This is a genomic window from Curtobacterium sp. MCBD17_034 (genome assembly GCF_003234515.1).
In the GTDB taxonomy this organism is placed as follows: Bacteria; Actinomycetota; Actinomycetes; order Actinomycetales; family Microbacteriaceae; genus Curtobacterium.
Window position 1 is genome coordinate 115,343 of the sequence record NZ_QKTN01000006.1, and the last position, 48,449, is coordinate 163,791.

The following is a 48,449-nucleotide window of genomic DNA, read 5'->3' on the forward strand; positions in this document are numbered from 1 at the left end:
CTCCGACATCGCCCACCTCGTCATGCCGTCCCGCGCCGCCGCCGTCGCCGACCCCCGCTCCGGGGCCCCGCTGCTCGTGGGCCTCACCCGTCCCGACCTCGACGCGGACGAGAACGTCGGCCACGTCGTGCGTCTCGCGGCCGCCGACGGGCGGTGGACCACGACCGACTGGACCCACGGCCCGCACGACGGCGCCCCGTCCATCTCGCCCGACGGCCGGTGGGTCACGTTCCTCCGTCGCATCGGCGGCACCGGCCCGGACGCCCACCCGCAACTCGTCGTGATGCCCATGGCCGGCGGGGAGGGCCGGGTGGTCACGGCCCTCCCGCTCGGTGCCGAGGCCCCGGTGTGGTCCCCCGACTCCACGCGGATCGCGACGACGGCCCGGATCCCCGAACCCGGCCGTTACGGCACCCCGACCGCGAACGGCATCGCCGCGGACGCCTCGGCCGAGCCCCCGCGGCACATCACCCGGCTCGACTACCGCCAGGACGGCGTCGGGTTCCTCCGCGACCGTCTGCGGCGTCTCGTGGTCGTCGACGTGGCCGCCGCCCTCACGGGAGACCCCGTCGACACCGCGATCACCGATGACACCACCGCGGTGAGCGACCCCACGTGGACGCCGGACGGCACCGCGCTCGTGGTGAGCGCCCCGCGTGACACCGGCGCCGCCGAGACGACCGAGAGCGACCTCTACCGGGTCGACGCGGTCTCGGGCGCGATCACGCTGCTCGTCGAGTCCGACGGCACCGCGGCCGCACCGCAGTTCGGACCCGACGGCACCCTCTTCTTCCTCGGGACCGACCGGACGCAGGGGATCGTCGCGGTCCCGACCGGGCTGTACGCGGCGCGGACCACGGACGACGGCCCCGTCCGTGCCCGTCGCCTGACGGACCACCGCACCGTCGACCTCGAGGTGGGGCCGGGCCTCCTCGTCCCGCGCAGCGGTGACGTGCTCGTCGGGGTGCTGCACCGCGGGGCGGTCGAGCTCCGTGCCGTCCCGTGGACCACGGACGCCACCGCGAGCGCCGCGGACGACGACGCGAGCACCGGCGCGGAGCCGCTGCCCCTCGACGCCCTCCCCGTGCTGCACGGCGGCGAGGTCGTGGTGCGGGCGATCACCGCGATCGGCGAGGACGTCGTCATCGCCACGGTCGGCCTGCCGGACAGCGCCGGGGAGGTCGTGCTCATCGACACCGCGGCGGGCTCCGTCGAGACCCTGAGCGATCTCGGCGCCGGCCTCCGCGCTGTGGGACTGCGGCCCGTCGAGGAACTCGTCGGCACCGCTCCCGACGGACAGGAGGTGCACGGCTGGCTCGTCCTGCCCGAGGGCGAGGGCCCCCACCCCGTGCTCCGCGTCGTGCACGGCGGCCCGTTCGCGCAGCAGGACCGGGCGGTGTTCGACGAGGCGCAGGTCTACGCCGCAGCCGGGTACGCGGTCGTCCTCGGCAACCCACGCGGCTCGGCCGGGTACGGCTTCGACCACGGCCAGGCGATCATCGGACGCCTCGGCACCGTCGACGTCGACGACGTCCTGGCGCTGCTCGACGTGGCGCTCGAGCGGGACGACCTCGACGCCTCGCGGGTCGGGATCATGGGTGGCTCGTACGGCGGGTTCATGACGAGCTGGATCGCCGCCCGCGAGCCCGAGCGGTTCACGGCTGCCTGGAGCGAGCGGGCCGTCAACGCCTGGGACTCGTTCGCCGGGAGCTCGGACATCGGATGGTTCTTCGCCGAGGCGTACGTGGGCGCGGACCCGGAGGACCAGCGCCGCCAGAGCCCCCTGACCTACGCCGCGGACGTGACGATGCCGTTCATGGTCGCGCACTCCGAGCAGGACTGGCGGTGCCCGCTCGAGCAGGGGCAGCGCCAGTTCGTCGCCCTGCGCCGGGCAGGGGTGGAGGCCGAGTTCCTGCTGTTCCCGGGCGAGGGCCACGAGCTGTCCCGGTCCGGGCGCCCGAGCCACCGGGTGCAGCGGTTCGACCACGTCCTCCGCTGGTGGAACACGCACCTGCCGGTCGTCTGACGGCCGTCCCCGTCCGGCGAGAGTGCAGAACACGCCGCTCACCTCGCGAGGTGAGCGGCGTGTTCTGCGCTCTCGGCGCCGGGCCGGACGGGCCGGGCTGATCAGGCCTGCGCGAACGCCTCGATCGGCGGGCAGGCACACACGAGGTTGCGGTCCCCGTACGCCTGGTCGATCCGGCGCACGGGCGGCCAGTACTTGCGACCGGCGATGCCCGGCAGCGGGTAGACGGCCTGCTCACGCGTGTAGGCGTGCGCCCACTCGCCCGCGATGACGCTCGACGCGGTGTGCGGCGCCCCGACGAGCGGGTTGTCGTCGGCCGGCCAGGTGCCCGCGGCGACCTCGTCGGCCTCGGCACGGATCGCGAGCATGGCGTCGACGAACCGGTCGAGCTCCGCCAGGTCCTCGCTCTCGGTCGGCTCGACCATGAGCGTGCCCGCGACCGGGAACGACATCGTCGGCGCGTGGAACCCGTAGTCGATCAGGCGCTTCGCGACGTCGTCCACGGTGATGCCGGTCGCCTCACGCAACGGCCGGAGGTCGAGGATGCACTCGTGCGCCACGAGACCGTCGTCGCCCGTGTAGAGGACGGGGAACGCGTCGCGCAGCTTCGCCGCCAGGTAGTTCGCGCCGAGCACGGCCGACTCGGTGGCGCGCGTGAGCCCCTCGACGCCCATCATGCGGACGTAGGTCCACGTGATGGGCAGGATGCTCGGGCTGCCGTACGGCGCCGCCGAGACGGGTCCGCCACCGTGCGCGAGCCGGTCCGCGCCGTCCGGCGTGACCGAGCCGGGGCGACGGTCGGCGTCCTGCGCGAACGGATGGCCGGGGAGGAACGGGGCCAGGTGTGCCCTGGCGGCCACCGGTCCGACACCGGGTCCGCCGCCGCCGTGCGGGATGCAGAACGTCTTGTGCAGGTTGAGGTGCGAGACGTCGCCGCCGAAGTCGCCGAAGCGCGCGTGCCCGAGCAGCGCGTTGAGGTTCGCGCCGTCGACGTAGACCTGCCCACCCGCCTCGTGCACGGCGTCGCAGATCGCGCGGATCTCGTGCTCGTACACACCGTGGGTCGACGGGTAGGTGATCATGAGCGCGGCGAGGTCGTCCCGGTGCTGCTCCGTCTTGGCGCGGAGGTCGGCGAGGTCGACGTTGCCGTCCTCGTCGCACGCCACGACGACCACGCGCATGCCCGCGAGCACGGCGCTCGCGGCGTTCGTCCCGTGCGCGCTCTGCGGGATGAGGCAGACCGTGCGTGCGGTGTCCCCGTTGGCGCGGTGGTACCCGCGGATGGCCAGGAGTCCGGCGAGCTCACCCTGGCTCCCGGCGTTCGGCTGCACCGAGACGGTGTCGTACCCGGTGACCTCGGCGAGCCACGACTCCAGGTCGGCGATCATCGACAGGTACCCGGCGACGTCCTCACGCGGCGCGAACGGGTGGATCCCCGCGAACTCCGGCCAGGTGACGGCGGCCATCTCGGTCGCGGCGTTGAGCTTCATCGTGCAGCTGCCGAGCGGGATCATGCCGCGGTCGAGCGCGTAGTCCTTGTCGGCGAGGTGCTTGAGGTACCGCATCATCCGGGTCTCGCTGCGGTGTGCCTGGAACACGGGGTGCGTCAGGTAGGCCGACTCGCGCCGCAGCGCGGCCGGGAGGCCCGGGGCGGCGTCACGCACGGCGGCCTCCGCCATCGGGACGGTCATGGTCGACGCGGCCGACTCGGACGCCTCCGAGTGGGCTGCGGCGACGTCGCGGAACACGTCGGCGAGCGCTGCGACGTCCTCGGGCGTGGTCGTCTCGTCCGCCGAGAGCTGGAGGGTGTCCGCGTCGACGAGGTGCAGGAGGTACCCGCGGTCGCGCGCCGCGTCGACGATCGCGGCGGCCCGGCCGGGGGCGCGGAGCGTCAGTGTGTCGAACCAGGCGTCGACGGGCACGCCGATCTCGGCGGCGCGAGCCGCGTCGGCGATCGCGGCGGTCGTGCGGGCGACCCGGTCGGCGATGAACCGCAGGCCCTCGGGGCCGTGGTAGACGGCGTACATCGAGGCCATGACGGCGAGGAGCACCTGCGCGGTGCAGATGTTGCTCGTCGCCTTCTCGCGCCGGATGTGCTGCTCGCGGGTCTGCAGGCTGAGGCGGTAGGCCATGCCACCGTCCGCGTCGAAGGACACCCCGACGAGGCGACCGGGCAGCTGCCGCTCGAGGCCCGCGCGGACGGCGAGGTAGCCGGCGTGCGGTCCACCGAAGCCGAGCGGCACGCCGAAGCGCTGGGTCGTGCCGACGGCGACGTCCGCGCCGAGGTCACCGGGCGACGCGAGGAGCGTCATCGCGAGCAGGTCCGCCGCGACGACGGCGATGCCGCCCTCGGCGTGGATCCGCTCGATCACCGACGCGGGGTCGACGACCCGGCCGGACGCGCCCGGGTACTGCACGACGAGTCCGAAGGCGCCCTCGACGTCGACCTGGTCCGGTCCCCCGGCGACGTCGAACGTGCGCAGGGTGATGCCGACGGCCTCGGCCCGGTGCTCGAGCAGCGCCATGGTCTGCGGCAGGACGTCCCGGTCGACGAGGAACACGTCCCCGCGGACCTTCGAGGCCCGGCGGGCGAGCAGCATGCCCTCGACGACCGCGGTGCCCTCGTCGAGCATCGAGGCGCCCGCGGTGGCCATGCCCGTCAGGTCGGCGACCATCGTCTGGAAGTTGATGAGCGCCTCCAGCCGGCCCTGCGAGATCTCCGGCTGGTACGGCGTGTAGGCCGTGTACCAGCTCGGGTTCTCGAGCACGTTCCGCTGGATGACGGCGGGCGTGTGGGTGCCGTGGTAGCCGAGTCCGATCATCGGGCGGCGCACGGTGTTCCGTGCCGCCATCCGACGGAGCTCCGCGAGCGCCTCGGTCTCGCCGACGGCACCGGGGATCACCGAGTCGACGACGGGCTCGGCGTGGATCGCGGCGGGGACGGCCGCGCGGACGAGCGCGTCAAGGGAGTCGTACCCGACGGTCTCGAGCATGAGGCGCTGGTCGGCCGCGCCCGTGCCGATGTGGCGGTCGGCGAAGGTGGTCTGCAGGTTCTGGTCGGCCTGCGGGGTCCGGTCGTGCTGGGTCATGTCCTCGTCCATCCGATCAGCCCGCGAAGGCGGCGTACGCCTCGTGGTCCATGAGGTCCTCGGGGAAGCTGGTGCCGTCGACCTGGATCTTGACGAGCCAGGCCCCACCGAAGGGGTCCTGGTTGACGAGGTCCGGGGTGTCCACGACGGCGTCGTTGCGCTCGACGACGGTGCCCTCGATCGGCGAGAACAGCTCACCGACGCTCTTCGTCGACTCGATCTCGCCGAGGGTCTGTCCGGCCGTCGCGGTGGTGCCGACCTCGGGGAGCTCGACGAACACGACGTCGCCGAGCTGGTCCGCGGCGAACTGGGTGATGCCGACGGTGACGACGTCACCCTCGACGAGGAGCCACTCGTGGTCCTTGGTGTAGCGGAGCGCGGTGATGTCGGTCATGGTCAGCCTTTCTGGCCTGGGGCGGCGCTGGCGGGGCGGCGGTAGAAGGGGAGTTCGGAGACGGTCGCCGGGACGGCGGTGCCGCGCACGTCGACGCGCAGGACGGTGCCCGGGGTGGCGACCGCAGGGTCGACGTACGCCATGGCGACGGGGTGCCCGAGCGTCGGTGACAGGGCGCCCGAGGTGACCGTGCCGACGGTCTGGCCGCCGTCGAGCACCGGGTAACCGGCACGGGCGGCACGGCGGCCCTCCATGACGAGCCCGACGAGGACCGGCGCGTCGGTGGCGGGCGTGACCCCGGCCCTCCCGACGAATTCCGTGTCCATCGCGACGACGCGACCGAGTCCGGCCTGCGCGGGACGCACGGTGGTGTCGAGTTCGTGGCCGTACAGCGGCATCCCGGCCTCGAGCCGGAGCGTGTCGCGCGCGGCGAGCCCGGCGGGCACGACGCCGCGGTCGGCACCGGCGTCGAGCAGGGCGTCCCACAGCACGGGCGCCAGGTCCGTGGGGCAGTAGATCTCGAAGCCGTCCTCGCCCGTGTAGCCGGTGCGGGCGATGAGGACGTCCTGCAGGTCGAACGAGGCGTGCAGGACGCGGTAGTAGCGGAGCTCGTCGAGCGGCGTCTCGGGCTGCAGGCGATCGGCGACGACGAGCGCGTCCAGCGTGCCCGCTGCGGCCGGACCCTGGATCGCGACGAGGGCCGTGGCGTCGCTGTCGTCCGTGACCTCGACGTCGTGGCCCACCGCGCGGTCGCGCAGCGCGGCGACGGCGACGTCGCGGTTGGCGGCGTTCGCGACGACGAGGAACGCGTCGTCCTCGGTGCGGTACACGACGACGTCGTCGAGCACGCCGCCGTCGTCGGTCAGGAGCAGCGAGTACTTCGCCCGACCGACGGGCATCGTGGCGTGCTTGCCCGCGAGCGCGGCGTCGAGGTACGCGCCGGCGTCGGGCCCCTGGACGCCGATCTCCGCCATGTGCGAGAGGTCGAACAGCCCCGCCGCGCTGCGCACGGCGTGGTGTTCGGCGAGGTCGGAGCTGTACCGGACGGGCATCTGCCAGCCCGCGAAGTCCGTGAACGTGGCGCCGGCGGCGGCATGGGCCGCGTGGAGTGGGGATCGGCGGTGCACCGATGGTCCGGCACTGCCCGACGGGGTCGGATCGGTCATGGGGTGGAGTTCTCCTGCGTCGACGCGTCCCGGCGGGGACGCCGGTCGGAACTCCCCCTCTGTCATGTGCCTGAGAGTTTCGCCGACCGGTCGGAGGCGGTCGGCTTTCACCGTGGGCGAGGGCACGCCGTGACGGCGCCCTGCTTTTCAGAGTGGCCTGACCCCTGCGGTCGTACGACCTGAGAGATTGACGGGGAGGTTGCTCCTTCGGTGTCCGGTCTCGCGGTCGCCGGCTCGGCGCGCTCGTGATCGGACTCTCCCGCAGGGTGTGGGCGGCCCGGTGTGCTGTTGTGGCCCCGATCGTACCAACGCCGTGTTACGGCCTCGTGACGAGGCCGGCCGGTCGTTCGACATCTCGTAGGATCACCGCGTGGCCGGACAGCGATCGCGCCCGCGTGGGCAGCTCGAGCAGGCGGTGCTCGACGTGCTCTGGTCCGCGGGCCCCGACGGGCTCACCGCGCGTGAGGTCCTCGACCGCTGCGACGAACCACGACCCGCGCTGACCACCGTGCTGACGGTGCTCGAGCGCCTCGGGCGGAAGGGCGGGGTGCTCCGCGACGAACAGGCCGACGCCCCCCTGCGGTTCCGCGCGAGCCGCTCCCGCGCCGATCACGCCGCGTCCCTCATGGAGTCCGCGCTCGCCGCGTCGAGCGACCGCGAGGCCGCGCTGCTCCGCTTCACCGGCTCCCTGGCGTCGGACGACCTCGAGGCCCTGCGTCGCGCGATCGACGCGCGCGCCCGGTCCTGACGGGAACGACCGTGATCGTCTGGGGCGTCGCCCTCGTCGTGACCGCGGTCGTCGTGGCCGCCGCCGCACCCCGGCTGCTCACCCGGTGGGCGTGGACGATCGACCGCCCTCGGACCGCGCTCGTCAGCTGGTGCGCCGCGGTCCTCATCGGGGTCGGCGGCTCCGTGTCGGGCGTCACGCTCGTCGCGCTCGGGAGTCGACACGGGGCGGACCCGTTCCGGCTGGCGGCCTCGCCGACCCACGGCGCGCACCTCGTGGTCGCCGTCGCCGCGGTGCTCGCGTTCGTGGTCGCCGTCCGCGTCCCTCCCGGGCCGGAGCACGCGGCCGTCCGCGCGGCCCTGCGAACCGGGGCGGCGGAACGTCGTCGGGTCGCCGGGACCGAGATCGCGGTGGTCGCGGGCGAGCGGGCCCTGGCGTGCGCCGTGCCCGGACGCGACCGCACCGTGCTCGTCAGCACCGGACTGGCGGCGCGCCTCCGTCCCGACGAACTCGATGCCGTCGTCGCACACGAGGCGGCGCACCTGACGGGGCACCACGCGGCCGTGGTCGGCGTCGCGGAGTCGATCGAGCGGGCGGTGCCGTGGGTGCCCGGCGCGCGCGCCATGGCGCGTGTGACCCGGGTCCTGGTCGAGTTCGCCGCCGACGACACCGCCGCCAGACGCGTCGGTGCCGAGGTGGTGGCCCGAGCGATCGAGCGCAGTGACGTCGGTGGTGCGGCGCCCCTGACCGGCGTCCGGGTCGCTCGACTCCGGAGACCGGCCACACCGGGTCAGCGCCGGTGGCGGGCAGCTCCGGTGACGTCGCGGAAGAAGTCGGCGTAGAGCACGGGCTCGAGGTCCCCGTCGACCGGGTACCCCCAACGGCGCTCGCGGCGCTGCTGTCGGAACGTCTTGATGCGAGCCGGGGGGACGCCCGGCTCGGACTCGTACAGACTCATCTGATCCCCTGGTGCCTGATCGCTTGGGTGTCGGTGGTCGGTCGTCGCCCGTCGAGGACGACGTCGGCGCTCGCTGCGCTCGGTGTGCACGCGGTGCGCTTCTGGTCCTTCGACAGTACGTGCAGCGTTCTCGGCGAGTCAGGGGTTGACCTGGCCCCCGGACAGGGGTACTACCAGGGCGCCGTGTCCGGCCCGCGCGGTAGGATCGGGTACCACCACCATGAGGGGGACCGTGAAGGCACTCACCGAGTCCGACATCCGATCGTCGTTCGTCAACGCGACCCCGGAGGAGCTCGACCACCTGCCGATCCCGGGTCTGCACGAGATGCTCTGGGACGAGCGCGAGTACCTCGGTTGGCGCGACCCGCAGGCCGCCCGCCGCGGCTACATGGTCCACTGGATGGACGGCCGCCCCACCGGGATCGTCGTCCGCGCGGCCGGCGGTTCGCTCCGGCCGGGCATCGCGGCGATGTGCTCCTTCTGCCACTCACCCCAGCCGGCCACGCAGGTCCGGTTGTTCTCGGCTGCGCGTGCCGGCGAGTCCGGCCGGAACGGCAACACCATCGGGTCCTACATCTGCGAGGACCTGGCGTGCTCGCTCCTCATCCGCGTGGCGCCCCCGCACCTCAACCCGCCCGAGACGATCGCAGCCCGGTCCGCGGCCCTGCTCCAGCGCGTGCAGAACTTCACCGCGGACGTCATGAAGACCGCGTGACCACGGGTGCTCCCGACCGGTTCGCCGCAGCGCGCTGGGTCACCGTCGAACGCCACGACGCCGGGCGGTGGTCCGTCACGGTCCTCGATGAGGCCGACGACGAGATCGCCTCGTTCGGCATGGGGGTCGAGGGCGAGTGGGAACCCGACGTCGTGGACCACGTGGCGTTCGCGCTGACCCGGCTCGGATTGCGGACCGTCGGCGCCCGCCCCTGGCGTGAGGACGAGCTGGGCCTGGCCCGCGCAGCCGTCCTGCCCGCCTGACACCGCGCCCCGGTCGCGTTCAGCGCGCCCCGTTACGGTTCGGGAGGCACGGGTGCGGCCCGCACCGCGCCTCCAGACCGGAAGGACCACCGCAGCATGTCCGTCGTCAAGATCAACGCCATCCACGTCCCCGCCGGTGCCGGCGCCGAGCTCGAGCAGCGGTTCGCTGCCCGCAGACACGCGGTCGACGGGGCTCCCGGCTTCGAGGGCTTCCAGCTCCTCCGGCCGGTGAAGGGCGACGACCGGTACTTCGTCGTCACGACGTGGGCGGACGAGGCGTCGTTCCAGGCGTGGGCCGCCGACGGCGCGAAGGCGGCGCACGCCGGTGGGTCCGAGGGTGCGCACGGTCGGCATGCGGCGGCGCCCGGCGAGCACGGCGCTCCTGCCGGACACGGTGCTCCTGCCGAGCACGGGGCCGCCGCCGGACACGGCGACGCGCAGGACGGCGCCCGACGCCCCGTCGCGACCGGCGCGGATCTGCTCGAGTTCGAGGTCGTCGAGCTCTGAGCCCCGCTACGCCGTGACGGACCGCACGCGGTCGAGCACCACCTCGGCCACGAGCGCGGCCGCGTTCTCGGGCAGCCAGTGGTCCTCGTCGACGGCCACGAACCGGTAGGGCGCCGCGACGTACCGCTCGGTCGCCTCGGCCGCGACCCGACCGAGTGCCGCGTCCCGGGAGCCCCACAGGTACGACGTCGGGACACGCACCAGCGGGTCGACGCGCGGCGTGCCGGCCGGAGTGGGCAGCGCCAGTGCGCGGTACCAGTCGATCGCCGCGCGCAGTGCTCCTGGCTCGCGCATCCGACGGTCGTACCGCTCGGCGGTGGCGCGTGCGAGGCCCATGCCCTCGAGCACCGGGACGAGACGCCCCCGGAGCAGCCGTTCGGGGAGCCAGGGCACCTGGAACGCCGCGATGTACCACGACCGTAGGGCCTGGTCGGAGCGGACCGCCGCGAGCGCCATCGCCCGCGGGTGCGGGGTCGCCAGGACCGTGAGCGACGCGAGTCGGTCGGGAGCCCGCTGCGCGAGCCGCCAGGCGACCAGCCCGCCCCAGTCGTGGCCGACGAGGTGGAGCCGCTCTGCGCCGAGTCGGTCGGCGAGCGCCAGGACGTCGTCGACGAGCCAGTCACGCCGGTACGCGCGGCGTCCCTCCGGTCGAGCCCCGACCGCGTACCCGCGTTGGTCCGGCGCGACGACGCGGAGGCCCTCGGCCGTCAGGAGCGGCGTGACCGCCCGCCAGGTGCTCCGGTCGGCGGGGAACCCGTGGAGGAGGACCGCGACCGGACCGTCTTCTGGGCCGCTGTCGTCGACGTCGAGGACGAGGCCGCCGCGGCGGAGCTGGTCGATGCGGGTCATGCCGCCACGGTAGGCCGCCCACGAGTGGCGGTCCGGCCCAACGGGGTACGTGCGAACTGGGAGCGACGGCGCAGCGGCCCATCGGGCGGCCTGCTGTGGGAGCGGGAGGAAGATCCGACGCCCTCGACCTGCCGGGAGGACCGGATCGGGAGGGGTGGGGGCTCGACACCCGAAGCCGAGCCCACCACCGGCGGCACCCGAATCGCCGCTCGTAACCACGGGCCCCGAAGCCCGGATTGGTTGCGAGCATATTGGGACGGCCGTGTCCGCCGCAGCTCCCGCACGTCCCCAGACCAGAGGTAGAACGAGTGTTCTGTACCCCGCCGGAGGGTGCCGATGGTCGGAACACGCGCCGTTCATCCGCCGAGCGGCGGCGGATGCGTCCCCCAGCCGCACGGTACGGATTCTGGACCCACACAGGTCGCACACGTCACCCCGGCACGCACGACCACGGCAACGACAGCGGCGGTCGCCCGGTCTCCTGAGCGAGGCGGCCCTCGCTGGCGGGCCGTGCGCGCACTCGTCGCCGTCTTCGCTGACGAACCCGCCACCGGCGCGGCCCCCTTCCAGTCCTGCCCTGATGGTGCTAGAGTTCGGAGCTGGCGTTCTGCCGCGGACCCATCTCATCCGCCCCGCCGCCTGCTCCGTACCGGCTCCATCGAGTCGCATTCCACCGGGGCCCCGTCCCGCCGATCATGGCCGGACAACCCACGCCGACCTCCGGCGTGTGCGATCCGAGTGCCCGCCCGGCCAGCGCCCTGTACAAGGGATCGAGGCCAGCGCACCGCGCTCGTCGCCAACGAACCATCGGAAAAGACAGCACCATGACCAGCACCATCGACTTCATCCAGATCAGCGGGACCGTGCTCGACGCGCCCGTCCTGACCACCGACGACCTCGTCGAGTTCGTCGTCGCCGACGACGTCTCCCGTCGCGAGTTCCTCGTCCGCCTCCCCCGCACCGAGCTCGGCGCGCACGTCGTCGCGGGCGCCCACGTGCAGGCCGCCGGAGCCGCCGGCTGGGTCGTCCCGGGCCGTCCCTGGCGGCACGAGCCGAGCCGGACGATCCTGCAGGCGCACGACGTGCAGCTCGCGGCGCTCGCCTTCGCGGCCTGACGACACCGTGCGGCCCGACGGCACCGTTCCGCCCGACGGCGCGGTGCCGACGGCACCGTTCCGCCCGACGCCGCGGTACCGCCCGACGGCACCGTGACACGCGCCCGGCCCTGAGCGGGCTCAGTCGGCGCGGAGCACGCGTGCAGCGACGTCGGGTGGACACCGATCCTCGACGCGGTACATCCCCCGGGCGTGCGCGACCGGCACCCACGGCAACCACCGACGGTTGAGGCCGAACCCCCGACGCGGGGCGAACGACCAGTGCTCCTGCTGCCACCCGACCCCGCGGAGGTCGAACGCGTGCTCGACCGTCGCGAACATCGTGGTCGTGCCGTGTGTGACCACGCGAGCGACGTCGAGCCAGTGGTCGTCGTGCGTCAGCGCGAACAGCCGGGCGAACACCGAGGCGTTCACAGCGAGGAACCCGTCCGTCATCGACACCCCGGACGCGATGAGCTGGTGTCCGATGGTCGAGACCCCGTGCTTCCAGTGGAGCAGCGCTGGATCGGCGTCCTCCGGCATGGGCACGTCCCAGACGTAGATCCACGTCTCGGCGACCGAGGCCGCGGAGGCGGCCCGGTCCAGCCATTCGGCCCCGTCGGTCGCGTCGTACAGGTCGAGGAACCCCTCGGCGGCCAGGACCGCGGCTTCCTTGTCCACCACGTCGGGATTGTCGAGGGTGCCGCCGGCGTACCACCCGCGGCGTCCGTACTCCCGCCAGACGAACTCGGCGGCACGCACGGCGCCGGCGAGCGCCTCCTCCGACCCCACGGCGACGAGGAACGGCACGACGGTGGCGGTCCCGGACGGCGAGTCGTCGAGCACCTCGCCGGTGCCGGCCACCCAGGCGCGCGGGAGGGAACCGTCGAGGGCCTGGTTCCGGAGCAACCAGGTCGCTGCCCTCGTGACCCAGGCGGCCCAGGGCGGGTGTTCCTCGCCGTGACGGCGTTCGAGCGCCAGGGCGTCGAGCACCGCGAGCGCTCCCTCGGCCACGGCGCGGGCGTACACCGCCGGCTGGTCCCGGAACGTGCGGTACGTGGTCGTCGCACCCGTCACGGTGTCGAACCCCTCGCCAGCGGGCGGGTCCAGGGCGAGCGTGACGAACGAGTCGATGATCGCCAGACCGCTCGCCCGGTACCGCTCGGCCACGGCTCCGTCATCGGTGCTGTCCGCCTCGCGGAGCAGGACGACGGCTGCGTCCGTGTTCGCCCCGACGAACCCCATCACCGCGGCGGTCGCCTCGTCCGTCCGCTGCGGAACGACCGCGTCCGCCTCGAGCGGGACCCCGGTCCGGCCGCCGACCGCCACGACCTGATCGGCCAGGACGGCCGCCGCGCTGCGCACGACGTCCGCGATGTCCGCGCTGCGCACGGCCGGGGCGAAGTGGTCCCAGACCCAGCGCCAGGTCTGCCGGACGACGTCGGGGAAGTCGGTCGAGCCTCCCGTCCGCACCGCGACGGCGTACTCCTGGGTCGCGCCGTCGTCCAGGGGGTGGAAGCGGCGCCGCCACGCGTCGAGCTGGAGGAGCGGAAGACCGCCGCTGCTGTAGGTGACGGGTCCTTCGGTGCCGGGGAACCACACGCCGAGCTCCACGCGGTCGCCGGTGCTCCGCGCGCCGATGGACGCGAACGCGAGCCGCGGGTCGACGATCGTCTCGCCACCGTCCTCGACCATCCCGTCGGCGGCGATGGTGTCACCGCGCGGGTCGCGGTGGGCGATGGCCGCCCAGCCTCCGTCCTCGAGTCGGATGCCGAACAGCGGTGCCGCGGCACGGTCCTCCCGGACGATCGCGGTGGTGACCCCGGCCCGCCGTGCGTGCACGCCGGCGATGGCGAGCGGCGCGACCTGTGGCGCGTTGCCGTAGGCGACGCCGGGGCAGAACGGCTCGACGCGCTCCCACGGCGCGGCCGCGTCGACCTCGACGACGACCGCCGTGCCGTAGCCGCGGGCGGGCCCCTGGCCGCCGCGGACGGTGACCCGGCGGGCCATGCGGACGTCGTCGCCGTCGGTGTCCCACCGGTCCTCGACCTGGAGGACCGTCCCGCCCCCGACGTCGATGCGTGCGGTGCCGACGAGGCCGTCCGCCGTGACCGTCAGCGACTCGTAGGGCGCGCGGTGCTCGGTCTCGACGCCGCTGTCCGCGTCCGCGTCCGTGGCCGCGTCCGCGTCCGTTCCGGGCTTCCACGTGAGCACCACGAAGGGAGCCGCCGCCACGAGCGCCGGACCGCCCCCACCGGGGGTCGTGATGCGGACGCCGAGCCCGCCCGGGACGTCGGTGGCCTCGACGCGCGTGGTCATCCCTTGATGCCGCTCGACGCGATGCTCGGCACGATGAACCGCTGGAACACGAGGAACATCGCCACGACGGGCAGGGTGAGCAGCACCACGCCCGCCATCTGCACCGTCGGCAGCGTGTAGTTCTGCGACTGCAGGCTGTTGAGGCCGAGCGTCAGGACGTACATGTCCTTGTCGCTCGTCATCGTCACCGGGATGAGGAAGCTGTTCCACGTCCACGTGCCGGCGAGGATCGCCTGCGTGGCGATCGCCGTGACCGACAGTGGCAGCCCGATCCGTAGGAAGATCCGGAAGCGGTTCGCGCCGTCGAGCGCCGCGGCCTCCTCGAGGTCCTTCGGGATCGTGCCGAACGACTGCCGCATGAGGAAGATGAGGAGCGGGTTGACGATGAACGGGATGATGAGCGCCGCGTAGGTGTTCAGCCAGCCGAGCTTGACGATCTGCAGGTAGAGCGGGATGAGGTACGCCTGCAGCGGCACGAGCAGGATCACGATGATGCCCGTGAACACGACGCGCTTGCCGCGGAATTGCAGACGGGCCAGCGCCCAACCCGCCAGGGTGTTCACGATGACGGCGCCGGCGACGACGCAGCCCGTGACGATCGCGGTGTTCGCGTACCAGCGTCCGATCGGGGCGTGCGTGAACACGTACGTGTAGTTCGACAGGGTCAGGTGCGACGGCGGGACGATCGAGAAGAAGTCCGCCGGCGACAGGAACGAGCAGTACAGCACGAACAGCAGCGGGGCGACCATGATCAGTCCGAACACGATGAGGAACGTGTACCGGGCGGACCGGGCGACCGTCTGCTGGGTGCGGTGCGAGCGCATCGGGCGACCGGTGCCGCTGGTCGGTGTGCTCGGGCGGGTGACCGCGGTGCGCTGCGTCGAGGTGGCGCTCATGCGTCCTGCTCCTTCGGGCCGAGGAGCCGGCTGACGACGCCGGCGAGGATCACGATGGCGAGCAGGATCACGGTCGCCGCCGAGGCGTACCCGATGTTGCTCAAGCGGAACGCCTGCTGGTAGATGAAGATCACGATCGTCGACGTCGCGCCGGCCGGGCTGCCGAGCACCGTCCCGCCCGAGATCACGTACGCCTGGTCGAAGACCTGGATCGCCTGGATGATGCCGGTCAGCACCACGAATGCGGTGAACGGACGCACGCCCGGCAGCGTCACGCTGAGGAACTGACGGAAGGCGCCCGCACCGTCCATCTCGGCGGCCTCGTACAGGTCCGCCGGGATCGTCTCCATGCCCCCGACGAAGATGACGATGTACAGCCCGACGAACATGTACACGTACACGATCACGAGGAACCACAGCGCCAGGCCGGGGCTCGCGTACCAGGTCGCGTTCGGCAGGCCGAACAGCGACAGTGCGGTGGACGCGATGCCGCCCTTGACGAACAGCTGCATGAAGATCGTCGTGATCGCGACGGTCGATGTCATGTAGGGCACGAAGTACGCGGTGCGGAGTGCGCCCTTGCCGACGGTGGCACCGCGCAGGACGGCGGCGACGACGATCGCCAGGACCGTCTGGGCCGGGACGACGCCCGCCACGAAGGTCGCCGTGATCCCGAGGGAGCGGCCGAACGCCGGGTCGGCGAACAGCTGCCCGAAGTTCTGCAGCCCGACGAAGCTGCGCTGGTCGAAGTCGAACTTGCCGACCTGCTGCACACTGAGCACGACGGACTGCGCGATCGGGTAGGCGAACCACCACAGCAGCAGGACCACCGCGGGGGCGAGCATGAGCCACGCAGCCGGGTTGTCGGTCCGGAGCCAGGCGCGGCGGCGCGACGACGTGGGCCGTCGCGCCGCCCTGATGGAGCTCTTGATGGCACTCACGCCGCTCGGCTACTTCCCGTACTTCTGCTGGAGCTGGTGCAGCAGGGCCGTGGAGCTCGTCGCCTTCTTCGCGACGAGCTGCTGGAACCCGTTGACCAGGTCGTTGCCGAACTCGGTCGACTTGGTCGGGTAGTCGAGCGACTCGCCCTTCGCCAGCACCGAGTTCGTGAACGCCGCGTACTGGGGGGTGTCCTGGCGGTACTGGCTGATGTACTTCGTGGCGGCCGGGACGTACCCGAGCTTGGTCGTGATGATCGCCTTCTGCGAGTACGAGTCGGTCATCGCGGCGATGACGGCCATGTCGACCGCCTTGTCCTTCGACTTCTGGGCGATGCTGAAGCCACCGCCGTAGGTCGCCACCGTCGACGAGGACGCCGTCTTCCCGGGGAGCGTCGTCAGCGTGTACTTCGTCGACGGGTCACTCGTCTGCATGAAGCCGATGTACCAGGGGCCGGCGTCGGACATGGCGGCGTTCCCCTTGCCGAAGGCCTCGCCGTCCCAGGTCGCCCCGAGCTGCTCGGCGCTCTCGGCGTCGCCGTTCTTGAACATGGTCAACAGTTGGTCGAGCGCCTGCACGTTCTGCTTCGAGTCGATCGTCGTGCCGCCGTGGTAGCCGCCACCGTTCGCGATCATGTACTGCGTCAGGTGGAACAGGTTCTCGAGCAGCACCACGCCGGGCTTGCCCGTCTTCGCCTTGACCTGCGCCGCGGCCGTCGCGATCTCGGCGAGGGTCTTCGGGGTCGAGGTGACGCCCGCCTCCGCGAGCACGTCCTGGTTGTAGGCGTAGCCCGAGTTCTGCAGGTACGACGGCACCGCGTAGAGCTTGCCGCCGATCTTCCAGCCGTTCACGAGCGCCTTCGGGAATGCGCTGAGCTGGACATCGGTCTTCCCGATCACGTCGTCCATCGACGCGATCGCCCCCTCGGTCGCGTACTCGGCGACCGGTGCCGAGTTGTCCCAGAGGGTGATGTCCGGGGCCGTGCCCGCGGCGAACTGCGTCGGCAGCTGGTTCAGCTGGTCGTCGTAGGTCGGGTAGACGTGCGTCTTGATCGTGACGCCGGGCAGTTCCTTCTCGGCGTGCTTGATGATGTCCGACATGTAGGTGTCGACGACGCCGCCGCCGGAGTACCCGACGGTGACGGTGCCCTTGAGGGACGAGCTCGAGCCGGAGCCCGAGCTGCCCGAGCTGCTGCAGCCGGTGAGCACGAGCGCCGCGGCGATGCCGAGCGCTCCCACTCCGGTGACGGTTCGCGTTCGCTTGATCATGATGGGCCTCCTTGCCCTGGCGTGATGACGGGTGGTGCTGCTGGTTCGGGTTCGGGTCAGGCCTGCGCGGTGGCGGCGTCCGCCAGCGGGAGCCAGACGCGCATGGTCGACGGACCGCGCTCGGCCCACTGGTGGTACGGGCGGAGCCGGACGGTTCCGGGGCGCTGCGCGTCGTGCGCGGGCGAGGCGGCGTACGGCCAGTCCCGCTCGGGCGCGTCGACGGCGACCGCGTCGAGCGCCGCGTCGGTGGCGCCGTCCGCGGTCGGCTCGGCCCCCGGGAGGACCTGGATCGCGTCGACGCGATCGGCGTCCTGGTCGATCGACTCAGCGCAGAGCACGAGCGGCCCGCGCTCCACCGCGACCGTCCCGCGGAGCGCGTCGATCCGTTCGTCCGGGGCCACGAGCCGCGGCTGCGTCGGGAGGTCGAGGGTGACGACGTCGCCGGCACGCCAGGCGCGACGGATCGCGACGGACCCGCCGTCGACCGTCTCGGCTCCCTCGCCGGCGTCGACGGTGGCGCTGCCAGCGGCCCAGCCCGGCACGCGGAGGGTCAGGGTCCACGGCTCGGGCGCGTCCTCGGCGACGACGACCCGCACGCGGCCGTCGAGCGGGTAGTCCGTGGCGACCTGGAGGCGGACCGTGCGGCCGTCGGGCAGCGTCGTGTCGATCCGGCCCTCCGCGTACTGGTGCAGTTGCAGGCCGTCGTCGTCCACCGTCGCCACGTACGCGGTGAGGCTGGCGAGGGTGCGCGCGACGTTCGTCGGGCAGCACGACACCGCGAACCACGGCGCACGCTGGCTCGACGCGGCGCGCTCGCTCGGCTCGTCGACCGCGGCCGGGGTGCCGGGCACGTTCCGCTGCAGCGGGTTCACGTAGAAGAACGCGGTGCCCTGCTCGTCCGGGCTCGTCGCGATGACGTTGTACAGCGTCCGCTCGATGAGGTCGGCGTACCGCTCCTCACCGTCGGCGAGCAGGAGCCGCCAGCTGAACATGATCGACCCGACACCGGCGCAGGTCTCGGAGTAGGCCCGATCGGAGGGCAGTTCGAAGTCGTCGCCGAAGGACTCGCCCTCGTGCCGCGACCCCATGCCACCGGTCAGGTACGTGCGGTGCGCGACCGTGTTGTGCCACTGCGTCCGGAGCGCGTCCGACAGCTCGGCGTCGCCCCGGTCCACGGCGAGGTCGACCGCGCCGGCCGCCAGGTAGAGCGCGCGGACCGCGTGGCCACGGAGCACGTCTGCGTCGCGCACGTGCAGGTCGTCGAGGAAGTACGACGCGGGCACGTCGGGATCGTGCAGCGTGCCGTCCCCGCGGCGCTCGATGAACAGCGCCGCCTGCGTCCGGTACCGCTCGTCACCGGTCACGCGGGCGAGCTCCACGAGCGCGACCTCGATCTCCGGGTGGCCGCACACGCGCTGGTCGCCGTCCGCGCCGAAGACGTCACACACGTGGTCGGCCACGCGGATCGCCGCCTCGACGAACGCGTCGCGGCCGGCGGTGCGGGCGCGCGCCACAGCGGCCTGGATCATGTGCCCGGCGCAGTAGAGCTCGTGGCCCCACTCGAGGTCGGACCAGCGCGGCTGCTGCCCCGGGCCTCCGAAGCGCGTGTTGAGGTAGCCGTCCTCCTGCTGGGCTGCGACGACACGGGCCGACAGGTCCTGGAACGTCTGCTCCACCCAGGCATCACCCGAGCGTCCGGACTCCCACGCGAGCGCCTCGAGGAGCTTGTAGATCTCCGAGTCGGCGAACTCCCGGCCTGCGGACGGAGCCTCTCGCCCCTCGGCGGCGCGGTCGAAGTTGCCGACCCAGCCGAGTCGCTCCATCCACTCGAGGCAGTGGCGGAGCGTGGCGCGGGCGTTCGTCGCCTGGCGGTCACCCCAGAAGCCGCCCGTGATCGTGACGTCGGTCATGGGGACGGGGCGGAGGCGGCCCGTCGTCGGCGCGACCACGAGGCCGCGCTGCGAAGTGGGGGTGGTGCTGATGTCGGTCATTCGTGCGTCCTTGCTGCAAATCTCCGGAAAGCTTTACGAACCGTAACTGCCGGGTCTCGATTGCGTCAAGCGGAAAGCTGCCGGTACTGTTTGCGGCAGCGGGTTGCCGGTACTGTTCACGGCAGCGGGGTCGACGCCTGGGGCGGTCGGACAAGAGGGGGCTGCGTGAAGGAACGGCAGAAGGCGGCCACGCTCACGGATGTCGCACGAGCCGCAGGGGTCTCGATCGCCACCGCCTCCCGCGCGCTGAACGGGCGGGGCGAGGTCCGCTCCGAGACCCGCGACCGCGTGTTCGCCGTCGCCGAGCGCCTGTCGTTCCGGCCGAACGTGCTCGCGCAGAACCTGCTCGCCGGCCGCACCGGCACCGTCGGCCTCATCACGTCCGACCTCGAGGGCCGCTTCTCGCTCCCGATCATGATGGGCGCCGAGGACGCGTTCGGCGCCGGTGCCACCCAGATCTTCCTGTGCGACGCCCGTGGCGACACGATCCGTGAACAGCACCACGTCCAGGCGCTGCTGTCGCGCCGGGTCGACGGCCTCATCGTCGTCGGGTCGAGCACCAACCCACGTGCGTCGCTCGGCGACGACCTGCCGGTCCCCGTCGTCTACGCGTACGCACCGTCCGAGGACCCCGCGGCGCTCTCCGTCGTCAGCGACAACGTGCAGGGTGGCCGGGTCGGCATGCAGCACCTCATCGACGCCGGACGACGGCGCATCGCGCACATCACCGGCGAGATCGAGTACCACGCCGCCCGCGACCGCGCGCGCGGTGCCCTCGATGCGCTCGACGACGCGGGCCTCGAACTCGCGGGCGGACGCGTCCTGCACGGCACCTGGAACGAGGCCTGGGGTCGCGGTGCCGCCCGCATGCTCCTCGAGTCCACGCCCGACGTCGACGCGGTCTTCTGCGGCAGCGATCAGATCGCGCGCGGCGTCGTCGACGTGCTCCACGAGCTCGGGCGCGACGTCCCCACCGAGGTCGCCGTGCTCGGCTTCGACAACTGGGGCGTCGTCACACAGAGCTCACGCCCGGAACTGAGCAGCGTCGACATGCAGCTCCAGGAACTCGGCCGCATCGCCGCGAACCGCCTGTTCGCCGCGATCGACGGCCAGGACGACGGCGGGCGTACCGAGGTGCCGTGCCGGCTCGTCGTGCGGGGGTCGACGGCGCCCCTCGGCTGAGCGGAGCGCGGAGCGCGGAGCGCGGAGCGCCGACATGCGCATGCGCACGACAAGTGCGCTTGCGCCCGCATGTGCACTTGTCGTCCGCATGCGCAGCTGCGCCGATCGGCCGTGATCATGGGTACGTCAGTACTCGCCCTTGATCACGAAGAACGAGCCGCGGATCTCGCCCGCGAGCTTCGACCGCTGCCGGGCGAACTTGAACTTCGACGCGAGCTCATCGGGGACGTCCATGCCCTGCGAGAGCTTGAAGCCGACCGCCCGCTTGCCGCCGTCCTCGATGCCGTACATGACGTTGATCGCGAGGCCCGACTCGTAGAACACGTACGTCATCCGGAGGCTGTCGACCACGAAGTCGGTGGCCTCGAGCGGGCGGGACGCGATCACGATGTCGCGCTCCTCAGCGAGGATCCGCGTCACCCGGTCGACCGCGTCGGGGGCCTCGTCTGCCGGGGAGGTGACGAACTCGTGGTCGTACTTGTTCTTGTAGTACCGGGCCTCGTTCGCGCGGAGGCCGGCGAGCGCGTCGGCCACGGGCGAGGACTCGAGACCGGCCGTGCTGACGTCCACGAAGTCGACGACGTTCGACATGCGTTCCTCCTCGTTCGGGTGGGTGGGCACCACGGTAGTGCTGATCCACCAGCGTCGGGGATCATCCACAGACGCAGTAGGGCGCTCCGCGACCGACACCCCATGGACGTCCGGGTGTGGGCGGTGATCGAGCACCGCATCCCCGCGGTGATCATCGCGCTCGTGGACTGAGCGGCACCGCGGCGCCCACCCGGATGGTCTCAGCCCCGCTCGCTCCACAGCAGCCAGACCCGGGCCGCGAGCGCGCGGTAGCGGAGGGCCGGACCGGCCGTCGAGGCATCGAACCAGGCGACGAACTCCTCGTGGATGATCCGCTGGACGTCGTCCACCGACGTCGCGTCCGGCAGGCGCAGCGCGATCGTCTCCGCTTCGGGCCGGTACTCGTCGGTGTTCGTCTCGAACGCGATGCCGACCGGATCCGCCGAGAACAGGATCGACTCGAGCTCGGGCACGAACGCCGCCGGGTCCGGAGTGGGCTGGGGGTGCGACGACCGGGAGGCCCGGAACAGTCCGGCGAGCCCGGACCGCGGGCGCCGTGCGGCTTCCGGCCCGGCTCCTGGCACAGTGGCGGTCGTCGCCTCACGTTCGGGGTCACCCGCCACGGTGTCGGGCGCGAGCGGGTCGCTCGTGCCCGCGATCCGCAGAGCATCGTCCCGCAGCGCAAGCTCGGCGACGAGCAGCAGGTGTACGGAGTACACCCGGGCAGCCTCGGGGAACGCGATGAGCGATGCCGACAGTCCGTCAGCGCACTGCCGGAGCCCGCGGGCGGCCTCCGGCGCGAGGACAACCCCAGCGGACACTTCGGTCGCCCAGCCGAAAATATCCGAGTCGACCATGACGGCGTCCACGAGACCGTACTGTTCGCCGCGTTCCACCGCGTCGGGGAACGGCGCTGCTCGGTGCGCGGCGAGTGCGACATCCAGGTCAGTGCTCATCCGGAGGAGCCGAGTGCGGCGAGCACACCACGCCACGCCTCACCGTGCGCTTCGCCGTGGGGCCCGAGTCGCGGGTCACGACTCGTTGTTGAAGCGGAACTCCACATCGTCCGCGTTCTGTGCCACCGGGACGCCGCTGTCGCCGACCTCGCGGGAGAGGTCCAGGGCTTCCCAGTCTGGCGGCACAGGCAAGGGAGGTGGTGGCAGCACCTCCACCCGAGGGAGGTACGCGCGACCATCTGACCCATGCTTGACAAGGAACGACGCAAATCGAGCGCCGCCCAGCGACGCCAGGTGGAGAACGAGCGCGCGAAGCCACCGGCAGTTAGCGCTCATCTGCCGAGCATCCGACGGAGTGAGTGGTGATGGCAGCCCGACGGGAATGTTACCGCTCACCAAGTAAAAGTATTGCGAGCTGTTAGGTTCCCGCACTAACGGTAAGTCGCTTCGATGAGCGAACAAATCGCGGGTTCGCTTGGCCTGCCAAAACACATCTGAGGCCGCCACCATATCGCCCTCGTACTTCGTGTCGGCCGCTAAAGCTTTCACGAGCGCCCAACGGTCATCATCGGGCAGTTTGCGCAAGTACTTCTTGCTGATGACCTTTGCCACCGCCGGAGCACTTAGTGCAAGCTTCTGGTCGATGGCTAACTCGACGGTTGACTGTAAGACGGAGAAATCCGCAATGAGCTGCAAGACCCAATGCTGGGAAGGGAATTCACCTTCCATCACGACATGCCCAGCAGGTGGGTGATACCAAATGTTCGTCATCTGCCCTCCGCCGGCTCGTCGCATCCGGTCATAAGAGCGTTACGCGTGACGACGAAGTAATTGCAGCGCCGCACTTGCTCTTCAAGACTCCGCCGCCAGCGCGGCCGCGATGGTCTTGAGAGCTTCATCCTTCGTCTGCCCGGTCATGTCCGCAATCATGTTGACCATCATCTCGGCGGTTCGTAACAACAGCGCGACCGCGTATCCCTCAGGCATGTCCGCCAGCAGCTGCTCGAACGCGGCCCGGTCGTTGTGCAGCCTCGCGGTCAACATTGCGATCCCGAGCTGTGCATCAGGATGGTTTGCCATGTGTTGAGCATGCCACTCACACCCGCTAAGCCCAACCTCTCAGATGACGAGAAGCCGAGCCCCGGGTTCTGACGTGACCGTCACGACCGATGTGCCGACATCCTGCCCTGACACACTTCCATCAGCTAGACGTGTGCGTCTGCGGCGTCTCGCACAGAAAGATGCGCATGTTCTTCGTGGCCCGCTACCGGGCACGCCAGGAAAGCAAGCCGTACGACCGGCTCGCCGGACGAGAACCACGAGCAGGTCATGTTTAGGAGTGACGGAACTCCACCACGTCGCCGTCCTGCATCACGTAGTCCTTGCCCTCGATGCGGGCGACCCCACGGGACCGTGCCTCGGCGATCGACCCCGCGGAGCTGAGGTCGTCGAACGAGATCACCTCGGCCTTGATGAAGCCCTTCTCGAAGTCGGTGTGGATGACGCCCGCGGCCTGCGGCGCCTTCCAGCCCTTGCCGATCGTCCAGGCGCGGGACTCCTTGGGACCGGCGGTCAGGAACGTCTGCAGCCCGAGGGTGTCGAACCCGATACGGGCGAGCTGGTCGAGCCCGACAGGCTGGCCTGGTCGACACGAGGCGTCGACCAGGCCAGAGCGGTTCTCTCCTCGGTTCGGCGCCCGAAGAGCGCGTCACGCACCCCGTGTCATCGGGGAGCGTCTCAGGCAGTCGCGGCCGCGCGCGATCCCTGCACGCGCTCGGCGAACGCGTCGATGCGGGCGATGTCATCAGGCGTGAGGACGACGTCCGCCGCGGCCACGTTCTCCGCGACCCGGTTCGCATTGCGCGACCCCGGGATCGGGACGAGGTCGTCGCGCTTCGCGAGGATCCACGCGAGTGACAGCTGCGAGAGCGAGATGCCCTTGTCGTCCGCGATTGCCGACAGCCCCTGGGCGACGGCGACGTTCGCGTCGAAGTGCTCCGGTGCCCACCAGTCGAGCATGTGTCGGATGTCGTCATACGGGTAGTCGGAGCGAGGGCGGACGGCTGCACTCAGGAAGCCGCGCGCCAGCGGCGAGTACGCGACCACACCGATGCCGAGCTCATCGACGACGGGGAAGAGCTCCTCGGACTCTCGGGCGAACACGGAGTACTCGGTCTGGAACGCCGAGATCGGGTGGACGGCGTTCGCCCGGCGGAGCTGCTCGGCATCGGTGTTCGACAGCCCCAGGTAGCGGACCTTCCCAGCCTGGACGAACTCCTGCATCACGCCGACGACGTCCTCCACGGGCACCGCGGGGTCATGGACGTGCTGGTACAGGAGGTCGATCGAGTCGGTGCCGAGGTTCCGGAGGCTCGCCTCGACCACCTCGCGGATGTGCTCCGGGCGCGAGTCCGGCGTGTAGGCACCACGGGCGAAGCCGAACTTCGTCGCGATGGTGACCTCGTCGCGGATCGGAGCGAGGGCGGTTCCGAGCAGGCGTTCGCCGACGCCCCACCCGTACAACTCTGCGGTGTCGAAGTGCGTGACCCCGAGTTCATGCGCGTGCCGGATGGCGGCGGTCGATTCGGTGTCGTCGCTCGGCCCGTAGGCGAACGCCGTGCCCATCGCGCCGTAACCGACAGCACTGACGACCAGACCTTGGTCGCCGAGGATGCGCTGCTGCATGTTGGTTCCTTCCGTGTGGAGAGCAAGTGGTGTCAGTCTACGCCCTTCGTGTCAGACTCTGACACTCTGGGCTCACAGTGCCACGGCAGTAGGATGACCCCGTGAGCGAGACGACGAGCCGGACGGGGTTGCGGGACATCACCCGCGACGCCGTGCGTTCTCGGATCGCCGCGGTGGCCGTCGCTCGATTCGACGCGGAGGGGTTCGACAGCGTGACCGTCGAGCAGATCGCGGCCGAGGTCGGCATCTCCGCCCGGAGCTTCCACCGCTACTTCCCCGCGAAGGAGGACGCGGTGATCGGCGATCCGGCTCGCCACCGAGACGACCTCGCCGACGCGCTCCGCGCCCGACCAGCGGGCGAACCTGTTTGGGACGCGCTCCGCGAAGCGTTCGTCGTGATGCTCGAACGCGGCGGCGCGGACTCCGACGCCGGCCGTCAATCGGTCCGCGTGATGCTGCGCACGCCGTCGCTCCGTGCCCGCAACCTCGAGAAGCACCTGTCCTGGGCCGAGGTACTCGTGCCGCTCACAGCTGAACGCATCGCCCGCGACGACGCTGACCTCCGCGCCCGGACGCTCGTGCACGCCGCGCTCAGCTGCTTCGACGTGGCGATCAGCATCTGGGCCGTGGAGGACACCCCCGGTGTCCTCCCCGTCGATCTGCTTCGCCGGACCTTCGACACGCTCGACGCCAGCTCCTGACGCCGCTCACGGATCTGTGCTCATCCGATCCGCCGGTCGACGTCGGGGAGCTGCCAGGTCCGTGATCAGACGAGCCGGCTGATCGGCCTCGCTACCCGTGCGCGAAGGCCCGCCCCGCGTGACAGTCGCGGCGGTCGCGGTCGTCGAGCCGATCCAGGAGGACCGTGCTGTGCCTCCAGGACCGTTGTGCGCCAGCCTGTCGGGAATGTCCGCCCCACCCCGAGCCGCGGCGCAGGGACCGCGACGTCGACGAGTCCGCGAGGTCGTGGGACCGCCGGCAGGGTGATGCGGCCGCCGCGGCCGTCGGGGGGACCGAGAGCGAACCGTCGCGGTGACCTCGGGGTTGCAAAACCGAGGCAGATGATCCATCCTCCCGGACGAGGGCTGAGCGGAGCGGAGCGGTGATCGCCACTTACACTGATCTGCACAACGTCAGAAGTGGAACCGTCATGCTGCTCTTGTCCACCTGGCTCCTGGGGGCCGCCGTCGGTTTGTGGCTGATGTACGTCGTCATTCGAGCCGCCGTGCTGAACGCCCTGAGCAGTCACTACAAGACCGTTCGGTGGTTCGAGGCGACCGGCGAATGGGACTACAACAAGAGCGGCTCGCTCGCACCGCAGCCCATCCCCGCCTCCGAGCACAAACCCGTCGAGTAGCCCCCCTCGGGGCGTTGGCTGGGCGAGCGGTCCGTCAGGTCTCACCGCAGTCATCGGGCCGGAGCGCCGTCACGCCTCCGCCACGAGTACGACGGACGCCACCAGGACACGACGTCGGGGTCGCGAGGCCGTGTCCCCTCCGGCTCAGTCTCGAACGCGTCGGTCAGCGGTTCGATCGGCCGCCAGCGACCCAGCACACGCACGGGTAGAACGGCGTGGGGCTCGTGTCACGGCGCATGACTAGTTGTTGAAGCGGAACTCCACTGCGGTCCGTACCCAAACACCTTTACCACGACCGAGGCAGTCTGTAATCCGTGAGTCACCCCGGCTAGCACGAAGCCTCCCGTCGATCGGCGGACTCCAAATCGCCAGTACGATGACGATGGATCCTTCACTATCATTCTTCCCTGGAGCAGCGGTGCAACTCATTGTCGACCTGATGTGCGGCCTTCTCGGCGCGGTTTTGCTCGCCGTCGTTTATTACGGTTTTGAGTTCCAGTGGCCCGGCACCTACCGCAACCTTGCAGATACTTTCGGATTGAAGGTTACCCAACGGTTGTGGCGCTTAGTCAGCTTTCGCGCTGGGCCTGTATTTATGGCAGGGATCTTGATATGGACCATCGCACATCGACTGAAGGGATCAGGCTGGCTTGCAGTAACTGTGATGGTCACCATCCACATACTGAGCAGTAACGGGCGAGCGTTCGCGAGAAGTTTCATTCCGGACGACCAGAGGCCGCAATCAACTATGGTAGTTATCACCTCGTGGCTAGTTCCGTGGCCTCTGCGGCGGGAGTCGGGAGCTCCCTGGTTGCACCGTTCGCAAAGGAATATGTTCCAAGCCGCGAATCGCTGGTGGATGGATTTTGGACGGCACTCTTGGTAGCGACGGCAGCGGGTTTCGTGTTGCGAATGGTGGGAACCGATGCCCCGGATCGTAACCCAAACTCACTCGAATACTGGGTTGACCGTGCTGTCCGAGATGCTTCCATCGACACTTTTGACATGCTCTTCAGTACGGCCAGTGCAGCGAGCGCAGACCCACTTCTCGTCAAAGCGTTCGCGATCGTTGAGATTCTCCAGCGGCCCGCTTGGTTCAGGCGCGGAGAGCGACTCCTTGGCTCACTTCGGGGCAGTGGCACCTACGGGATAATGCAGGTAGCTGCTGAGCGACCGATCAGCGACGAAGAGTCCGTTCGGCGGTTCTGTGAAGAGATAGCCGGGAGAAAATTTTTCAAGGTATCAGAACATGGCTACGGATCGGCGCTGTCAAACGAGATCTGGGCGGTCGCTGGCCGCCATAACGGTGACCGACCCTTCCACGACACAGTGGAGCGACTATACGCCAGCTTTCTATACCAGGCCAACTGGGTCCAGCTCGATGCAGATGCTAAGAACGTCGGTATCCTTGAACTTCGCCGCTATGCCGCAGAATGGGGTATTCGAGTTATAACGACATGCGAGCACGTCGACATTTCTTCGAATAGTTGGGGGCATTTCGACAGCGTCTCCCGACCGCACGGGATAACACAAGACGCCTGGTGGACGTTCGAGAGCCGCTGCCCGATCGAGGTCCAGGACATTCAGATTTACGAGTCAGGACGCACCTGTGCACCAGTCGTCCCGCTCCAGGTGAGGGGTTGAAGCGCGATCCCGAAGACCTTCCTCTTCCGGCATCTACTTGCTGTCGCTAGTTGTTGAAGCGGAACTCGACCACGTCGCCGTCCTGCATGACGTAGTCCTTGCCCTCGATCCGGGCGACCCCACGAGACCGTGCCTCGGCGATCGACCCCGCGGCGATGAGGTCGTCGAACGAGATCACCTCGGCCTTGATGAAGCCCTTCTCGAAGTCGGTGTGGATGACGCCCGCGGCCTGCGGCGCCTTCCAGCCCTTGCCGATCGTCCACGCGCGGGACTCCTTGGGACCGGCGGTCAGGAACGTCTGCAGTCCGAGGGTGTCGAACCCGATGCGGGCGAGCTGATCGAGCCCGGACTCCGGCTGCCCGGTGGCCTCGAGGAGCTCCTGCGCCTCGTCCGGCTCGAGGTCGATGAGCTCGGACTCGATCTTGGCGTCGAGGAACACGGCCTGCGCGGGGGCGACGAGCGCGGCGAGCTCCGCCTTGCGGGCGTCGTCGGTGAGCACGGCCTCGTCGACGTTGAACACGAAGATGAACGGCTTGGCCGACAGGAGCCCGAGCTCCTTGATCGGGGCCAGGTCGATGGACGTGGCGGACAGGAGCGTGCCCTGCTCGAGCGCGGCACGGGCCTCCCGAGCGGTCTCGAGGACCGCGGGCTCCGCCTGCTTGAGCTTCACCGTCTTCTCGTACCGCGGCAGGGCGCGGTCGATGGTCTCGATGTCGGCGAGGATGAGCTCGGTGTTGATGACCTCGAGGTCGTCGCGCGGCGAGACCTGGCCGGACACGTGCACGACGTCGTCGTCCGCGAAGCCGCGGACGACCTGCGCGATCGCGTCGGCCTCGCGGATGTTCGCGAGGAACTTGTTGCCGAGACCCTCGCCCTCGCTCGCGCCCTTGACGATGCCCGCGATGTCGACGAACGACACGGGAGCCGGCAGGACCTTCTCCGAGTGGAAGAGGTCCGCGAGCTGCTGCAGGCGCGGGTCCGGCAGGCTGACGACGCCGACGTTCGGCTCGATGGTCGCGAACGGGTAGTTCGCCGCCAGGACCTGGTTCTTCGTCAGGGCGTTGAACAGGGTCGACTTGCCGACGTTCGGGAGTCCGACGATCGCGATGGTGAGTGCCACGACGGACAAGCCTAACGGCGGCGGCAGGGAGGAGCGGCGCGGGCCCGCCCCGCACTTCCGGTCCGGCGGCGGCCGGGAGGGACGGTGCGGGCCCGCCCCGCACCTCCCGATCCGGCGGCGGGCGACGGACGCGGCGTGTGACACGAGGGGATGTCGGAGCGTCGTGCGAGCATGGCGACGTGCCCCTGGACTTCACCGCGATCGACTTCGAGACGGCCAACGGATCGAGCGCCTCGGCGTGTTCGGTCGGACTCGTCAAGGTGCGCGACGGCGTGGTCGTGGAACGGGCCTCCTGGTACATCCGGCCGCCGGTCGGGCACGACGCGTTCCTCGAGTGGAACACGCGGATCCACGGCATCGTCGCCGAGGACGTCATCGACGCCCTCGGCTGGGCCGAACAGTACGTCGAGCTGTGTGCCTTCGCCGGCGAGGACGTCCTGACGGCCCACAACGCCCGGTTCGACATGGGCGTCATCGCGGGCGGGTGCGCGGCCACGGGGATCGACGTCGTGGCCCACCGGCACCTCTGCAGCCTGCAGGTCGCTCGACGCACCTACCAGCTCGAGTCCTACCGGCTCCCGATGGCCGCGGGCGCGGCCGGGTTCGACGGCTTCCGCCACCACGACGCCCTCGCCGACGCCGAGGCCTGCGCCGCGATCATCGTGCACGCTGCCGCGCAGCACGGCGTCGACTCGCTCGAGGGGCTGTCGACGGCCACGAACGCCAAGCTCGGGACGGTCCACGCGCGCACGTCCGAGCCCCGCGGCGACCGCGCGATGGCGTTCGCCGACTGAGTTCCCGCTCGGGTCACCCGCCCGCAGCATGGGCCCGCGGCCGGTGTCGGGGGTCGCTGCCACGCTCGGGGACATGGACGCTCTCCTGCTCGTCGTCGGACTGCTCGTCGGGGCCGCGCTCGGCGCCCTCGTGGCGTGGTCGGTGGTGCGTGGTCGCACCGGCGCCGATCTCGCGACCGCCCGGGCGACGGCCGACGGTCTCCGCGCGCAGCTGGACCGTGCCGTCGCCGACGCTGCCGCGCACGACGCCGAGCGGGCACAGGAGCACGCCGACCGCCTGGCCATGCAGGACGCCCAGTACCGCCGGCAGGTCGAGTCGCTCGAGCGCCGGGCCGCCGAGCTCGAGCACATCGTCTCCCGCATGCACGGTGCCGACACGACGCGGACCGAGCAGGAGTCCCGCGTCCTCACGGCGCTCGGGCCGGTCGCGGCCACGCTCGAGCAGATGCAGCGGACGGTGACGGCGCTCGAGCGCAGCCGTGGGGAGCAGTACGGCGCGCTGTCGGCACAGCTCCGTGCCGCGGTCGAGTCGGAGGAGCGACTGCGCGCCACCGCCGAGACCCTCGCGAGCGCGTTGTCGTCGAACAGCACCCGCGGCGTGTGGGGCGAGACCCAGCTGCGGAACGTGGTCGAGGCCGCGGGGCTGTTGGAACGGGTCGACTTCGACGTCCAGTCGAGCGTCACCACGACCGCGGGGGCAGCCCGTCCGGACATGGTCGTGCACCTGCCGGGCGGCAAGACGATCGCCGTCGACGCCAAGGTGCCGTTCAGCGCCTACCTTGAGGCCACGAGCATCCCCGAGACCGCCACGGGCGAGGCCGCCGCCCGACGCCAGGCACTGCTCGACCAGCACGTGCGCGCCGTCCGCGCCCACGTCGACGCCCTGGCCGCGCGTGAGTACTGGTCCGGGTACGACGCCTCACCGGAGCTGACGATCGCGTTCATCCCGTCCGAGTCACTGGTGTCGAGTGCACTGGCCGCGGATCCGGGGCTGCTCGATCACGCGTTCCGGAAGCGGATCGCACTCGCCTCGCCGGTGACGCTGTGGTCGGTCCTCAAGACCGTCGCGTTCAGCTGGCAGCAGGACGTCGTCACCCTGGAGGCCCGCGAGCTGTTCCGCGTGTCCCGCGAGCTGTACGGGCGGCTCGCGACGATGGCCGGGCACGTGGACAAGCTCGGTCGGACGATCCGCGGGACCGTGGTCGACTACAACCGCTTCGTCGGTTCGCTCGAGCGGCAGGTGCTGCCGTCGGCCCGTCGCCTGTCGCTGCTCGACGAGGCCAAGGTGATCGCCGAACCCACCCCCGTCGAGGACGAGCCCCGCCTGCTCACCGCGCCGGAACTCGTCGCCGCGGTCGACGACGACTGACAGCGACCGGCCACCGGCGACGGCGACGGGTCGCTGAGCTCGGTGAGATCGCAGTTGTTGCCGTTCCGACGGTGGTCAGAACGGCAACAGGTGCGATCCCGCGAGGGGGTGGGGGTCAGAACCACTTCTCGACGCGGTGGTCGGCCTGGATCCGGCGGACCGTGCCGGAGTGCGAACGGAGCACGATCGAGTCGGTGTGGATGACACCGCGGGAGCGACGGACGCCGTCGACGAGCACGCCGTCGGTGACACCCGTGGCCACGAAGAACGTGTTGTCGCCCGTGACCAGGTCGTCCTGGTCGAGCACGCGGTCGAGGTCGTGCCCGGCGTCCATGGCCTTCTGCCGCTCGTCGTCGTCCTTGGGCTGCAGCTGCCCAAGGATCACGCCGCCGAGCGCCTTGATCGCGCAGGCGGTGATGATGCCCTCGGGCGTCCCGCCGACACCGACGCACATGTCGATCTTCGATCCGGGCATCGCCGCAGAGATCCCGCCGGCGACGTCACCGTCGAGCAACAGCCGCGTGCCGGCACCCGCCGCGCGGATCTGCCGGATGAGCTCTTCGTGCCGGGGACGGTCCAGGACGGCGATCTGCATGTCCTCGATGTCCTTGTGCTTCGCCTTCGCCAGCGCACGGATGTTCTCGCCGACGGGCTTGTGCAGGTCGAGGACCCCGCGCCCCTCGGGGCCGGCCGCGATCTTGTTCATGTAGAACACCGCCGACGGGTCGTACATCGACCCGCGATCCGACACCGCCATCACCGAGATCGCGTTCTGCCGCCCGGCCGCGGTGAGCGAGGTGCCGTCGATCGGGTCCACCGCGATGTCACACGCGGGTCCGTGCCCGTTGCCGACGTGCTCGCCGTTGAACAGCATGGGCGCCTGGTCCTTCTCGCCCTCACCGATCACGACGACGCCGTCGAAGTTGACCGTGCCGAGGAACTTGCGCATCGCGTCGACCGCGGCACCGTCGGCGAGGTTCTTCTCACCCCGCCCCACCCACGGCTGCGCGCGGATCGCCGCCGCCTCGGTCGCACGCACGAGCTCGAGCGCCAGGTTGCGGTCGGGCTGGAGGAACAGGGCACCGGTGTCAGTCGCATTCACCCGTCCAGCGTACCGAGCCGCTTCCCAGTGGACGTTCGGGCGTCCCAGAGCTGAGCGACAGCTGTCGTCCGGAGCCGGAGGCGCGCCGGGCGGGAGGCCGCCCTCGACCACCTGTGACCGGCCTCCCGGCCCCTGGCTACGATCGTGGACGGATCGACACGTCGAAGGAGAGCCGAGATGCCCATCGCAACCCCCGAGCAGTACGCCGAGATGATCGACCGCGCGAAGGCCGGCAAGTTCGCGTACCCGGCCGTGAACGTCTCGTCGTCGCAGACGATCAACGCCGTCCTGCAGGGCCTGACCGAGGCGGGGTCGGACGGCATCATCCAGGTGACGACGGGCGGTGCCGACTACTTCGCCGGCCACACGGTCAAGAACCGGGCCGCCGGCGCGCTGGCCATGGCGGCGTTCGCGCACGAGGTCGCCAAGAACTACCCGATCACGGTGGCGCTCCACACCGACCACTGCCCCAAGGACGCGCTCGACTCGTTCGTCCTGCCGCTCATCCAGGCGAGCGAGGACGAGATCCGGCAGGGCCGCGACCCGATCTTCCAGTCCCACATGTGGGACGGTTCGGCGATCCCCCTCGACGAGAACCTCGAGATCGCGAAGACGATGATCCAGAAGACCCGCAACATCAACGCGATCCTCGAGGTCGAGATCGGCGTCGTCGGCGGCGAGGAGGACGGCGTCAAGCACGAGGGCACGAACGAGGCCCTGTACACGACGCTCGGCGATGTCGAGAAGGCCGTCGAGGCGCTCGGCATGGGCGACGAGGGCCGGTGGATCGCCGCGCTGACGTTCGGCAACGTGCACGGCGTCTACAAGCCGGGCAACGTCAAGCTCCGTCCGGAGCTCCTCGGCGAGATCCAGCGCGGCATCGCCGAGCACCACGGCACCGGTCAGAACCCGCTCGACCTCGTGTTCCACGGCGGCTCCGGGTCGTCCGACGACGAGATCCACGAGGCCGTGTCGAACGGCGTCATCAAGATGAACATCGACACCGACACGCAGTACGCGTTCACGCGCGACATCGCCGACTCGATGTTCACGAACTACACCGGCGTGCTCAAGGTCGACGGCGAGGTCGGGAACAAGAAGCAGTACGACCCGCGGGCCTGGGGCAAGAAGGCCGAGACCGCCATGGCCGCCCGCGTCGTCCAGGCGGCGAAGGTGCTCGGGTCGGCCGGACAGTCCCAGAGCTGAGCGTGACCGACCCCGACGCCCTCGTCCCCGACTTCGCGTCGTTCGTCGTCGACGCGCCCACGGCCCTCCACGCCGCCGACGCTGCGGCCCGCCGGCTCGTGGCGGCCGGGTTCACACAGCTCGACGAGCTCGACGACTGGCCGACCGACGCCGGCGCGTACGTCGTCGTGCGCGACGGCGCCGTCATCGCATGGCGACTGCCGGCGAGCGCGACGCCCACCACCCCGTTCCGGATCGTCGGCGCCCACACGGACTCCCCCGGGTTCCGCGTCAAGCCGAACCCGGTGGTCCGGAACGCGGGGTGGGAGCAACTCGACGTCGAGGTGTACGGCGGACCGATCCTCTCGACCTGGTTCGACCGCGACCTCCGCATCGCCGGACGCGCGGTCCTCGCCGACGGCAGCACGACCCTCGTGGCGACCGAGGCCGTCGCGCGCATCCCCAACCTGGCCATCCACCTGGACCGCGGGGTGAACGAGGGCACGGCGATCGACCGACAGCGACACGTGCTGCCCGTGGTCGGTACCGACGGCGGCACCCTCGGCGGGCCGGACGTCGTCGAGTGGCTCCGCGCCCGGATCCCCGGCGACGTCGTGGCCTGGGACCTGTTCCTCGCCGACACGCAGGCCCCGGCCCGCATCGGCATCGACGGCGCGTTCCTGGCGTCCGGGCGCATGGACAACCTGACGAGCGTGCACGCCGGGCTCAGTGGGGTCATCGCGGCGCCGGGGGACGCCGACCACGTCCCCGTGTTCGCGGCGTTCGACCACGAGGAAGTGGGCTCCGCAACCCCGTCGGGTGCGTCCGGACCCTTCCTCGAGGACGTCCTGCGCCGTGTCCAGGCCGGACTCGGCGCGACGGTCGGCGAGGCGGCGCGGGCGTTCCGCGCGTCGTGGCTGCTCTCGAGCGACGCCGGACACCTGGTGCACCCGAACCACGGCGAGAAGCACGACCCGGCGAACCGGCCCCGACCGGGCGCGGGTCCGTTGCTCAAGATCAGCGCGAACCAGCGGTACATGACCGACGCCCGGGGCGAGGCCGTGTTCGCCGCCGCATGCGCCGCGGCCGGCGTCGCGTACCAGCCCTTCGTCAACCACAACGGCATCCCCGGCGGCTCGACCATCGGTCCGCTCGCCGCGACCCGGCTCGGGATCCCCACCGTGGACATCGGCGTCGGGCTGCTGTCCATGCACTCGGCGCGGGAGCTCGTGCACGTGGACGACCTCGCGGCCCTCCACGCGGCGGTGGGCGCGTTCCTGGTCGACTGAGGCCGGCGCGGTCCGGCCGCTGATCGGCGCGGTGCGGCCACCGGATCGGTGACGCTCGGCCGCCGCTCCGTGGCGCTCGGTCAGAGCCCGCTGTGCGTGACCATCCAGGTGACGTACGCGGGGTCGTGCGCGAGCACGACGACGTAGACGACGACCGAGAACGCCCCGGCGACCGCACCACCGACGAGCGGCACCCAGAACGTGACCCGGCGACGGCGGAGGCGCGCCACCGACCACCACACCGTGCCGATCAACAACACGAGGTCCACGACGGCGCACAGCGCGCTCGCGGGCACGAGCGCCTCCGGGTGGGCGAGTTCGGTGTAGCGCGCGGCGATCTGGTCGGCGATGGTCGCGGCGGTGTGACTGATGCCGAAGAGCTGCTGCACGACGGTCGTGAACCCGAACGCCAGCAGCAGCACCGTCAGAAGCAGGTCTCCGGCGGACGCGCCGAACCGGCCGGACGTCGGCACCGCGGAACGGGATCGCCCCGGTGCACGGCCGGGAGGCCCGACCCGGCCCACCGGAACCGGCCTTCGTTGGTCGTCGGCCTCAGCCCGGCGGCGTTCCGCCGCCTCGCGTTCACCGCGTGCGCGCTCGACCTCGACCGGATTGACCCAGCCCTCGGGCGCGTACTCGCCGTACTGCGGGGCGGGCCGACCGACGGTGCGGCCGGCAGCGTCGGCCGGATCCGGACGGCGTTCGGGAGTGGGACCATCGCCGGACGCGGGAGGGGCCTCCCGGCCGACGGGATCGGAGGGCCGACCGCCGGACGCGGGAGGGGCCTCCCGGCCGTCGGTCGCGTCGCTCACCGGGTACGGCCACCCAGGGCGCGCGCGTCGCGCTGTCCCGTCGCGTCCGTGCGGAGCTCCTTCGGCAGCGAGAACATGAGGTCCTCGTGCGCGGTGACGACCTCGTCCACCGTGCCGAAGCCGGCGTCCGCGAGCTGTTCGAGCACCTCGCGCACCAGGACCTCGGGGACGGAGGCGCCGGAGGTGACGCCCACGGTCTGCACGCCGTCGAGCCACTCCTGTTGGATCTCCTCGGCGTAGTCGACGCGGTGCGCGGCCTTGGCACCGTGCTCGAGCGCGACCTCGACCAGGCGGACGCTGTTCGACGAGTTCGCGGAGCCGACGACGATCACCAGGTCGGCGTCGGCCGCCACCTTCTTGATCGCGACCTGGCGGTTCTGCGTGGCATAGCAGATGTCGTCGGACGGCGGGTTCTCGATGAGCGGGAACTTCTCGCGCAGCAGGCGGACCGTCTCCATCGTCTCGTCGACGCTCAGCGTGGTCTGCGAGAGCCAGACGAGGTTCGTCGGGTCCGGGACCTCGAGCGCGGCGACGTCCTCCGGGCCGTTGACGAGGATCGTGCGCTCCGGGGCGTGCCCCATCGTGCCCTCGACCTCTTCGTGTCCGGCGTGACCGATGAGGATGATCGTGCGGTCGGCCTTGGCGAACCGCAGGGCCTCGCGGTGGACCTTCGTGACGAGCGGGCAGGTCGCGTCGATCGCGTGGAGGTCGCGGTCGGCCGCCCCCTGCACGACCGCGGGCGAGACCCCGTGGGCGCTGAAGACGACGTGCGCGCCGTGCGGGACCTCGGCGACGTCGTCGACGAACACGGCGCCCGCCTGTTCGAGCGTCGACACGACGTGGACGTTGTGGACGATCTGCTTGCGGACGTACACGGGCTGCCCGTACTGCTCGAGCGCCTTCTCGACCGCGATGACGGCTCGGTCGACCCCGGCGCAGTACCCGCGAGGGGCGGCGAGGAGGACCTTCTTGGTGCCGGCGACCGGTTCGTCCCGGAGTCGGCCGCGTGCCGCCGGGACGCGGGGCGGCGCGAGCTGCACGGTGCGTCCGTTGGTGATCGTCACGCATCGATCCTAGGTGCCGACGCTGACACGTCCCCTGGGCGTCCGCCCTGGGCGGAACCGGTGTGGAGGAACGCCCCGGACGACCGGGACCGTCCGGGGCACGGGGGATGATGGAGACCCTCCCACGACCGACGGCACGACGTCGGCGCACGACGACAGGAGCAGTGCATGGCGATCGACCAGGGCCCCCCGACCGCGGACAACCCGTGGCCGGTCGCGCTGCTCGGCGCGAAGCTCCGGGACTGGATCGACCGGCTCGGCACCGCGTGGGTCGAGGGCGAGATCACGCAGTGGAACGTGGCCGGCGGCAACGTCTACGGCAAGCTCAAGGACTGCGAGGTCGACGCCACCGTGTCGTTCTCGATCTGGTCGAGCGTCCGTGCGCGGGTCCCGTCCGACCTCGGGCAGGGCGACCGTGTCGTCGCCGCGATCAAGCCCAACTACTGGGTCAAGGGCGGCTCCCTGACGATGCAGGTCGTCGAGATGAAGCACGTCGGACTCGGGGACCTGCTCGAACGCCTCGAGCGGCTCCGCGCCATCCTGCTCGCCGAGGGGCTGTTCGACGCCGCGCGGAAGCGCCCGCTGCCGTTCCTGCCCCGACGGATCGGACTCGTGACGGGCAAGGACTCCGACGCCGAGAAGGACGTGCTCCGGAACGCGCAGCTCCGCTGGCCGCAGGTCGCGTTCCGCACCGTGCACGCCGCCGTGCAGGGCGACCGCACCGTGGCCGAGGTGACCGCGGCGATCCAGACCCTCGACGCCGACCCGGAGGTCGACGTCATCATCGTCGCGCGTGGTGGCGGTGACTTCCAGAACCTGCTCGGCTTCAGCGACGAGGGTCTGGTCCGCGCCGCCGCCGCGTGCACGACGCCGATCGTCTCGGCCATCGGGCACGAGGCCGACCGCCCGCTGCTCGACCACGTCGCGGACCTCCGTGCGTCGACCCCCACCGACGCCGCCAAGCGCGTCGTGCCCGACGTGGCCGAGGAGCTCGCGAACGTCCGCCAGGCCCGCGCCCGGATCGGACTCCGCCTGTCGCACACGCTCTCGGTGGAGGCGGACCGGATCGCCGCGCTCCGGTCCCGTCCCGCGCTCGCGTCCACCGCGTGGCTCGTCGACACCCGGGCCGAGGAGGTCGCGCGCGACCTGTCCCGCAGCCGTGAACTCCTCGAGCGGACGATCGAGCGCTCCCACCACGAGGTCGGGCACCTCACCGGTCGGCTGCGGGCGCTGTCGCCGCGGGACACCCTCCGGCGCGGCTACGCGATCGTCCAGACCGCCGACGGCGCGGTGGTGCGCTCGTCCGCCGAGGTCGCGACGCCGACCTCGGTACGGGTGACGCTCGGCGACGGCACGGCGGTCGGCACCATCACCGCCGACGGACCCGGTCCGCAGGGCGCGCGTCCGGCGCCGGGCGACGCCGCGGCGTCCGACGCCGTGGCATCCGACGGGGCGGAGTCCGACGGGCCCGAGTCCGACGGGGCGGGTCGGGACGATCCCCAGCTCGACGCCGACGACGCCGTGCTGTCACCGGGTGCTCGGTAGGATCGGACGGTGCCAGCACCAGCCGCTTCCGGAGCCGACCAGGGGTCGGACGTCGCCTCGCTGAGCTACGAGGCCGCTCGCGACGAACTCGTCCGCGTCGTGTCCGAGCTCGAGCAGGGCTCCGCGACACTCGAACGGTCGCTCGCGCTGTGGGAGCGGGGCGAGGCCCTGGCCGCTCGGTGCGAGGAGTGGCTCGTCGGCGCCCGGGCACGACTCGACGCGGCACGCAACGGCGTGTCGCCCGAGGACGACCGATGAGCGACCAACACCCGCAGAGCGCGCCGGTCGTCGCCGAACTCGGACGCCCCGAGACCGCCGAGGAGACCCGGATCCGCAAGGAGGACGCCCGTCGCGTCCGCCGGCAGCACCAGACGGCGCTCAACCTCGTGCTGTCCCTCGCGGCGTCGCTGGCCGTCGTGCTCGCACTCGTCGCGATCGTCGCCCGGCCCGATCACCCGTCGAGCACGTCGAGCCACGTCGACTACCGGTCGGTCGCGGCGCAGGCCGACGTCCCGCACGTGACCCTGGCCGCGCCACGACTGCCGTCGGGGTACTCGGCGAACCGCGCGGACTTCCAGGACGACACCGCCGACGGGGTCGACGTCTGGACCGTCGGACTCATCACCCCGGACGACCAGTACATCGGCGTGCACCAGGGCATCAGGGCGAACCAGACGTGGGTCGCCAACCAGCTCGACGAACACGCCGCCACCGGCTCACGCACCATCGACGGCACGAAGTGGGCCGTGTACGACCGGCGCGACGAGGGCAAGGGCGCCGGGAACGAGGCCTACTCGCTCGTCGCGACCTTCGGTGCGAGCACGGTCGTCCTGGCCGGCACGGCGGACGACGCCTCGTTCCGCACCGTCGCACACCGCATCGCCACCCAACTGGAGGACCAGAACCGATGAGCCGCGCCGCCAGCACCCCAGCCGAGGCCCTGCGCCTGCTCGTCGAGGGCAACGCTCGGTTCGCCTCCGACAAACGTCGCGTCGGTCGCACCGACCCCGAGCGCCGGAGCGAGCTGGCCGCGTCCCAGTCGCCCTTCGCGACCGTCCTCGGCTGTTCGGACAGCCGCGTGCCGTTCGAGCACGTGTTCGACGCCGGCATCGGCGACGTGTTCGCCATCCGGAACGCCGGGCAGATCGCGGACGACGTCGTGCTCGGGTCGATCGAGTTCGCGGTGGTCGCGCTCGGCACGCCGCTGGTGGTCGTGCTCCGGCACACCCGCTGCGGAGCGGTCAACGCGGCGTGCTCGGGCGAACCCGTGCCGGCGCCGCACCTCCAGACCCTCGTGGACGCGATCGCCCCCAGCGTCGAGCGGGTGCGGTCCACGGTCGGCGCCGCCGCGGGAGCCCCGGCGCCGGACGCCGCCGCCGACACCGCCCTCGCCGTCGACCCGGAGGCCGTGGGTGCGGCCCACCTCGAGGCCACCATGCGGACGGTCATCGAGCGCTCCGGTGCCGTGTCGGACGCCATCGCCGAGGGTAGATTGGCCGTCGTCAGTGCGACCTACGACCTCACGACGGGACTGGTCGACATCGACACCGTGGTCGGGGACGCCTGAGTCCTCCCGCCACGGCCGGGCCCCGCGCCCGACGCCTCCGTCGACCGGCGCGAATCGCCGCACTCGGCACCGCAGCCGACCGGCCGACCGCCGGGGACCGGCACCACAGGAAGGACCACGACGACGTGACCGACACCACGACCTCCCCATCCGCCGACGGCAGCACGGCGGACAGCGGCGACTACCGCATCGAGCACGACACGATGGGCGAGGTCCGTGTACCGGCCTCGGCCCTGTACCGCGCACAGACCCAGCGGGCGGTCGAGAACTTCCCGATCTCGGGCAGCGGCCTCGAGCCGGCGCAGATCGTCGCCCTGGCCCGCATCAAGCGCGCGGCGGCGATCGTCAACGGGCAGCTCGGGGTCGTCGGGCCGGACGTCGCCGAGGCGATCGTGGCGGCAGCCGACCGGATCATCGGCGGGGAGCACCACGACCAGTTCCCCGTGGACGTCTACCAGACCGGCAGCGGCACGTCGTCGAACATGAACATGAACGAGGTCCTCGCGACGCTCGCGTCGGACGCCTCGGAGACCGCGGTGCACCCGAACGACCACGTCAACGCGTCGCAGTCCTCGAACGACGTCTTCCCGACCTCGGTGCACATCGCGGTGACCGCGGCGCTCGTCCACGACCTGGTCCCCGCGCTCGACCACCTGGCCTCCGCGCTCGAGGACAAGGCGGCGCTCTGGGCGACGGCCGTGAAGAGCGGCCGGACGCACCTCATGGACGCCACCCCGGTGACGCTCGGGCAGGAGTTCGGCGGGTACGCCCGGCAGATCCGACTCGGGATCGAGCGCGTGCAGGCGACCCTGCCGCGGGTGGCCGAGGTCCCCCTCGGCGGCACCGCGGTCGGCACCGGGATCAACACCCCCGCCGGGTTCCCGCAGCGCGTCATCGAGCAGCTCGCGTCCGACACCGGCCTGCCGATCACCGAGGCGGCCGACCACTTCGAGGCGCAGGGCGCTCGTGACGGCCTCGTCGAGGCATCGGGCGCGCTCCGGGTGCTCGCCGTGAGCCTGACGAAGATCAACAACGACCTGCGGTGGATGGGGTCGGGTCCGAACACCGGGCTCGGGGAGCTCCGGATCCCGGACCTGCAGCCCGGATCGTCGATCATGCCCGGCAAGGTCAACCCGGTGATCCCCGAGGCCACGCTCATGGTCGCCGCGCGCGTCATCGGCAACGACGCCACCGTGGCCTGGGCCGGAGCCTCCGGCGCGTTCGAGCTCAACGTGGCGATCCCGGTCATGGGCACCGCGCTGCTCGAGTCCATCCGGCTCCTGACGAACAGCACGCGTGCGCTCGCCGACAAGACCATCGTCGGGCTCGAGGCCGACCTCGACCGAGCCCGCGGGTTCGCCGAGTCGTCCCCGTCCATCGTCACACCCCTGAACCGGGTGATCGGGTACGAAGCCGCCGCGAAGGTCGCCAAGTACGCCGTCGCCGAATCGATCACCGTGCGCGAGGCCGTCGTCGCCCTCGGGTTCGTCGAGCGGGGCGAGGTCACCGAGGAGCAGCTCGACAGCGCGCTCGACGTGCTGAGCATGACGCACCCGAACTGACCCAGCTCGGACCGGACGAGGACCCGGGCGACCTCGACTCCCCCACCGGAGGCCGCCCGGGCTGCACACGCCGCGAGCCGGCGGAGGCCGTCCCCAGAGCCGGAACCGACCCGCGGCGTGTACGGATCCAGCATGGCGGGACGACCGACGCCGCCGACCCGTCCCTCCCGGATCTGTGGAGAGACGTGTCGGCGGCGCCGGTGTGGAGGAGGAGTCGGGCGCTCCGCCGGCTCGGCGCTCCGCCGGCGCGGCGCTACGCCAGCTCGGGCGAGTCGAGCATCTCGGTGACGAGCGCCGCGATGGCCGACCGTTCGGACCGCGTCAGCGTGACGTGCGCGAACAACGGGTGGCCCTTGAGCCGCTCGATGACGGAGGCGACGCCGTCGTGCCGACCGACGCGCAGGTTGTCGCGCTGCGCGACGTCGTGGGTCAGGACCACGCGCGAGTTCTGCCCGATCCGGGACAGCATCGTGAGCAGCACGTTGCGCTCGAGGGACTGGGCCTCGTCGACGATCACGAACGCGTCGTGCAGGGAACGCCCGCGGATGTGGGTCAGGGGCAGGACCTCGAGCATCCCGCGCTCCTGGACCTCCTCGAGGACGTTGTCCGACACGAGGGCACCGAGTGTGTCGAACACGGCCTGCGCCCACGGGTTCATCTTCTCGGCGGCGTCGCCCGGCAGGTAGCCGAGCTCCTGGCCACCCACCGCGTACAAGGGGCGGAAGACCATGACCTTCTTGTGCTGCTGCCGCTCGAGCACCGCCTCCAGACCGGCGCACAGCGCGAGCGCCGACTTGCCGGTGCCGGCGCTGCCGCCCAGGGACACGATCCCGATCTCGGGGTCGAGCAGGGCGTCGATCGCGAGGCGCTGTTCCGCCGACCGGCCTCGGAGGCCGAAGACCTCGCGGTCACCGCGGACGAGCGCCACCGCGCCCGGCGTGTGCACGCGTCCGAGTGCCGACCCGCGCTCCGAGTGGATCACCACGCCCGTGTTGACCGGCACGCCGTCGAGGCTGGCGGAGCGGACCTCCTCGTGCTCGTAGAGGCCCGCCATCTGGTCGCCCGAGATCTCGAGCGTCGTGACGCCCGTGTAGCCGCTGTCGACCGCGAGTTCCGCGCGGTACTCCTCGGCCGGCAGGCCGATCGACGCCGCCTTGACGCGGAGTGGGAGGTCCTTCGACACGACGACGACGTCGAGGCCGTCGTTCGCCAGGTTCATGGCGACCGCGAGGATCCGGGAGTCGTTGTCGCCGAGCTGCAGCCCCGACGGCAGCACGGTCATGTTGGAGTGGTTGAGCTCGACGCGGAGCGAACCGCCCTCGCCGACCGCGACGGGGAAGTCGAGGCGCTCGTGCTCGATGCGGAGCTCGTCGAGGATCCGCAGGGCCTGCCGAGCGAAGTACCCGATCTCGGGGTCGTTCCGCTTCGACTCGAGCTCGCTCACCACGACGACCGGCAGCACGACGGCGTGCTCGTCGAACCGGAACAGGGCGCGCGGATCGCTGAGCAGGACGGACGTGTCGAGCACGTAGGTCCGTTGGGCGGTACCGGCGGACGCATCGGCGGCCCGTCCCGAGCGGGGTGTGGCCCCCGCTGTCGAGGACGTTCCACGCGAGGTGTTCTGAGAGGTCACGACCACTCCATCCCCGGGCCGCGTTCGACCCGGTCCTTGTCCTCGGAACGGCCACGACGCGGTCTCGAAGCTCCGCCGGTGGCCGCTTCGACCGGGCACGATGCCCGATGTCGCGAATCTACGTCCGCCCACCGACACGCTCCCGGGGACACGCGGCGGCTCCGGGTTACGAGGGCGTGAACGCTCGTCACTCCTGCCCCAGCCCGGCCCGGCCCGGCCCAGCCCGGCCCGTGCCATTCCGCGAGATCGCAGTCGTTGTCGTTGTGACGGCGCGAGAACGACACCTACTGCGATATCGCGGAGGTTCGGGGCCGGGCCGGAAGCCGGACGCCGGACGCCGGACGCCGGAGCGGGTCAGACCATCGTCGCGAAGGACACGAGCGCGTCCCGCAGCATCGCCAGGGTCTCGTTGGTCGTCGAGACGAAGACCGACACACGCAGCGTCCCGGCGCGGGTCGTCGCGGTCACGCCGTGGTTGTGGAGCGACGCGGCGAGCGCGGTCAACCGCTCGGGTGCGGGCCGGAGCACGACGATGCCAGCGCGCTCACGGCGGTCGCGCGAGGACTCGACGACGACGCCGAACTCGTCCGCCAGGTCGAACACCCGCTCGGCCCGCTCGGCGACGGCGGCCTCGACCGCGGCGACACCGACGCCGGACAGGGACTCGAGGGAGACCGCGAGCCGCGCCTGCGCGACCGGGTCGATGCGCGTCATCTGGTACGCGGCGGCGCCCGGCGCGACGGTCGGGACCTCGCCGGGCTCGCCGACGGTGCCGGCGGGCCCGGAGAGCGCGGGCTGCAGCCGCTCGAGCGCGCGGTCGCTGAACGACACGAACCCGGTCCCCCAGCCGGCGTGCAACCACTTCTGGCCGCCGGTGGCGATGACGTCCGCGACCTCGTACGGCTCGTCGACGGCGCCGAAGCCCTGGATCGCGTCGACGATGAGCAGGCGGTCCCCGATCACGTCGCGGATCGCCGCGAGGTCGGCTCGGTACCCCGTCCGCCAGTCGACGAGGCTGAGCGCGACCGCGGCGACGTCGTCGCTGAGGCGCGAGGCGATGAGGTCCGGCGTCATCCACCCCGCGCCGGACTCGATGACGAGCGGCTGCACGCGCCCCGTGGCGGCGGCGGCGCTCGCGAGTGCGAGCGGCAACGACGGGTACTCGTCCGCGGCGACGAGGACACCGCCGGTCAAGCCGAACGCGGTGTGCAGGAGTCCGGGCGTCGTCGCGGTCTGCGAGACGACCTGGTCGTCGCGACGGCGGACGAGGCGCGCGGCGACGGTGCGCACCCGCGCGTCCTGCTCGTCGAGCACCTCCATGGCGCCGAAGCGGACGTGCTCCTGGATGGTGCCGAGCACGCGCTGCTCCTCGAGCACCGCGGTCTGGACCGGGCCGAACGCCGCGTGGTCGAGGTACCCCGGCTCCTCCTGGAACCCGGCGGCGTACTCGTCGATGGTGGTCACGTCCGGTGGTCTCCTGGTTCTGGTCCGCCGACCGTCCCCATCCCCGGTCGATGCGTCCTCATGGACGCGAGCGCTGTGAGTGTACCGAGAACGCGCTGGTGCCGCTGCACCGGAGCCGCAGAGCGCACGCACCGGCGGTCCGGCAGGGCCGGGAGGACCGTGGCCGGGACGACGCGATCCGGCCGGACCGCGGTCGGGAGGCCCGCAGCCGTCAGCCGCCGAACCGGCGCGACCGCCGCCCGAAGTCCCGCACCGCGCGGAGGAAGTCGACCTCGCGCAGGTCCGGGTAGAACGCCTCGACGAAGTAGAACTCGCTGTGTGCGCTCTGCCAGAGCATGAAGTCGGACAGACGCTGTTCGCCCGACGTCCTGATGACGAGGTCCGGGTCGGGCTGTCCCTGCGTGTAGAGGTGGTCGCCGATGAGCTCGGGCGTCAGCACCTCGGCGAGGTCGTCGAGCGTCCCGCCGCCCGCACCGTGCGCCCGGACGATGCTGCGCATGGCGTCCGCGATCTCGCGCCGGCCGCCGTACCCGACGGCGAGGTTGACGTGCAGCCCCGAGTGCTCGGCGGTCTCGGCCTCGGCGCCCTCGAGCGCGCGGACGAGTTCCGGCGGCAGTCCCTCGTTCGACCCGACGTGCTGCACCCGCCACGTGGGATGGGCCGCCAGGTTCGCGGCGAGTTCGGCGATGATCCCGGTGAGTTGCCGGAGCTCGTCCGAGTGCCGCCCCGTCAGGTTGTCGGCGGACAGCAGGTACAGCGTGACGACCTGGACGCCGAGGTCGTCGCACCAACCGAGGAACTCCGGGATCTTCGCGGCTCCGGCCCGGTGGCCGTGCGCGGCCGTCTCGAGCCCGAGCTGCTTTGCCCATCGGCGGTTGCCGTCGACGATCATCGCGACGTGACGTGGGGTGGCGGCGATCTGCGCGCGGATGCGGCGCTGGTAGGCGCGGTAGACCAGGCCTCGCCCTGTCCATCCCGCCCTGGCGCTCACGCGACAACGCTAGTGCACGGACCTGCACCCGGGATCCGGCCGACGCACGCACGACAGCCGGGTCGCCTACCGTTGGACCATGACCGATCCCAGCCCGGACGCGCTCCCGCACGTGCCGTTCGTCGAGGAAGCCGAGGAGGCCCGGGACGCGTCGGTCGCGTCGGCGCCGGTCCCGCCACCCGCCTGGCGTGGGTGGATCCACCTCGGGGCGTTCCCCGTCGCGGCCGCGCTCGGCATCGTGCTCGTCTGCCTGGCTGCGACCCCGGCGGCGAAGGCCGCGAGCGCCGTGTTCACGGCGGCGTCCCTCGTGCTGTTCGGTGTCTCGGCGACCTACCACCGGTTCCGGTGGAGCCCACGCGTCAAGGGCGTCCTCAAGCGGATCGACCACACGAACATCTTCTTGCTCATCGCCGGCACGTACACGCCCGTCGCGGTCTGTGCGCTCGGCGACCGCGACGCGACCGTGCTGCTCGTCGTGATGTGGAGCGGCGCGGCCCTCGGGATGGCGTTCCGGGTGTTCTGGGTCGGAGCCCCGCGCTGGCTCTACGTGCCGCTGTACGTCCTGCTCGGGTGCTCCGCGCTGTTCTACCTGCCGCAGCTGTTCGCCGCCGACACGGCGATGATGGTCCTCGTCCTGACGGGCGGGCTCGCGTACGTGCTCGGTGCGGCCGTGTACGGGTTCAAGCGGCCCGACCCCGCGCCGCGCGTCTTCGGGTTCCACGAGGTGTTCCACGCCTTGACCGTCGTGGCGTTCGTCGCGCAGTGGACGGGCGTGCTCGTCGTCGCGCTCCATCCGGTGCGCTGACCGCGATCCGGCCGGAGGCCTCAGCCGCGCTCGGTGTCGTCCCCGACGTCCGCGCGTCCGCCGTCACCGGTCCCGCGGACGTCTCCGCGGCCTCCCGGGCCCCGGCGGTCGTCCTGACCGCCGCGGCCGTCGAGGTCCCCGACGCCGTCGGCGTCCTCGCCCGGGAGCTCGCCGCGGGCCTCGGCCTCGAGCCGTTCCCGGATCTCCGACCGGTACCGGGTCCGGCGGATGCGCCGGGTCATGTCGACGACGAGCGCGATCGTCGCGACCGCGACGATCGCGATGACGACGAACCCCCACACGCCGGGCGTGACGTCGACGTCGGGGACCGTGGAGGCGGGCGTGGTCGGTGACGTGGCGGCCGCGAGCACGAGGGCCCCGGTCAGGACGGTGGCGCTCATCGGGCGGACTCCTCGTCGATCCCCGCGAACAGGTCGGTCTCCGGCAGCGTGGTCGGCACACGGGACTCGACGAGCTGGAAGTCCTCGGTCGGCCAGATGGCGGCGACGACGTCCGGGGGCCAGAAGAAGAAGCGGCTGTCGGTGGGCACCTGGCTGGCGTGGGCCCGCAGCGCGGCGTCACGCGCGGCCAGGTGCTCGGCCACGTGGACATGGGAGGTCGAGAGGTCCTCGCGCCCCTCGAACCGCTCGAGGAACGTCGCCATCTCGGCGAGCTCCGGCGCGTCCGGGTCGCGTTCGGCCATCGCCGCGTACATCGCGCGGAACCGATCCGGGTTGAACGTGCGCTCGTAGTAGAGCTTGTCGATGGTCCACGGGGCGCCCGCCTCGGGGTAGGCGGTCGGGTCGCCGGACGTGCGCCAGGCCTCCATCGCGATCTCGTGTGACCGGATGTGGTCCGGGTGCGGGTAGCCGCCGTTCTCGTCGTACGCGATCATGACGTGCGGACGGAAGCGCCGCACGATCCGGACGAGGACCGCCGCGCTCGTCGTGATCGGGACGGTCGCGAAGGTCCCCGGCCGCACCGTCTCGCCCTTCTCGGCGTCGGGGAGTCCCGAGTCGTGGTAGCCGAGCCAGACGTGGTCGATCCCGAGGGCCGCCTGGGCCGCCGCCATCTCCGTCCGTCGGTGTCCGGCCATGTCGCGGTGCGCCCGGCTGCGCGCGGGTTCCGGGAGCTGCTCGTTGAGGATGTCGCCCGCCTCACCACCCGTGCACGAGACGACGAGGACCTGAGCGCCCTCCGCCACGTACTTGGCGTACGTCGCGGCTCCCTTGCTCGACTCGTCGTCAGGATGGGCATGGACCGCGATGAGACGCAGGGGCACGACACTCCTCGATGCTGCCGGCGCTGGCCGGGCGGGCGAACCCCGCGAGGGGCCGGGTGAACTACCCTGGGACGAGGATAATCGTTCCAGGAGTCCATGCTGTCCGCTTCGCACACCCCCACGCCAGGCCTCGGATCCGCACAGGGATCGGCTGCAGCCGCCCTCGACGACCGCTACGGTCGCACCCCGGGGCGACGCCGACGGTCCGTCCTCGTCGCGGTCGCCGCGGCGATCGTCATCGTGGTCGTGTTCACGGTCTGGGTCATCTGGGCCGGTCCCGGCCAGACCGACCACGGCCTCGACTCCGAGGACGTCGGGTACCACGTGCAGTCGGACCGTGCGACGCTCGTGCACTCCCAGGTGTCCGTCGACCCCGGCAACCGCGTCGACTGCGCCGTGCAGGTGCTCGACAAGTCGTTCACCATCGTCGGGTGGAAGGTCGTCGACCTGCCGGCGAGCACCCAGCGCACGACCTCGATCGACACGGTCGTCAAGACGAGTTCCCGCGGTGTCACCGGCTTGATCAACACCTGCTGGATCCCTTAGTCTGCTCTGATTCGCCAAGCGAGACCGGCCCCTCCGGCCGGTCTCCTTTTTTTCGGCCGAAGGGAACACCCATGAGCAACGACACCCAGGTCACCTGGCTGACCCAGGAGGCGCACGACCGTCTCCAGGCGGAGCTCGAGCAGCTGCGCGGCCCCGCTCGCACCGAGATCGCGCAGCGCATCGAGGCCGCGCGCGAGGAGGGCGACCTCAAGGAGAACGGCGGCTACCACGCCGCGAAGGACGAGCAGGGCAAGATCGAGGCCCGCATCCGTCAGCTCACCGAGCTCCTCAAGCACGCCACGGTCGGCGAGGCCGACTTCGACGGCACGGTCGAGCCCGGCACGGTCGTCACGGCCACGATCGCGGGTGACGACTCGACGTTCCTCGTCGGCAACCGTGAGATCGTCGCCGACGGCGCCGACCTCACGGTCTACAGCCCGTCGAGCCCGGTCGGCGCCTCGATCATGGGGCTGCGTGCGGGCGACGCGACGAGCTACACCGCGCCGAACGGCAGGGAGATCGCCGTCACGGTGCAGAAGGTCGAGCGGTACGAGCCGTAGGCGGCTCCCCCGATCCACATCGAACGCCCCTGTCGCTCCGCCGACGGGGGCGTTCGACGTCCCCGCATCTCCTCCCGCGAGATCGCACTCGTCGCCGCTCTGGTGCCTCCAGAGCGGCAACGAGTGCGATCTCGCGGGATGGGGGCAGGCGGGCGGGAGGGGCG

At 71.3% G+C, this 48,449-nt stretch carries 46 protein-coding genes, 2 pseudogenes and 1 riboswitch (1 of these 49 cut by a window edge); of the genes and pseudogenes, 23 read left to right on the forward strand and 25 right to left on the reverse strand.

Annotated features, from left to right (window positions below; all coding sequences use genetic code 11):
- A protein-coding gene (locus DEI92_RS12040) for a S9 family peptidase (protein ID WP_111013654.1) crosses the window boundary here: on the forward strand, nt 1–2,026 show its 3' portion. 8 nt of this gene lie to the left of the window's left edge; only the last 2,026 of its 2,034 coding nucleotides appear in the window; its start codon lies off the left edge, out of view; its stop codon occupies nt 2,024–2,026.
- A gap of 101 nt (nt 2,027–2,127) precedes the next feature.
- Here the strand turns inward: DEI92_RS12040 and gcvP are convergent, their stop codons facing one another.
- Genes gcvP through gcvT form a run of 3 tightly spaced genes read right to left on the reverse strand, consistent with a single transcriptional unit; the run spans nt 2,128 to nt 6,675 of the window.
- Complete coding sequence (gene gcvP, locus DEI92_RS12045; protein WP_181434882.1) at nt 2,128–5,115, reverse strand: aminomethyl-transferring glycine dehydrogenase; 2,988 nt, start codon at nt 5,113–5,115, stop codon at nt 2,128–2,130.
- A 16-nt stretch (nt 5,116–5,131) separates the two neighbouring features.
- Entirely contained in the window at nt 5,132–5,509 is a 378-nt protein-coding gene (gcvH, locus tag DEI92_RS12050; protein ID WP_111013656.1) for a glycine cleavage system protein GcvH, read from the reverse strand.
- Nucleotides 5,510–5,511: 2 nt separating this feature from the next.
- Nucleotides 5,512–6,675 (reverse strand): glycine cleavage system aminomethyltransferase GcvT, encoded by a 1,164-nt coding sequence (gene gcvT, locus DEI92_RS12055; RefSeq protein ID WP_111013657.1) that lies wholly within the window; start codon nt 6,673–6,675, stop codon nt 5,512–5,514.
- Between the two features lie 157 nt (nt 6,676–6,832).
- A riboswitch (glycine riboswitch) is annotated at nt 6,833–6,947 on the reverse strand.
- Nucleotides 6,948–7,045: 98 nt separating this feature from the next.
- Here gcvT and DEI92_RS12060 point away from each other — a divergent pair.
- Both DEI92_RS12060 and DEI92_RS12065 read left to right on the forward strand, forming a co-directional pair.
- Nucleotides 7,046–7,423, forward strand: a complete 378-nt coding sequence (locus DEI92_RS12060) for a BlaI/MecI/CopY family transcriptional regulator (RefSeq protein WP_111010873.1) — start codon at nt 7,046–7,048, stop codon at nt 7,421–7,423.
- 11 nt (nt 7,424–7,434) lie between these two features.
- Nucleotides 7,435–8,244 carry a M56 family metallopeptidase gene (locus DEI92_RS12065; protein ID WP_111013658.1) on the forward strand — a complete coding sequence of 270 codons (810 nt, stop codon included), beginning with the start codon at nt 7,435–7,437 and terminating at the stop codon, nt 8,242–8,244.
- Here DEI92_RS12065 and DEI92_RS16565 read toward each other — a convergent pair.
- Nucleotides 8,193–8,360: a hypothetical protein gene (locus DEI92_RS16565; protein WP_181434884.1), complete on the reverse strand. Its 168-nt coding sequence runs from the start codon at nt 8,358–8,360 to the stop codon at nt 8,193–8,195. The two genes, DEI92_RS12065 and DEI92_RS16565, sit on opposite strands and share 52 nt — an antisense overlap.
- A 220-nt stretch (nt 8,361–8,580) precedes the next feature.
- On the opposite strand from DEI92_RS16565, the gene DEI92_RS12070 reads away from it, so the two are divergent.
- The 3 genes from DEI92_RS12070 to DEI92_RS17035 all read left to right on the forward strand — a co-directional run bounded on the left by DEI92_RS12070 (nt 8,581) and on the right by DEI92_RS17035 (nt 9,845).
- Entirely contained in the window at nt 8,581–9,075 is a 495-nt protein-coding gene (locus DEI92_RS12070) for an FBP domain-containing protein (RefSeq protein WP_111010875.1), read from the forward strand.
- Entirely contained in the window at nt 9,072–9,338 is a 267-nt protein-coding gene (locus tag DEI92_RS12075; protein WP_111013659.1) for a hypothetical protein, read from the forward strand. Before DEI92_RS12070 ends, DEI92_RS12075 begins: the two co-directional genes overlap by 4 nt.
- A gap of 96 nt (nt 9,339–9,434) precedes the next feature.
- Complete coding sequence (locus DEI92_RS17035; protein WP_111013660.1) at nt 9,435–9,845, forward strand: antibiotic biosynthesis monooxygenase; 411 nt, start codon at nt 9,435–9,437, stop codon at nt 9,843–9,845.
- Between the two features lie 6 nt (nt 9,846–9,851).
- Here the strand turns inward: DEI92_RS17035 and DEI92_RS12085 are convergent, their stop codons facing one another.
- Nucleotides 9,852–10,694, reverse strand: coding sequence for an alpha/beta fold hydrolase (locus DEI92_RS12085; RefSeq protein ID WP_111013661.1), 843 nt, complete (start codon nt 10,692–10,694; stop codon nt 9,852–9,854).
- Between the two features lie 824 nt (nt 10,695–11,518).
- Here DEI92_RS12085 and DEI92_RS12090 point away from each other — a divergent pair.
- Nucleotides 11,519–11,809, forward strand: coding sequence for a hypothetical protein (locus DEI92_RS12090; protein WP_111010879.1), 291 nt, complete (start codon nt 11,519–11,521; stop codon nt 11,807–11,809).
- A 120-nt stretch (nt 11,810–11,929) separates the two neighbouring features.
- On the opposite strand, the gene DEI92_RS16330 is transcribed toward DEI92_RS12090, so the two are convergent.
- The 5 genes from DEI92_RS16330 to DEI92_RS12115 are packed head-to-tail and all read right to left on the reverse strand — an operon-like array spanning nt 11,930 to nt 19,201.
- The gene (locus DEI92_RS16330; RefSeq protein ID WP_146249151.1) at nt 11,930–14,107 is read right to left on the reverse strand and encodes a hypothetical protein; all 2,178 of its coding nucleotides are present in this window, start codon (nt 14,105–14,107) and stop codon (nt 11,930–11,932) included.
- Nucleotides 14,104–15,003, reverse strand: a complete 900-nt coding sequence (locus tag DEI92_RS12100; RefSeq protein ID WP_111010881.1) for a carbohydrate ABC transporter permease — start codon at nt 15,001–15,003, stop codon at nt 14,104–14,106. Before DEI92_RS12100 ends, DEI92_RS16330 begins: the two co-directional genes overlap by 4 nt.
- Nucleotides 15,000–15,944, reverse strand: a complete 945-nt coding sequence (locus DEI92_RS12105; protein ID WP_111013662.1) for a carbohydrate ABC transporter permease — start codon at nt 15,942–15,944, stop codon at nt 15,000–15,002. Before DEI92_RS12105 ends, DEI92_RS12100 begins: the two co-directional genes overlap by 4 nt.
- A gap of 9 nt (nt 15,945–15,953) precedes the next feature.
- Nucleotides 15,954–17,210, reverse strand: a complete 1,257-nt coding sequence (locus DEI92_RS12110) for an ABC transporter substrate-binding protein (RefSeq protein WP_111013663.1) — start codon at nt 17,208–17,210, stop codon at nt 15,954–15,956.
- Nucleotides 17,211–17,266: 56 nt separating this feature from the next.
- Nucleotides 17,267–19,201, reverse strand: coding sequence for a glycoside hydrolase family 127 protein (locus DEI92_RS12115; RefSeq protein ID WP_111013664.1), 1,935 nt, complete (start codon nt 19,199–19,201; stop codon nt 17,267–17,269).
- A 165-nt stretch (nt 19,202–19,366) separates the two neighbouring features.
- Here DEI92_RS12115 and DEI92_RS12120 point away from each other — a divergent pair, with 165 nt between their 5' ends.
- Nucleotides 19,367–20,383 (forward strand): LacI family DNA-binding transcriptional regulator, encoded by a 1,017-nt coding sequence (locus DEI92_RS12120; protein ID WP_111013665.1) that lies wholly within the window; start codon nt 19,367–19,369, stop codon nt 20,381–20,383.
- Nucleotides 20,384–20,509: 126 nt separating this feature from the next.
- On the opposite strand, the gene DEI92_RS12125 is transcribed toward DEI92_RS12120, so the two are convergent.
- The 6 genes and pseudogenes from DEI92_RS12125 to DEI92_RS12145 form a co-directional block, all read right to left on the reverse strand.
- Nucleotides 20,510–20,974, reverse strand: coding sequence for a phage tail protein (locus DEI92_RS12125; protein ID WP_111013695.1), 465 nt, complete (start codon nt 20,972–20,974; stop codon nt 20,510–20,512).
- A 200-nt stretch (nt 20,975–21,174) separates the two neighbouring features.
- Nucleotides 21,175–21,909 (reverse strand): hypothetical protein, encoded by a 735-nt coding sequence (locus tag DEI92_RS16700; protein WP_220037496.1) that lies wholly within the window; start codon nt 21,907–21,909, stop codon nt 21,175–21,177.
- Nucleotides 21,910–21,984: 75 nt separating this feature from the next.
- Entirely contained in the window at nt 21,985–22,680 is a 696-nt protein-coding gene (locus DEI92_RS16335) for a hypothetical protein (protein ID WP_146249152.1), read from the reverse strand.
- Between the two features lie 81 nt (nt 22,681–22,761).
- Complete coding sequence (locus DEI92_RS12135; protein ID WP_111048182.1) at nt 22,762–22,989, reverse strand: hypothetical protein; 228 nt, start codon at nt 22,987–22,989, stop codon at nt 22,762–22,764.
- Nucleotides 22,990–23,242: 253 nt separating this feature from the next.
- A pseudogene (locus DEI92_RS12140) lies at nt 23,243–23,539 on the reverse strand (DUF933 domain-containing protein); the annotation flags it as partial.
- A gap of 107 nt (nt 23,540–23,646) precedes the next feature.
- Nucleotides 23,647–24,594: an aldo/keto reductase gene (locus DEI92_RS12145; protein WP_111013667.1), complete on the reverse strand. Its 948-nt coding sequence runs from the start codon at nt 24,592–24,594 to the stop codon at nt 23,647–23,649.
- Nucleotides 24,595–24,695: 101 nt separating this feature from the next.
- Between DEI92_RS12145 and DEI92_RS12150 the strand changes: the two genes are divergently transcribed.
- The 3 genes from DEI92_RS12150 (at nt 24,696) to DEI92_RS16340 (ending at nt 27,595) form a co-directional block, all read left to right on the forward strand.
- A complete protein-coding gene (locus tag DEI92_RS12150) occupies nt 24,696–25,295 on the forward strand; it encodes a TetR family transcriptional regulator (protein WP_111013668.1) in 600 nt (199 codons plus the stop codon).
- Nucleotides 25,296–25,744: 449 nt separating this feature from the next.
- Nucleotides 25,745–25,951 (forward strand): hypothetical protein, encoded by a 207-nt coding sequence (locus tag DEI92_RS12155; RefSeq protein ID WP_111013669.1) that lies wholly within the window; start codon nt 25,745–25,747, stop codon nt 25,949–25,951.
- A 1,005-nt stretch (nt 25,952–26,956) separates the two neighbouring features.
- Nucleotides 26,957–27,595 (forward strand): hypothetical protein, encoded by a 639-nt coding sequence (locus DEI92_RS16340; RefSeq protein ID WP_146249153.1) that lies wholly within the window; start codon nt 26,957–26,959, stop codon nt 27,593–27,595.
- Nucleotides 27,596–27,641: 46 nt separating this feature from the next.
- Here the strand turns inward: DEI92_RS16340 and ychF are convergent, their stop codons facing one another.
- Entirely contained in the window at nt 27,642–28,715 is a 1,074-nt protein-coding gene (ychF, locus tag DEI92_RS12160; protein WP_111010887.1) for a redox-regulated ATPase YchF, read from the reverse strand.
- Between the two features lie 179 nt (nt 28,716–28,894).
- On the opposite strand from ychF, the gene DEI92_RS12165 reads away from it, so the two are divergent.
- Nucleotides 28,895–29,509 (forward strand): exonuclease domain-containing protein, encoded by a 615-nt coding sequence (locus DEI92_RS12165; protein ID WP_111013670.1) that lies wholly within the window; start codon nt 28,895–28,897, stop codon nt 29,507–29,509.
- Between the two features lie 73 nt (nt 29,510–29,582).
- Nucleotides 29,583–30,878, forward strand: coding sequence for a DNA recombination protein RmuC (locus DEI92_RS12170; RefSeq protein ID WP_111013696.1), 1,296 nt, complete (start codon nt 29,583–29,585; stop codon nt 30,876–30,878).
- Nucleotides 30,879–30,993: 115 nt separating this feature from the next.
- Here the strand turns inward: DEI92_RS12170 and glpX are convergent, their stop codons facing one another.
- Nucleotides 30,994–31,980 (reverse strand): class II fructose-bisphosphatase, encoded by a 987-nt coding sequence (glpX, locus tag DEI92_RS12175; RefSeq protein WP_111010889.1) that lies wholly within the window; start codon nt 31,978–31,980, stop codon nt 30,994–30,996.
- Nucleotides 31,981–32,157: 177 nt separating this feature from the next.
- Between glpX and fbaA the strand changes: the two genes are divergently transcribed.
- Together fbaA and DEI92_RS12185 are read left to right on the forward strand one after the other, a co-directional pair.
- A complete protein-coding gene (gene fbaA, locus DEI92_RS12180; RefSeq protein ID WP_111010890.1) occupies nt 32,158–33,186 on the forward strand; it encodes a class II fructose-bisphosphate aldolase in 1,029 nt (342 codons plus the stop codon).
- Between the two features lie 2 nt (nt 33,187–33,188).
- The gene (locus DEI92_RS12185; RefSeq protein WP_111013671.1) at nt 33,189–34,454 is read left to right on the forward strand and encodes a M18 family aminopeptidase; all 1,266 of its coding nucleotides are present in this window, start codon (nt 33,189–33,191) and stop codon (nt 34,452–34,454) included.
- 80 nt (nt 34,455–34,534) lie between these two features.
- Here DEI92_RS12185 and DEI92_RS16705 read toward each other — a convergent pair whose 3' ends face one another.
- Together DEI92_RS16705 and DEI92_RS12195 are read right to left on the reverse strand one after the other, a co-directional pair.
- The gene (locus tag DEI92_RS16705; protein WP_111048184.1) at nt 34,535–35,266 is read right to left on the reverse strand and encodes a DUF6264 family protein; all 732 of its coding nucleotides are present in this window, start codon (nt 35,264–35,266) and stop codon (nt 34,535–34,537) included.
- Nucleotides 35,263–36,330: a 4-hydroxy-3-methylbut-2-enyl diphosphate reductase gene (locus tag DEI92_RS12195; protein ID WP_111010893.1), complete on the reverse strand. Its 1,068-nt coding sequence runs from the start codon at nt 36,328–36,330 to the stop codon at nt 35,263–35,265. The genes DEI92_RS16705 and DEI92_RS12195 overlap by 4 nt, the downstream gene beginning before the upstream one ends.
- A gap of 168 nt (nt 36,331–36,498) precedes the next feature.
- Here DEI92_RS12195 and xseA point away from each other — a divergent pair.
- The 5 genes and pseudogenes from xseA to DEI92_RS12220 form a co-directional block, all read left to right on the forward strand.
- Nucleotides 36,499–37,639, forward strand: a pseudogene (xseA, locus tag DEI92_RS12200) (exodeoxyribonuclease VII large subunit); the annotation flags it as partial.
- Nucleotides 37,640–37,884: 245 nt separating this feature from the next.
- Nucleotides 37,885–38,133 carry an exodeoxyribonuclease VII small subunit gene (locus tag DEI92_RS12205; RefSeq protein WP_111013674.1) on the forward strand — a complete coding sequence of 83 codons (249 nt, stop codon included), beginning with the start codon at nt 37,885–37,887 and terminating at the stop codon, nt 38,131–38,133.
- Nucleotides 38,130–38,786, forward strand: a complete 657-nt coding sequence (locus DEI92_RS12210; RefSeq protein WP_111013675.1) for a DUF4245 domain-containing protein — start codon at nt 38,130–38,132, stop codon at nt 38,784–38,786. Before DEI92_RS12205 ends, DEI92_RS12210 begins: the two co-directional genes overlap by 4 nt.
- Complete coding sequence (locus tag DEI92_RS12215) at nt 38,783–39,442, forward strand: carbonic anhydrase (protein ID WP_111013676.1); 660 nt, start codon at nt 38,783–38,785, stop codon at nt 39,440–39,442. Before DEI92_RS12210 ends, DEI92_RS12215 begins: the two co-directional genes overlap by 4 nt.
- Nucleotides 39,443–39,567: 125 nt before the next feature.
- Nucleotides 39,568–41,004: an aspartate ammonia-lyase gene (locus DEI92_RS12220; protein ID WP_111013677.1), complete on the forward strand. Its 1,437-nt coding sequence runs from the start codon at nt 39,568–39,570 to the stop codon at nt 41,002–41,004.
- 253 nt (nt 41,005–41,257) lie between these two features.
- Here the strand turns inward: DEI92_RS12220 and DEI92_RS12225 are convergent, their stop codons facing one another.
- From DEI92_RS12225 to DEI92_RS12235, 3 genes are all read right to left on the reverse strand, one after another.
- Nucleotides 41,258–42,643 (reverse strand): PhoH family protein, encoded by a 1,386-nt coding sequence (locus DEI92_RS12225; protein WP_258370188.1) that lies wholly within the window; start codon nt 42,641–42,643, stop codon nt 41,258–41,260.
- A 348-nt stretch (nt 42,644–42,991) separates the two neighbouring features.
- Nucleotides 42,992–44,101 (reverse strand): aminotransferase class V-fold PLP-dependent enzyme, encoded by a 1,110-nt coding sequence (locus DEI92_RS12230; protein ID WP_111010898.1) that lies wholly within the window; start codon nt 44,099–44,101, stop codon nt 42,992–42,994.
- Between the two features lie 211 nt (nt 44,102–44,312).
- Nucleotides 44,313–45,092 carry an isoprenyl transferase gene (locus DEI92_RS12235; RefSeq protein WP_111013679.1) on the reverse strand — a complete coding sequence of 260 codons (780 nt, stop codon included), beginning with the start codon at nt 45,090–45,092 and terminating at the stop codon, nt 44,313–44,315.
- Between the two features lie 79 nt (nt 45,093–45,171).
- Here DEI92_RS12235 and DEI92_RS12240 point away from each other — a divergent pair, with 79 nt between their 5' ends.
- Nucleotides 45,172–45,897: a hemolysin III family protein gene (locus DEI92_RS12240; protein ID WP_111013680.1), complete on the forward strand. Its 726-nt coding sequence runs from the start codon at nt 45,172–45,174 to the stop codon at nt 45,895–45,897.
- Between the two features lie 20 nt (nt 45,898–45,917).
- Here DEI92_RS12240 and DEI92_RS16900 read toward each other — a convergent pair whose 3' ends face one another.
- Nucleotides 45,918–46,298, reverse strand: coding sequence for a hypothetical protein (locus DEI92_RS16900; protein WP_258368676.1), 381 nt, complete (start codon nt 46,296–46,298; stop codon nt 45,918–45,920).
- Nucleotides 46,295–47,179, reverse strand: a complete 885-nt coding sequence (gene mca, locus DEI92_RS12250; protein WP_181434886.1) for a mycothiol conjugate amidase Mca — start codon at nt 47,177–47,179, stop codon at nt 46,295–46,297. Before mca ends, DEI92_RS16900 begins: the two co-directional genes overlap by 4 nt.
- Nucleotides 47,180–47,275: 96 nt before the next feature.
- Between mca and DEI92_RS12255 the strand changes: the two genes are divergently transcribed.
- Both DEI92_RS12255 and greA read left to right on the forward strand, forming a co-directional pair.
- On the forward strand, nt 47,276–47,725 hold the full coding sequence (locus DEI92_RS12255) for a DUF4307 domain-containing protein (protein WP_111010901.1): 450 nt from the start codon (nt 47,276–47,278) through the stop codon (nt 47,723–47,725).
- Between the two features lie 71 nt (nt 47,726–47,796).
- Nucleotides 47,797–48,285, forward strand: coding sequence for a transcription elongation factor GreA (gene greA, locus DEI92_RS12260; RefSeq protein WP_111010902.1), 489 nt, complete (start codon nt 47,797–47,799; stop codon nt 48,283–48,285).
- Nucleotides 48,286–48,449 lie beyond the last annotated feature (164 nt).

Coding starts and splice junctions, on each gene's coding strand:
- gcvP (WP_181434882.1), bottom strand. CDS start 5,115: ATGACCCAGCACGACCGGACCCCGCAGGCCGACCAGAACCTGCAGACC.
- gcvH (WP_111013656.1), bottom strand. CDS start 5,509: ATGACCGACATCACCGCGCTCCGCTACACCAAGGACCACGAGTGGCTC.
- gcvT (WP_111013657.1), bottom strand. CDS start 6,675: ATGACCGATCCGACCCCGTCGGGCAGTGCCGGACCATCGGTGCACCGC.
- DEI92_RS16565 (WP_181434884.1), bottom strand. CDS start 8,360: ATGAGTCTGTACGAGTCCGAGCCGGGCGTCCCCCCGGCTCGCATCAAG.
- DEI92_RS12070 (WP_111010875.1), top strand. CDS start 8,581: ATGAGGGGGACCGTGAAGGCACTCACCGAGTCCGACATCCGATCGTCG.
- DEI92_RS17035 (WP_111013660.1), top strand. CDS start 9,435: ATGTCCGTCGTCAAGATCAACGCCATCCACGTCCCCGCCGGTGCCGGC.
- DEI92_RS12085 (WP_111013661.1), bottom strand. CDS start 10,694: ATGACCCGCATCGACCAGCTCCGCCGCGGCGGCCTCGTCCTCGACGTC.
- DEI92_RS12090 (WP_111010879.1), top strand. CDS start 11,519: ATGACCAGCACCATCGACTTCATCCAGATCAGCGGGACCGTGCTCGAC.
- DEI92_RS16330 (WP_146249151.1), bottom strand. CDS start 14,107: ATGACCACGCGCGTCGAGGCCACCGACGTCCCGGGCGGGCTCGGCGTC.
- DEI92_RS12100 (WP_111010881.1), bottom strand. CDS start 15,003: ATGAGCGCCACCTCGACGCAGCGCACCGCGGTCACCCGCCCGAGCACA.
- DEI92_RS12110 (WP_111013663.1), bottom strand. CDS start 17,210: ATGATCAAGCGAACGCGAACCGTCACCGGAGTGGGAGCGCTCGGCATC.
- DEI92_RS12115 (WP_111013664.1), bottom strand. CDS start 19,201: ATGACCGACATCAGCACCACCCCCACTTCGCAGCGCGGCCTCGTGGTC.
- DEI92_RS12125 (WP_111013695.1), bottom strand. CDS start 20,974: ATGTCGAACGTCGTCGACTTCGTGGACGTCAGCACGGCCGGTCTCGAG.
- DEI92_RS16700 (WP_220037496.1), bottom strand. CDS start 21,909: ATGAGCACTGACCTGGATGTCGCACTCGCCGCGCACCGAGCAGCGCCG.
- DEI92_RS16335 (WP_146249152.1), bottom strand. CDS start 22,680: ATGACGAACATTTGGTATCACCCACCTGCTGGGCATGTCGTGATGGAA.
- DEI92_RS12135 (WP_111048182.1), bottom strand. CDS start 22,989: ATGGCAAACCATCCTGATGCACAGCTCGGGATCGCAATGTTGACCGCG.
- DEI92_RS12145 (WP_111013667.1), bottom strand. CDS start 24,594: ATGCAGCAGCGCATCCTCGGCGACCAAGGTCTGGTCGTCAGTGCTGTC.
- DEI92_RS12155 (WP_111013669.1), top strand. CDS start 25,745: ATGCTGCTCTTGTCCACCTGGCTCCTGGGGGCCGCCGTCGGTTTGTGG.
- DEI92_RS16340 (WP_146249153.1), top strand. CDS start 26,957: ATGCTCTTCAGTACGGCCAGTGCAGCGAGCGCAGACCCACTTCTCGTC.
- DEI92_RS12170 (WP_111013696.1), top strand. CDS start 29,583: ATGGACGCTCTCCTGCTCGTCGTCGGACTGCTCGTCGGGGCCGCGCTC.
- fbaA (WP_111010890.1), top strand. CDS start 32,158: ATGCCCATCGCAACCCCCGAGCAGTACGCCGAGATGATCGACCGCGCG.
- DEI92_RS12210 (WP_111013675.1), top strand. CDS start 38,130: ATGAGCGACCAACACCCGCAGAGCGCGCCGGTCGTCGCCGAACTCGGA.
- DEI92_RS12215 (WP_111013676.1), top strand. CDS start 38,783: ATGAGCCGCGCCGCCAGCACCCCAGCCGAGGCCCTGCGCCTGCTCGTC.
- DEI92_RS12240 (WP_111013680.1), top strand. CDS start 45,172: ATGACCGATCCCAGCCCGGACGCGCTCCCGCACGTGCCGTTCGTCGAG.
- DEI92_RS16900 (WP_258368676.1), bottom strand. CDS start 46,298: ATGAGCGCCACCGTCCTGACCGGGGCCCTCGTGCTCGCGGCCGCCACG.
- DEI92_RS12255 (WP_111010901.1), top strand. CDS start 47,276: ATGCTGTCCGCTTCGCACACCCCCACGCCAGGCCTCGGATCCGCACAG.
- greA (WP_111010902.1), top strand. CDS start 47,797: ATGAGCAACGACACCCAGGTCACCTGGCTGACCCAGGAGGCGCACGAC.